Annotated in this window: 63 protein-coding genes (1 of these 63 running past the window's edge); 42 read left to right on the plus strand and 21 right to left on the minus strand. The window is 55.2% G+C overall.

The window, feature by feature from the left end:
• A partial coding sequence (locus F7C11_RS07095; protein ID WP_297092367.1) for a hypothetical protein occupies positions 1–668 on the plus strand: 668 nt, incomplete at its 5' end.
• Positions 669–687: 19 nt separating this feature from the next.
• Here the strand turns inward: F7C11_RS07095 and F7C11_RS07100 are convergent.
• The gene (locus tag F7C11_RS07100; RefSeq protein ID WP_297092368.1) at positions 688–1,296 is read right to left on the minus strand and encodes a cytochrome b5 domain-containing protein; all 609 of its coding nucleotides are present in this window, start codon (positions 1,294–1,296) and stop codon (positions 688–690) included.
• A gap of 9 nt (positions 1,297–1,305) precedes the next feature.
• Positions 1,306–1,503, minus strand: coding sequence for a DUF2892 domain-containing protein (locus F7C11_RS07105; RefSeq protein ID WP_297092370.1), 198 nt, complete (start codon positions 1,501–1,503; stop codon positions 1,306–1,308).
• 92 nt (positions 1,504–1,595) lie between these two features.
• Between F7C11_RS07105 and F7C11_RS07110 the strand changes: the two genes are divergently transcribed.
• Entirely contained in the window at positions 1,596–2,159 is a 564-nt protein-coding gene (locus tag F7C11_RS07110) for an Lrp/AsnC family transcriptional regulator (RefSeq protein WP_297092372.1), read from the plus strand.
• A gap of 3 nt (positions 2,160–2,162) precedes the next feature.
• Here F7C11_RS07110 and F7C11_RS07115 read toward each other — a convergent pair whose 3' ends face one another.
• Positions 2,163–2,729 (minus strand): NADPH-dependent FMN reductase, encoded by a 567-nt coding sequence (locus F7C11_RS07115; protein ID WP_297092374.1) that lies wholly within the window; start codon positions 2,727–2,729, stop codon positions 2,163–2,165.
• A gap of 139 nt (positions 2,730–2,868) precedes the next feature.
• Between F7C11_RS07115 and F7C11_RS07120 the strand changes: the two genes are divergently transcribed.
• From F7C11_RS07120 to F7C11_RS07240, 25 genes are all read left to right on the plus strand, one after another.
• Positions 2,869–3,438, plus strand: a complete 570-nt coding sequence (locus tag F7C11_RS07120) for a peroxiredoxin (RefSeq protein WP_297092376.1) — start codon at positions 2,869–2,871, stop codon at positions 3,436–3,438.
• Between the two features lie 267 nt (positions 3,439–3,705).
• The gene (locus tag F7C11_RS07125) at positions 3,706–4,563 is read left to right on the plus strand and encodes an FTR1 family protein (protein ID WP_297092378.1); all 858 of its coding nucleotides are present in this window, start codon (positions 3,706–3,708) and stop codon (positions 4,561–4,563) included.
• 65 nt (positions 4,564–4,628) lie between these two features.
• Positions 4,629–5,012, plus strand: a complete 384-nt coding sequence (locus F7C11_RS07130) for a CoA-binding protein (RefSeq protein ID WP_297092380.1) — start codon at positions 4,629–4,631, stop codon at positions 5,010–5,012.
• A gap of 4 nt (positions 5,013–5,016) precedes the next feature.
• Positions 5,017–5,394: a DUF302 domain-containing protein gene (locus F7C11_RS07135; protein WP_297092382.1), complete on the plus strand. Its 378-nt coding sequence runs from the start codon at positions 5,017–5,019 to the stop codon at positions 5,392–5,394.
• A gap of 94 nt (positions 5,395–5,488) precedes the next feature.
• Positions 5,489–5,695, plus strand: a complete 207-nt coding sequence (locus F7C11_RS07140; RefSeq protein WP_297092496.1) for a heavy-metal-associated domain-containing protein — start codon at positions 5,489–5,491, stop codon at positions 5,693–5,695.
• Complete coding sequence (locus F7C11_RS07145) at positions 5,696–5,911, plus strand: YHS domain-containing protein (protein ID WP_297092384.1); 216 nt, start codon at positions 5,696–5,698, stop codon at positions 5,909–5,911.
• A gap of 111 nt (positions 5,912–6,022) precedes the next feature.
• The gene (locus F7C11_RS07150; protein ID WP_297092386.1) at positions 6,023–6,952 is read left to right on the plus strand and encodes a DMT family transporter; all 930 of its coding nucleotides are present in this window, start codon (positions 6,023–6,025) and stop codon (positions 6,950–6,952) included.
• A gap of 25 nt (positions 6,953–6,977) precedes the next feature.
• Positions 6,978–7,955 carry a PHB depolymerase family esterase gene (locus tag F7C11_RS07155; RefSeq protein ID WP_297092387.1) on the plus strand — a complete coding sequence of 326 codons (978 nt, stop codon included), beginning with the start codon at positions 6,978–6,980 and terminating at the stop codon, positions 7,953–7,955.
• Positions 7,956–8,028: 73 nt separating this feature from the next.
• Positions 8,029–8,505, plus strand: a complete 477-nt coding sequence (locus F7C11_RS07160; RefSeq protein WP_297092388.1) for a hypothetical protein — start codon at positions 8,029–8,031, stop codon at positions 8,503–8,505.
• A complete protein-coding gene (locus F7C11_RS07165) occupies positions 8,444–9,580 on the plus strand; it encodes an SLC13 family permease (RefSeq protein ID WP_297092389.1) in 1,137 nt (378 codons plus the stop codon). The genes F7C11_RS07160 and F7C11_RS07165 overlap by 62 nt, the downstream gene beginning before the upstream one ends.
• A gap of 74 nt (positions 9,581–9,654) precedes the next feature.
• The gene (locus F7C11_RS07170; RefSeq protein ID WP_297092390.1) at positions 9,655–10,011 is read left to right on the plus strand and encodes a helix-turn-helix transcriptional regulator; all 357 of its coding nucleotides are present in this window, start codon (positions 9,655–9,657) and stop codon (positions 10,009–10,011) included.
• A complete protein-coding gene (locus tag F7C11_RS07175; RefSeq protein WP_297092391.1) occupies positions 10,011–12,104 on the plus strand; it encodes a heavy metal translocating P-type ATPase in 2,094 nt (697 codons plus the stop codon). Before F7C11_RS07170 ends, F7C11_RS07175 begins: the two co-directional genes overlap by 1 nt.
• 105 nt (positions 12,105–12,209) lie before the next feature.
• Positions 12,210–13,046, plus strand: coding sequence for a hypothetical protein (locus F7C11_RS07180; RefSeq protein WP_297092392.1), 837 nt, complete (start codon positions 12,210–12,212; stop codon positions 13,044–13,046).
• Positions 13,047–13,121: 75 nt separating this feature from the next.
• Complete coding sequence (locus F7C11_RS07185) at positions 13,122–13,799, plus strand: class I SAM-dependent methyltransferase (RefSeq protein WP_297092393.1); 678 nt, start codon at positions 13,122–13,124, stop codon at positions 13,797–13,799.
• A complete protein-coding gene (locus F7C11_RS07190) occupies positions 13,792–14,685 on the plus strand; it encodes a hypothetical protein (protein ID WP_297092394.1) in 894 nt (297 codons plus the stop codon). The genes F7C11_RS07185 and F7C11_RS07190 overlap by 8 nt, the downstream gene beginning before the upstream one ends.
• A gap of 111 nt (positions 14,686–14,796) precedes the next feature.
• The gene (locus F7C11_RS07195) at positions 14,797–15,375 is read left to right on the plus strand and encodes a DUF302 domain-containing protein (RefSeq protein WP_297092395.1); all 579 of its coding nucleotides are present in this window, start codon (positions 14,797–14,799) and stop codon (positions 15,373–15,375) included.
• Positions 15,376–15,505: 130 nt separating this feature from the next.
• Entirely contained in the window at positions 15,506–16,024 is a 519-nt protein-coding gene (locus tag F7C11_RS07200) for a hypothetical protein (RefSeq protein WP_297092396.1), read from the plus strand.
• A gap of 9 nt (positions 16,025–16,033) precedes the next feature.
• Positions 16,034–17,857, plus strand: a complete 1,824-nt coding sequence (locus tag F7C11_RS07205) for a hypothetical protein (RefSeq protein ID WP_297092398.1) — start codon at positions 16,034–16,036, stop codon at positions 17,855–17,857.
• A 10-nt stretch (positions 17,858–17,867) separates the two neighbouring features.
• The gene (locus F7C11_RS07210; RefSeq protein WP_297092402.1) at positions 17,868–18,464 is read left to right on the plus strand and encodes a chromosome assembly protein; all 597 of its coding nucleotides are present in this window, start codon (positions 17,868–17,870) and stop codon (positions 18,462–18,464) included.
• A complete protein-coding gene (locus F7C11_RS07215; protein ID WP_297092403.1) occupies positions 18,464–19,084 on the plus strand; it encodes a hypothetical protein in 621 nt (206 codons plus the stop codon). Before F7C11_RS07210 ends, F7C11_RS07215 begins: the two co-directional genes overlap by 1 nt.
• Before the next feature lie 91 nt (positions 19,085–19,175).
• Positions 19,176–20,936: a serine/threonine-protein kinase gene (locus F7C11_RS07220; RefSeq protein ID WP_297092406.1), complete on the plus strand. Its 1,761-nt coding sequence runs from the start codon at positions 19,176–19,178 to the stop codon at positions 20,934–20,936.
• A gap of 2 nt (positions 20,937–20,938) precedes the next feature.
• Positions 20,939–22,120 (plus strand): 26S protease regulatory subunit, encoded by a 1,182-nt coding sequence (locus F7C11_RS07225; protein WP_297092408.1) that lies wholly within the window; start codon positions 20,939–20,941, stop codon positions 22,118–22,120.
• Positions 22,117–22,854 (plus strand): PP2C family serine/threonine-protein phosphatase, encoded by a 738-nt coding sequence (locus F7C11_RS07230; RefSeq protein WP_297092410.1) that lies wholly within the window; start codon positions 22,117–22,119, stop codon positions 22,852–22,854. The genes F7C11_RS07225 and F7C11_RS07230 overlap by 4 nt, the downstream gene beginning before the upstream one ends.
• Before the next feature lie 5 nt (positions 22,855–22,859).
• Positions 22,860–23,426, plus strand: coding sequence for a hypothetical protein (locus tag F7C11_RS07235; RefSeq protein ID WP_297092412.1), 567 nt, complete (start codon positions 22,860–22,862; stop codon positions 23,424–23,426).
• A 97-nt stretch (positions 23,427–23,523) separates the two neighbouring features.
• Positions 23,524–25,704 (plus strand): heavy metal translocating P-type ATPase, encoded by a 2,181-nt coding sequence (locus F7C11_RS07240; RefSeq protein ID WP_297092414.1) that lies wholly within the window; start codon positions 23,524–23,526, stop codon positions 25,702–25,704.
• Between the two features lie 4 nt (positions 25,705–25,708).
• Here the strand turns inward: F7C11_RS07240 and F7C11_RS07245 are convergent, their stop codons facing one another.
• Entirely contained in the window at positions 25,709–27,097 is a 1,389-nt protein-coding gene (locus tag F7C11_RS07245; RefSeq protein WP_297092416.1) for an ATP-binding protein, read from the minus strand.
• 202 nt (positions 27,098–27,299) lie between these two features.
• Between F7C11_RS07245 and F7C11_RS07250 the strand changes: the two genes are divergently transcribed.
• Both F7C11_RS07250 and F7C11_RS07255 read left to right on the plus strand, forming a co-directional pair.
• Positions 27,300–27,599, plus strand: a complete 300-nt coding sequence (locus tag F7C11_RS07250) for an SHOCT domain-containing protein (RefSeq protein ID WP_297092418.1) — start codon at positions 27,300–27,302, stop codon at positions 27,597–27,599.
• 76 nt (positions 27,600–27,675) lie between these two features.
• Positions 27,676–28,233 carry an SRPBCC family protein gene (locus F7C11_RS07255; RefSeq protein ID WP_297092420.1) on the plus strand — a complete coding sequence of 186 codons (558 nt, stop codon included), beginning with the start codon at positions 27,676–27,678 and terminating at the stop codon, positions 28,231–28,233.
• On the opposite strand, the gene F7C11_RS07260 is transcribed toward F7C11_RS07255, so the two are convergent.
• The 4 genes from F7C11_RS07260 to F7C11_RS07275 form a co-directional block, all read right to left on the minus strand.
• Positions 28,230–28,961: a class I SAM-dependent methyltransferase gene (locus F7C11_RS07260; protein ID WP_297092422.1), complete on the minus strand. Its 732-nt coding sequence runs from the start codon at positions 28,959–28,961 to the stop codon at positions 28,230–28,232. The genes F7C11_RS07255 and F7C11_RS07260 overlap by 4 nt on opposite strands.
• Positions 28,958–30,115 carry a cystathionine gamma-synthase gene (locus tag F7C11_RS07265; protein WP_297092424.1) on the minus strand — a complete coding sequence of 386 codons (1,158 nt, stop codon included), beginning with the start codon at positions 30,113–30,115 and terminating at the stop codon, positions 28,958–28,960. The genes F7C11_RS07260 and F7C11_RS07265 overlap by 4 nt, the downstream gene beginning before the upstream one ends.
• Positions 30,112–31,293, minus strand: coding sequence for a PLP-dependent cysteine synthase family protein (locus tag F7C11_RS07270; protein ID WP_297092426.1), 1,182 nt, complete (start codon positions 31,291–31,293; stop codon positions 30,112–30,114). The genes F7C11_RS07265 and F7C11_RS07270 overlap by 4 nt, the downstream gene beginning before the upstream one ends.
• A 238-nt stretch (positions 31,294–31,531) precedes the next feature.
• Positions 31,532–32,167, minus strand: coding sequence for a class I SAM-dependent methyltransferase (locus F7C11_RS07275; protein ID WP_297092428.1), 636 nt, complete (start codon positions 32,165–32,167; stop codon positions 31,532–31,534).
• Between the two features lie 148 nt (positions 32,168–32,315).
• Here F7C11_RS07275 and F7C11_RS07280 point away from each other — a divergent pair, with 148 nt between their 5' ends.
• Genes F7C11_RS07280 through F7C11_RS07290 form a run of 3 tightly spaced genes read left to right on the plus strand, consistent with a single transcriptional unit; the run spans position 32,316 to position 33,822 of the window.
• The gene (locus F7C11_RS07280) at positions 32,316–32,672 is read left to right on the plus strand and encodes a hypothetical protein (protein WP_297092430.1); all 357 of its coding nucleotides are present in this window, start codon (positions 32,316–32,318) and stop codon (positions 32,670–32,672) included.
• 45 nt (positions 32,673–32,717) lie between these two features.
• Complete coding sequence (locus tag F7C11_RS07285; RefSeq protein ID WP_297092431.1) at positions 32,718–33,077, plus strand: hypothetical protein; 360 nt, start codon at positions 32,718–32,720, stop codon at positions 33,075–33,077.
• A 10-nt stretch (positions 33,078–33,087) separates the two neighbouring features.
• On the plus strand, positions 33,088–33,822 hold the full coding sequence (locus F7C11_RS07290) for a cytochrome C biogenesis protein (RefSeq protein ID WP_297092433.1): 735 nt from the start codon (positions 33,088–33,090) through the stop codon (positions 33,820–33,822).
• On the opposite strand, the gene F7C11_RS07295 is transcribed toward F7C11_RS07290, so the two are convergent.
• On the minus strand, positions 33,763–34,386 hold the full coding sequence (locus F7C11_RS07295; RefSeq protein ID WP_297092498.1) for a TRASH domain-containing protein: 624 nt from the start codon (positions 34,384–34,386) through the stop codon (positions 33,763–33,765). The two genes, F7C11_RS07290 and F7C11_RS07295, sit on opposite strands and share 60 nt — an antisense overlap.
• A gap of 116 nt (positions 34,387–34,502) precedes the next feature.
• On the opposite strand from F7C11_RS07295, the gene F7C11_RS07300 reads away from it, so the two are divergent.
• Entirely contained in the window at positions 34,503–36,908 is a 2,406-nt protein-coding gene (locus tag F7C11_RS07300; RefSeq protein WP_297092435.1) for a heavy metal translocating P-type ATPase, read from the plus strand.
• A 31-nt stretch (positions 36,909–36,939) separates the two neighbouring features.
• A complete protein-coding gene (locus F7C11_RS07305) occupies positions 36,940–37,245 on the plus strand; it encodes a thioredoxin family protein (protein WP_297092436.1) in 306 nt (101 codons plus the stop codon).
• Here the strand turns inward: F7C11_RS07305 and F7C11_RS07310 are convergent, their stop codons facing one another.
• A complete protein-coding gene (locus tag F7C11_RS07310; RefSeq protein WP_297092499.1) occupies positions 37,246–37,836 on the minus strand; it encodes a SagB/ThcOx family dehydrogenase in 591 nt (196 codons plus the stop codon).
• Positions 37,837–37,995: 159 nt separating this feature from the next.
• On the opposite strand from F7C11_RS07310, the gene F7C11_RS07315 reads away from it, so the two are divergent.
• The 8 genes from F7C11_RS07315 (at position 37,996) to F7C11_RS07350 (ending at position 45,793) form a co-directional block, all read left to right on the plus strand.
• Complete coding sequence (locus F7C11_RS07315; RefSeq protein ID WP_297092438.1) at positions 37,996–40,443, plus strand: hypothetical protein; 2,448 nt, start codon at positions 37,996–37,998, stop codon at positions 40,441–40,443.
• 56 nt (positions 40,444–40,499) lie between these two features.
• Complete coding sequence (locus F7C11_RS07320) at positions 40,500–41,150, plus strand: helix-turn-helix domain-containing protein (RefSeq protein ID WP_297092440.1); 651 nt, start codon at positions 40,500–40,502, stop codon at positions 41,148–41,150.
• A gap of 9 nt (positions 41,151–41,159) precedes the next feature.
• Complete coding sequence (locus F7C11_RS07325; RefSeq protein ID WP_297092442.1) at positions 41,160–41,903, plus strand: class I SAM-dependent methyltransferase; 744 nt, start codon at positions 41,160–41,162, stop codon at positions 41,901–41,903.
• Positions 41,904–41,987: 84 nt separating this feature from the next.
• Positions 41,988–42,836, plus strand: coding sequence for an ABC transporter ATP-binding protein (locus F7C11_RS07330; protein ID WP_297092444.1), 849 nt, complete (start codon positions 41,988–41,990; stop codon positions 42,834–42,836).
• Positions 42,833–43,528, plus strand: coding sequence for an ABC transporter permease (locus tag F7C11_RS07335; RefSeq protein WP_297092446.1), 696 nt, complete (start codon positions 42,833–42,835; stop codon positions 43,526–43,528). The genes F7C11_RS07330 and F7C11_RS07335 overlap by 4 nt, the downstream gene beginning before the upstream one ends.
• Before the next feature lies 1 nt (position 43,529).
• The gene (locus tag F7C11_RS07340; protein ID WP_297092448.1) at positions 43,530–44,234 is read left to right on the plus strand and encodes an ABC transporter permease; all 705 of its coding nucleotides are present in this window, start codon (positions 43,530–43,532) and stop codon (positions 44,232–44,234) included.
• Between the two features lie 187 nt (positions 44,235–44,421).
• Entirely contained in the window at positions 44,422–45,369 is a 948-nt protein-coding gene (locus F7C11_RS07345) for a hypothetical protein (RefSeq protein ID WP_297092450.1), read from the plus strand.
• A gap of 1 nt (position 45,370) precedes the next feature.
• On the plus strand, positions 45,371–45,793 hold the full coding sequence (locus F7C11_RS07350; protein WP_297092452.1) for a hypothetical protein: 423 nt from the start codon (positions 45,371–45,373) through the stop codon (positions 45,791–45,793).
• Between the two features lie 41 nt (positions 45,794–45,834).
• Here F7C11_RS07350 and F7C11_RS07355 read toward each other — a convergent pair whose 3' ends face one another.
• The 11 genes from F7C11_RS07355 to F7C11_RS07405 all read right to left on the minus strand — a co-directional run.
• Positions 45,835–46,485, minus strand: a complete 651-nt coding sequence (locus tag F7C11_RS07355; protein ID WP_297092454.1) for a peroxiredoxin — start codon at positions 46,483–46,485, stop codon at positions 45,835–45,837.
• Positions 46,486–46,708: 223 nt separating this feature from the next.
• Complete coding sequence (locus F7C11_RS07360; protein WP_297092500.1) at positions 46,709–48,619, minus strand: molybdopterin-dependent oxidoreductase; 1,911 nt, start codon at positions 48,617–48,619, stop codon at positions 46,709–46,711.
• A 5-nt stretch (positions 48,620–48,624) separates the two neighbouring features.
• A complete protein-coding gene (locus F7C11_RS07365) occupies positions 48,625–49,191 on the minus strand; it encodes a hypothetical protein (protein ID WP_297092456.1) in 567 nt (188 codons plus the stop codon).
• Positions 49,192–49,226: 35 nt separating this feature from the next.
• Positions 49,227–49,976 (minus strand): DNA polymerase sliding clamp, encoded by a 750-nt coding sequence (locus tag F7C11_RS07370; protein WP_297092458.1) that lies wholly within the window; start codon positions 49,974–49,976, stop codon positions 49,227–49,229.
• 2 nt (positions 49,977–49,978) lie between these two features.
• The gene (locus F7C11_RS07375; protein WP_297092461.1) at positions 49,979–50,143 is read right to left on the minus strand and encodes a hypothetical protein; all 165 of its coding nucleotides are present in this window, start codon (positions 50,141–50,143) and stop codon (positions 49,979–49,981) included.
• A complete protein-coding gene (locus F7C11_RS07380; protein WP_297092462.1) occupies positions 50,140–50,472 on the minus strand; it encodes a transcription factor S in 333 nt (110 codons plus the stop codon). The genes F7C11_RS07375 and F7C11_RS07380 overlap by 4 nt, the downstream gene beginning before the upstream one ends.
• 62 nt (positions 50,473–50,534) lie before the next feature.
• Complete coding sequence (locus tag F7C11_RS07385; RefSeq protein WP_297092464.1) at positions 50,535–50,963, minus strand: immunoglobulin-like domain-containing protein; 429 nt, start codon at positions 50,961–50,963, stop codon at positions 50,535–50,537.
• A complete protein-coding gene (locus F7C11_RS07390) occupies positions 50,960–51,436 on the minus strand; it encodes an immunoglobulin-like domain-containing protein (RefSeq protein ID WP_297092466.1) in 477 nt (158 codons plus the stop codon). The genes F7C11_RS07385 and F7C11_RS07390 overlap by 4 nt, the downstream gene beginning before the upstream one ends.
• A gap of 25 nt (positions 51,437–51,461) precedes the next feature.
• Positions 51,462–51,902, minus strand: coding sequence for an immunoglobulin-like domain-containing protein (locus F7C11_RS07395; RefSeq protein ID WP_297092468.1), 441 nt, complete (start codon positions 51,900–51,902; stop codon positions 51,462–51,464).
• A gap of 310 nt (positions 51,903–52,212) precedes the next feature.
• Positions 52,213–53,502, minus strand: coding sequence for a serine hydroxymethyltransferase (glyA, locus tag F7C11_RS07400; protein ID WP_297092470.1), 1,290 nt, complete (start codon positions 53,500–53,502; stop codon positions 52,213–52,215).
• Positions 53,503–53,626: 124 nt separating this feature from the next.
• Positions 53,627–54,125 carry the 3' portion of an aromatic amino acid transport family protein gene (locus tag F7C11_RS07405; RefSeq protein ID WP_297092472.1) on the minus strand. The gene runs 698 nt beyond the window's last position, so the window shows 499 of its 1,197 coding nt (coding positions 699–1,197); the start codon falls outside the window, past its right edge — the gene reads right to left on this strand; its stop codon occupies positions 53,627–53,629.

Raw genomic sequence — 54,125 nt, forward strand, 5'->3', positions numbered from 1 at the left:
ACCCAGCTCCGGTGGAGGAGCTCTACCTGATGCCCGGCCAGTACACGGTGCAGACCTTCGTCATGAAGGCAGATCTCAAGCAGCTCGCCGAGCAGCTCGTCAACATAAACGTCAGGATGGGCGGAACGAAGGTCGAGACCAGGGACGCAAAGAGGGCACTGGATGCATTCCAGAACGCGGTAACTTTCGCCGAAGCCTCGATGAGCACGCCGGCAGAGGCCTGCTCGTGCACAGTAAGCCCCCTTTTGAACGGCATCTTCAGGGAGACCTTTGGGAGCGAGCCCTTTGACGAGGTTCCTGCCCCGAAGAGCATCAACGTCACCGACTTCGGCACCGGGCCGTTCATCCCCATTCCGGCAGAAGGGGTCAAAGACTACTCCGCCGAGGTGATGGTGTTCGTGGTTTCGGACTCAAAGGGCAACGTGAACATCCTGATCAACGAATCCGGGATAAGCGAGGGCGAGAGGCTGGCCCCGAGCTACCTCAACAGAGCCTTCATCGAGGTCATCACCGGCAGGAACCCGCAGACCGGGAAAGAAGCGAGAATAGTGGCGTTCAAGATTTTCAACACCGACGGGACGGTGGCGCTCCGCCAGACGGCGGTTCTGGCCGACAGAACGGTCAGAGTTTGGGTCTTTTCCGGAGGAGAATCCCCCGGAACCGGTTGAAAAAATTAGGGGTATCTCCCTACCGGTTTTTTGTTGTGTTGAGAGGCTCTCCGATCCTCCCTATGTAGTATGCTTGGAGAACTTCGTAGTCGTTCTGGTTGTGTTCAAGGAAAAAGACCTCGGTGGCGTTCGTGCCGCAGTATTTCAGTATCGCCTCCCTGCCGCCGGGGTGCGTGTCTATCAGCGAGGTGACGTTATAAGCCCTGTCCTCGACGATGACCCAGCAGTCGCTTGAGGAATTGTGCTTTGCCACCTCGGCAAGGGTCAGCACGGGAGTGGCTGAGACGCTCGAAGTCCTGAAGATGCTCCCCGGGGACACGATCGCCAGGAGGATCAGTACTGCAATCCCGAGGGTCCAGGTGGAGAGCACTGCCCTTCTGACTTCCGGCCTTTTCAGGCTCTCGAACCTCCCGAAGGCTATGTAGATGCCTGCCGTCGCGTGGACGTAGAAGAGGGGGATGAAGAGGTACGACGCTATGGTGTGGACTCTCCTGGCCGTTTCATAGCTCATCAGCGACCCAAGGGTTGACGCCGGGTCATTCATTGCCAGGCCGGTTACCATCAGTGCCAGGCTGGCCGCTATCAGCAGCTCCCCGGAGGCTATGAGCACTTTGGTTACCCGCTTCACCCTTCCACCTCAGCACTCTTTGCAGGTACTTATGCCGAGGAGCTTATAAATTGCACAGAAGCCGGTAAGTCCGGTCACCAGTGCAATCAGCCCGACTATCAAAAGCACGGTCTCGTAGGGCACGTTCATGCCCGCCCAGACTCCGAGAAGTGCTATTCCTATAACTATCCTCAAAATCCTGTCGAGGGTCCCCTCGTTCCTCTCCATTGAAATCACCTCAGTTTTCTAGAAATTTCGAAAGAGTTATATTAATTTCCCAGGAAATTAAAGGTAAAAACCTTCAAAATGAAGGTGATTTTATGGACGAACGCGACCTGAAGATATATCGCATGCTACGGGAGAATGGGAGGAGGAAGGTGAGCGAGATAGCCAGAAAATTGGGGATAAGCCACCCCTCGGCGAGGGAGAGGCTTGAACGGCTGGAGAAGCGCGGTGACGTGAGGGTTCAGGCCCTACTCAACATAAAGAAGAGGAACTTCGTCTCTGCCGTCGTTAATCTGCGCGTGAGGAGCATGGACGAGGCGGAGAAGCTGGCGGACGTTTTTGCGAAGTGTCCGAGGACGGTCTTTGTGGCGGCCACCACGGGAAAGTACAACCTCAACCTGGCTCTCATAGCGGAGAACCACTCCGTCCTTGAGGCCACGATAGAGAACACAATACGTCCCCTTGAGGCCGTTAAGGAGATGGACGTCTCCATAGGCTCTTCGCCGGCTTATCCCGAGTTCGTGGACTTCAAGCTCGACCCGGTCAGGGAGAGGGCCCCCTGCGGAAAGGTCTGCGCCGACTGCTACCTCTACGGCAAGAAGTGCAGCGGCTGTCCCGCGACGGTCTACTTCATGGGGCTGGATGGGAAGAGAGGATAGGTGCTAAACCCCCTCTGTCTTCTCCCTCAGCTTTTCCCTCACTTCCTCCCTTATCGGCTTCAGCGCCTTCGCATACTTTTCAAGCGTCCTGAAAAGCCGATCAACCCTCTCTTCGTACTTCTCGTCCCTCAGCTCTTCGCCCTCAAAGATATCGTCCACGTTGTAGAAGAGCACCTGCCCAACGGGAAACATCCGGTAGTTCACCGCGGCCGTTCTGAGCTCCATGAGGAGCCTGACCCCGCCGGTGACGCTGGATACGGTGGCGATGCCGAGGGGCAGGGCCTCGTACTCGTCGTATATCGTGTCAAGGAGTATCTTAAGCTCGCCCGGGTAGCTCCCGTTGTACTCGGGGGCGACTATGACGAGGGCGTCCGCCTCGAGGATCTTGGCTCTGTACCTCTCCATCTCGGGCGTCACCTTCCAGCGGTGGGTGTAGCAGAGGAGGTAGTCCTTAACGTCTATAAGCTCGGCCTCCCAGCCGAGTTCCTCGGCCTTCTTCGCGAGGTACTTCGCTACCCTCTCGCTCTTCCTGCCCTCCCTTGCCGTTCCGAGAATTACCTTTACCTTCATGCCATCACCCAGATTGGTTCGCTTTTAAGATATTTAAATTTGTCCTTCAAAATGAAATGCTTTCGATTCTGGAACTTTTCACTTTGTTAGGCAAACCTATATAAATTAGGGTCGCCAACATAATGCCGAGGTGAATCCCATGGTGAAGGTTGGAGAAATCGTTCCGGACTTTGAGGCCGATGCGTACCTTCCGGAGAAGGACGACATCGGAAAGGTCAGGCTTTCGGACTACAGGGGCAAGTGGGTTGTTATTGCCTTTTACCCGGCTGACTTCACTTTCGTCTGCCCGACGGAGCTTGAGGAGCTGGCCGACTACTACGAGGAGTTCAAGAAGGAAGGGGCTGAAATTCTCAGCGTTTCTACCGATACTGCCTACGTCCACAAGGCCTGGCACGACACTTCCCCCGCGATAAAGAAGATAAAGTACCCGATGCTGGCCGACCCGGCAGGAAAGATATGCCGCCTCTTTGGCACATATATCGAGGACGAGGGGGTCTCGTGGAGGGCCACCTTCATAATAGACCCCGACGGAAAGGTTGTCCACATGGAGCTTCACGACCTCAGCATAGGAAGGAGCGCGAAGGAGATCCTCAGGAGGCTTAAGGCTTCCAAGTACGTCCGTGAGCACCCAGGCCAGGTCTGCCCGGCGAGCTGGGAGCCTGGCAAGGAGGCCCTTGAGGTCAGCCTCGACCTGGTTGGGAAGATATGATGGATCTTTCCATTCTGTAAATTTTTATCCCATATTTTTGCCAGAATGGAGTCAGGTTTTCGTCCCTTTTCACAGATTTGAGAAGTTCGGTTGGTTTTCGCATCAAGTGGTGTTCCCTTCGAACCCTCCCGGTTTGACACGTGGCATATTTTTTTGGGGATTGTGGATGCTTCCCGCCTATTTTGCGAATTTTCGATTTGGCAAAGGTAAAACTCATAAGCTGCCCTATGAATTTTAGACTGACCTAAGAAATTCGGAGGTGAACCCATGAGCGTTGGCGCTTTCCTCATAACCTTCAGGGAGGCCCTTGAGGCAGCTATAATAGTGGCGATAATAATAGCCTACCTGAGAAGAACCAACCGGGCGAACCAGATAAAGGACGTGTGGATAGGAACTGCCCTTTCAGTTGGCGTCAGCGTCCTCCTTGGAATCGGCATACTGAAGTTCTACGGGGGCCTGGCTGAGAAGGAGCTCTTCGAGGGAATAGCCTCCTATCTGGCGGTGATAGTCCTCACCAGCATGATATACTGGATGGCCACCAAGGGAAGGAACATCAGGGCGGAGATAGAGAGCAAGGTGAGCAAATCAATAGCCCCCCTGGCTCTAATAGGGTTCACGTTCATCGTGGTGTTCAGGGAGGGGCTTGAGACGGTTCTCTTCCTCACGCCCTTCATGACCCAGAACCTAACCGGGACGCTCCTCGGTCTCGTGGCCGGGCTGGCCGGGGCGCTCGTGCTGGCCTACCTGATATACGGTGTTGGAATGCGCATAGACCTGAGGAAGTTCTTCTACTTCAGCTCGATACTGCTGGTGTTCGTAGCGGCAGGCCTTGCGGGCTACGGCACGCACGAGCTTATCGAGTGGGCCGGAGAGGAGGGCTATTCCCTGGGCGTCTTTGCGAGCACCGCCTACGACCTCGGGATTCCGAGCGGGAGCATCTGGCACCACAACGGGACCGTAGGCTCGGTCTTTGCGGTGCTCTTCGGATACTCCGTGAGCATGGAGTGGGGCAGGGTGATAGTGCAGTTTGGATACCTCATAACGGCCCTCTACCTCGTGCTCAGGGCCTACGGCAGGGAACCCACGCTGGGCAGGGAGAAAAAGGCCGCGAAGAGTGCGGTCTGATTTACTCATTTTTGACCCGCAATGAATAAAAAGGGTGAAATTGATTTCACTCTTGGGTGTGAAAAATGAACGTTAGGGATTTCAGGAAAATAGCGCTCGTTGGCGCGAGCCCAAACCCCTCAAAGTATGGCAACATAATTCTGAAAGACCTCGTCGGTAAAGGGTACGAGGTTCTCCCAGTGAACCCGAAGCATGAGGAGATCGAGGGCCTGAGGTGCTACCGCAGTGTCCGCGAACTTCCCGGCGATGTGGACGTCATAGTCTTTGTCGTCCCACCGGCGGTGGGGCTGGGCATAGCAAGAGAAGCCGTCGAGGCGGGCTTCAAAAGGCTCTGGTTCCAGCCCGGTGCCGAGAGCGACGATATTGCCAGGTTCCTCGATGAGAAAGGCGTTGAGTACAGCTTTGGGAAGTGCATAATAGCTGAGACAACGTGGACGAGCTGGGGGTGATTGGATGGAGTTCTACTACGTTAGGCGCTTTGATGAGGATCTGGACTTCCTCTGGGAACGCTTCAAAAAGAGGCTGGAGGAGGCCGGTTTCCTCCTCATAGGGGAGCGCATTCCCGTCGCCATAACCGAAACGGAGAACGGCATAATAGCGGACTACCACCTGCTGTTCATCTGCCACAGCGAGCTTGTCGAGGAGCTGGTCAAGATAGACCCCAACATCGGGGCACTGCTTCCCTGCACGGGCTTCGGCTACCGCACGGAGGAGGGGAACTACCTTGGCGTTACCCTTCCGAGCGTTGCCTGGAAAATAGCCGGCGAGAGGGTCGTCGAGCTGATGAGGCCCATGGAGGAGCAGGTGAAGGGGATCATAGACTCCCTTTAATTTTCACTTTTGTTTATACGTTCGGTTTCCGGTTTCCATTCTGGCAACGATAAGCCCCATAAGCTTTCCCCCTTAGCTTCTATCGGTGATGCAAATGACCGAAGTCGTGTTGAAGATACCGAACATGAGCTGCAAGCACTGTGTTATGAGAATAACCAAGGCGATAGAGAGCGTTGGAGCAAAGGGCGAAGTCAGCCTTGAGGAAAAGAAGGCTGTGGTCGAGTTCGACCCCGGAAAAGTCCGCCTGGAGGAGATAATCAAGGCCATTGAAAGGTACGGCTACGAAGTGGAGGTGGCCTGAATGCCGATTGACCCCGTCTGCGGGATGGAAGTTGACGAGAACACCGGGCTCAGGGTCGAGTACGGCGGGAAGGTCTACTACTTCTGCTCCCCTGGGTGCAAGGCGGAGTTCGAGGCGAACCCGGAGAAGTACATCGGAATGGAGGGCATGGGGCACTCCCACCACTCCCGCCACGGGCACGGCATGGGGCACCGCCGGGGCGGTTGCCACCACTGATGTTTTTCATTTTGTTTTCGTGCGAATGACTGGCTTTTCGTGCGATTCGGTGTTATCTTCTTTCTTTTCGTGTGAATCAACCTTATAAAGCTCTTTTCCAGACAGTAATATATGACCCACCACCACGGCTACGTCGGGGCCCTTCTTGCGGCGTTTCTTTTTGGGCTGAGTTCGACCCTCAACAAGATAGCCCTCAGGGACGTTCACCCCGTGGTGGTCGCCGGGAGCGTGTACCTCACGGCCGGAGTGGTACTGATGGCTCTGCGCTTCACCCCTCTGAAGGAGAGGCTCCTGAGCACGCTGGAGTTCCGCGTGAAGACCCGGGAGGGGTTCTCCCGTAGGGACGTGGGTCTGCTTGGCCTGATAGTTCTCTTTGGCTCGTTTATGGCGCCCCTCCTCTTCATGTTCGGACTGGAGAGAACCTCTGCGGTCAACGCCTCCCTCCTCCTCAACACCGAAACCCTCTTCACGGTCCTCATGGCCGCCGCGGTCTTCAGGGAGAGGATTTCCCGGCGCGGTATGGTCGGGATTGCCCTGATTATTGCCGGTGCCCTCGTTGTTTCGACAGAGAACATGGGTTCCGTGGCGCTGATGGGGAACCCCTGGGGCAACCTCCTTGTTGTGCTCGCCGGCCTCTGCTGGGCCATCGACAACAACCTGAGCAGGTTCCTGAGCCTCAACCGTGATTTGCTCCTTGTTACCTCTCTCAAAGGCATTCTCGGAGGAACTTCCCTCCTCTCGCTTTCCGCGCTCCTCGGAGTCCCCCTCACGATTCCAGCTCAAAGTATGCCCTACATCCTAACGGTCGGCTCGCTTAGCATCGGGTTTTCCCTCGTACTCTACCTTTTTGCGCTCAGGGAAATTGGCGCCATGAGAACCGGGGCGATTTTTTCTACCTCGACCCTGGTGGGAGCGTTCGTCGCGTTTTTGGTTCTGGGCGAGGGCTTCACCCCGCTGAAGGCGCTCTTCGGGGTTCTAATGCTCGCCGGCGTCTACCTGATCTCCGCTGAGCGTCCCGCGGAAGACTCTTATACCGGCTGATACTACATATGTCCGAGGAATATCAATGGTGGGAGCAAAGGGAAGGACTCTCGTACTCATCGTTCTGGCGGCTCTTCTTGCAGGCTCTGTTGTGTACCTGCGAGTCTGGAAAACGGAGCGCATGTATCCTGGCGATCTCAGGGGGGAGATGGTCGTCGACGGATTGAAGAGGACGTACATAGTCCATCTTCCCCGGAATTTTTCTGAGGACGAGCACCTTCCCCTTCTGATAGCCCTCCACGGCGGGGGTGGGAGCGGGTTTGACATGGAGCGCCTCACGAGGGGCGGCCTCAACGTCCTGGCAGAGGGGGAGCGCTTCGTTGTGGTGTATCCTGACGGCGTGGAGGGGCACTGGAACGACGGCCGGAACCTCTCGCGCTACCGTGCCCAGCGGGAGAACATAGACGACGTTGCGTTCATATCCGCACTCATCGACCTGTTCGTGAGGGAATACGGCGTGAACGGGAGCAGGGTTTATGTCACAGGAATGTCAAACGGTGGGCTGATGACCTATCGGCTGGCCTGCGAGATTCCCGAGAGGCTGGCGGCGGTGGCGGTTGTTGGTGTCTCCATGTCGGAGAACCTGTACGACAGCTGCTCCCCGCGGACACAGGTTCCCATCATGATAATCCTCGGAAAGGACGACCCGATAGTTCCCTGGGACGGCGGCGAACTCCACTTCGGGCCGGTTAAGCTTGGACGGGTGGTCTCCGTTGAAAAGACTGTTGAGTACTGGGCAGACAGAAACGGCTGCACCGTAAGGCACGGGCGGGAGTACCTTCCGGACGCAGATCCCGAAGACGGAACGCGGGTCTGGATTGAGAGGTACTCAAACTGCAGCGGTGGGGCCGAAGTCGTGTTATACGGTATCGAGGGCGGCGGCCACACGTGGCCGGGCGGCTATCAGTACCTCCCCAGGAGCATTATCGGAAAGACCAGCGGGGACATTGACGCCAACGAGTTAATCTGGAGGTTCCTCAGTTCTTATTCGAGGGACGGCTGAGCTCCCAAAAAGTTATACGGCCTTTTTTTTATATCAGTGGTGTACAGGTGTGTTTCATCGAGGAGGTCGTACCATGCCGCCCCTTCCACCACCGATAAGGGGGAGACCAGACGTCTGGAAGGAACTCGCCCCCGAAACGGCTGAAAAGGCTATAGAGACAGTAAAACACGCCCTGCCCTTCCTCACGGTTGGGGTGCCGATAGTCCACCGCGCACCGGGGGGCGTTCACGTTGACGTCCCCGTGATGTACCTGAGCTTCGCCATAGACAGGCTCCATTACAACCCCGAAACTAAAACCCCCCTCCCGAAGGGACTGCCCGGAGTGTATTTGGGTGAAGTCGACCCGGCAGGAGTGAGGGAGGGAGCCGAGGAAGTCCTCCGGGAGCTCCACGTCCTTGAGGGTGCGGAGTTTAGAGAGCCGGAAAACTGCTGGGTCGTCCCGGTCGCTTGGAAAAGCTTTGTGGTCCTCCACGTTCGCGTCTCTGCCGATGGGAAGGAGCTCGTTCCGGATTACGCCCTTACAGAGGAGGTTAGGAGACACGGCATTTGAGAGGCTGAAACGCTTCGCAAGGCGAGAATGGTTCCTAACGGCTCTAATCGCCCTTTACCTAGTCCTGTTTATCAACGACAGCCTTCTGCTCATCAGAACGCCCCGCCTCATCGACTGGAGGAGCCTGGCGTTGATAACGTCCCTCATACTGGTCTCGAAGGGTCTTGAGCTGTCCGGGGCGTTCACCCGGCTCTCTCTGGTGCTCATAGACCTCTCAGGAGGTTCGGAAAGGCGGCTGATGTTTCTCCTCATGCCCGCCATCGCCCTCTCCTCGGCGGTGATAATGAACGACATGGCGATGCTTGTTTTCATCCCGCTGGTCATAATTACCTCACGGCTCTCCGGGATAGACACCGCCCGCGCCGTCACGCTTTCGGCCATAGCGGCAAACGTCGGCTCGGCGCTGACGCCGATAGGAAACCCCCAGAACATCATAATCTGGAACACCTACGGACTCTCCTTCGTGGAGTTCACCTGGGCAATGCTCCCCTTCGTCCTCATCTGGCTCGCCCTCCTCCTGCTCTTCACCATGGCCACAGGGGAAAAGTCGTTGTCTCTTGAAAAACTGCCCCCAGTGGCGATTAACCGGAGGCTGCTTTTGACTTCGTTCCTGTTGTTGACAACCGACGTGGCCCTGGCGGAAACCGGGAACTCCATCTGGACGCTCCCCCTGACGCTGGCAGTTCTGCTGGCCTTTGGAAGAGAGGCCCTGCTGGGCTTTGACTGGGCGCTGGTTCTGACTTTTGCATTCATCTTCGCCGACTTTGGAGAGGTTGCACGTTTGATCTCTGGACATGCACTCCCCTCGGATGGGCTGGCGCTGTTCCTGGCATCGGCCGGCCTGAGCCAGCTTATCAGCAACGTCCCGGCGACGGTGGTTTTCCTTGGCCCAAGACCTGACTGGCTTCCCCTTGCCCTCGGGGTGAACCTCGGGGGCACCGGGATAATAACCGGCTCCCTCGCAAACCTCATAGCCCTCCGCATTTCAGGAATTGGCATGAGGGACTTCCACAGATTTTCCATTCCCTACTTCCTTGCGGCATTGGTGATTTCGATTCTGATATTCCTGCTCTGACCTTTCGATCGTTTTCGAAATGGGAAAGTTTATAAAACATTTGCACAACTGCTCAAATGTAGAGGTGATTTGTGATGACGGAAGTGTGTAAGGTGTACGAGGAACATCTGGATAAAATCCTGGAGGCACAGTCAAAAATCCCGGAGGAGGAGACCGTATTGGAGGTAGCGGATTTTTTTGACGCCCTCGGCAACCCGACGAGGCTTAAAATCCTGCTGGCACTCATGGAGGCCGGGGAGCTCTGCACCTGCGACCTCTCGGCGATAACCAAGCTCTCCGTCTCGGCAATCTCCCACCAGCTCCGCATCCTCAAGGACAGGAAGATAGTTGCCTACCGCAAGGACGGCAAGAACGTCTTCTACCGCCTCGACGACGAGCACATCAAGGAGATACTAAGGGTTGCCATGGTGCACCTCTCGGAGGTGAAGTGATGCCCCAGAAGCTCAAGCTTGAAGGCCTCGACTGCGCGAGCTGCGCCTATGAGATAGAGGAGGCCCTCAAGAAGGAGGGCTTTGAGTTCGCGGTGGTCAACTTCGCCACGAAGGAGGCTGTTATAGAGGGAGACATCGAGAAGGCCAAGGAGATAATCAAGAAAGTTGAGCCGGATGTTGAGGTGGTTGAGGAGGAGCACGGTCACGGACACGAGCACGGACACGACCACAGCCACGGGCATGGTGAGGGGGATTACTGGAAGACGGTCTATTACATCGGCCTCTCGCTGGTTCTCTTTACGGTTGGTATCGTGATGCGCTACTACTACGGCATAGACGACGCCTTCGTGTTCGGAATCTTCCTGGCGAGCTACATCATCTCCGGCTGGAGAGTCCTGCGGAGTGCGGCGGTCAACTCCCTTCACGGCAACGTCTTCGACGAGAACTTTCTCATAGCGGTTGCCACCATCGGAGCTTTCCTCATCAGGGAGTATCCCGAGGGAGTAGCGGTCATGCTGTTCTACGTCGTCGGAGAGTTCTTCCAGGACATGGCGGTTGACAGGTCGAGGCGCTCGATAAAGGCCCTTCTGGCGCTCAAGGCGGAGTACGCCAACCTGCTCAGGAACGGTGAGGTCATCCAAGTCAAGCCGGAGGAGCTTAAGGTAGGGGACATCATAATAATCAAGCCCGGTGAAAGGGTTCCTGTTGATGGTGTTGTCATCGAAGGCACTTCAACCGTTGACACCTCCGCGCTGACCGGTGAGAGCGTTCCGCGGACGGTTAAGGAGGGCGAGGAGATCCTCTCCGGCATGGTCAACCTCTCCGGGCTTCTCAAGGTCAGGGTAACCAAGGGGCTGAGCGAGTCAACGATATCGAGAATCCTTGAGCTCGTCGAGAACGCGAGTGCGAGGAAGGCCAAGACCGAGAAGTTCATAACACGCTTCGCCCACTACTACACCCCCGCTGTGGTCGGAATAGCGGCTCTGATAGCCCTCGTCCCGCCGCTCGTGACCGGCGACCCGTTCACCCCCTGGGTCTACAGGGCGCTGGTGATACTCGTCATCTCGTGCCCCTGTGCTCTAGTGCTCTCAATCCCCCTCGGCTACTTCGGCGGCATAGGGAGGTCTGCAAGGGAGGGAATTCTCGTCAAGGGCTCCAACTACCTGGATGCCCTCAAAGATGCAAGCATAGTCGCCTTCGACAAGACGGGGACGCTGACCAAGGGCGTCTTCAAGGTGACGAAGGTCGAAACGAGGAACGGCTACACCGAGGAGGAAATCATAAGGCTCGCGGCACTGGCCGAGGCGCACTCGAACCACCCGATAGCCAAGGCCATAAGGGACGCCTACGGAAAGGAGATCAACGAGGCTGAGATCAAGGAGTACGAGGAAATAGCCGGCCATGGTGTCAGGGCGAGAATAGATGGCGTCGAGGTAATGGTAGGCAACGACAGGCTGCTGCACCGCTTTGAGGTCGAGCACGACACCTGCCGGGTTAAAGGCACTGTCGCTCACGTGGTCATCAACGGAAAGTACGCGGGATACATAATAATCTCCGACGAGATAAAGGAGGACGCGCCCATAGCGGTGAAGGAGCTCAAGCGCCTCGGCATCAAGAAGGTCGTCATGGTTACCGGCGACAGCAGGGACGTCGCTGAGGAGATAGCAAGGCAGATCGGCCTCGACGGCTTCTACGCTGAACTGCTCCCGGAGGACAAGGTGAGGGTCATCGAGGAACTGGAGAAGGAGAAGGGCGACGGGAAGGTCGTCTTCGTTGGGGACGGGATAAACGATGCGCCGGTGCTCGCCAGGGCAGACGTGGGCGTTGCGATGGGGGCTCTAGGAAGCGATGCGGCAATAGAGACTGCAGACGTCGTCATAATGGACGACAAGCCGTCCAAACTGCCGAGGGGCATAAGAATAGCCCGCAGGACGCAGAGGATCGTCTGGCAGAACATCATCCTTGCCCTCGGCGTCAAGCTGGCCTTCATAAGCCTTGGAATCCTCGGCGAAGCGACGATGTGGGAGGCCGTCTTCGCCGACGTCGGCGTCGCCCTCATAGCGGTCTTCAACGCGATGAGGATTCTGAGGTGATATCTTCCTTTTCATTTTTAAGCCGAAGTAAGTAGTGTCTATCCATTCTTGTATGTTTTGTCATAATTTTGCCCTGTGTTCCATTCAGAATGTTTTTATATTTCCGTGAATAGGGGATACCGGTGGTGCACTATCTCCAGGCTCTCCCTCCTGTTGTTAACTCTGCTGCTCCTCTCATTGCCATTTGTCTCGGCGGCCGAGTCCCTCTGCGGTCTGCATCCTGTTCTCGGCCCCACCGAGTACTGCAGTTTTGCTCCCTTTATTAAAGTCGGAAACGACGACGCGATAATAACCCTCTCCTGGGACGCGCTGGGCCCTGGAATGCAGGGGATACCCACCCCGAGCATGGTTGGAGAGTACTACTTCTACTTCAGGGATGGGCGGCTTTACTACCTTGGCAGCACCACCGGGGCGGAGGAACTCTTTTATACATTCTACAGGGGACTGTGGTATTTGAGCGACGGAAGGGCCATAGACCCGCGGGGCCCCTGCCTGATAAGAGACGTCATAATTCCCGGGGAAATCAAAGATGAGCTGTGTCCCTGCGGCAACGTCTCCATAGCCTCTCCCTCGTACCCGGTCAGTATCAACGGCTCAACGCTCCACGTCTCGAACGGCAGAGTGTCCTACACAATTAAAGTCCCCGACAACATAACTCTCCATCTCCCGAGCAACACAACCCTGCGTGCCGTCTTCCTGGAAAAAGGGGCCCTCATATACATCCGGCCCCAAAACCCCTTCGTCCCCCTTGACTGGGGGAATGTTACCGTGCTTTACTACGATGGGAGCTCCCTTTGGAGGCTGGATTTCACGAGGGGCCTTGAAACAGAGCTACCGGCCTGTCCGGTTTCCAGCCAGGTGGGGTCTCTGGAGTTTTACTTGATGCTCTTTGCTGGGCTTGTGCTGGTGCTCGTGCTGGCGTACTGGCGGGCGAGGAGGTGAACCTCGTTTTCAGCCGCTCACGGAAGCGGCAACCCATAAATAATTCCTTGAACAAAACTCCATCGGGCGGATCGGATGGATTCAAAAGTATCGCGGGTGTGCCGGACTCAGGAGGAGGCAAAGAAGCTCTACGACAGAATCAGCAGATTCTACGATTTATTTGCTTTTCCCGAGGGAAAATACAGGGATAGGGTGCTGGAGCTCCTCAGCATCAAAACCGGAGAAACGGTTCTGGAGATAGGCTTTGGAACGGGCCATGCCCTGGTGAAGATGGCCGAGCTTGTGGGGGAGGAGGGAAAGGTCTACGGTGTTGATATCTCTCCGGGGATGATGGAGGTCAGCAAAAGGAGGCTCCGGAAAGCCGGGCTGTTGGATAGGGTCGAGCTGTACTGTGGAGATGCCTCAAAATTGCCTTATGAGGATAACAAGTTTGATGCCGTCTTTATGAGCTTCACCCTTGAGCTCTTTGATACGCCCGAGATTCCGAAAGTGCTCGGTGAGGTTAAAAGGGTTCTAAAGTCTGGCGGAAGGTTTGGTGTGGTGAGTATGTCAAAGGGTGAAGGGCTGGTCGTGGGGCTCTACGAATGGCTTCACGAGAGGTTTCCCCGGTACCTGGACTGCCGGCCGATCTATCTCTCTGAGGTCGTGAAGGTTGCTGGCTTTGTGGTGGTGCACGAGGAGAAAGGGCGGATTTTCGGGCTTCCCGTTGAAACCGTCATCGCGTTGAAACCCGGGAGGAAGGACCGTGGATAGGGCACTCGTTAGAAGGCTCATGTCCACGCTTTCCCTCGGCTATATACTCTTCTTCTACTCGGAGACGATGTTCTGGGGGAGGTGGAGGCCGGAAGATACTGTCCCTGAGTTTGTGATAACGTGGTTAATCTATTCAGTTCTGGCCTTCTTTGTGCTCCTCATGGTGAACCGGTTTCGGGTGGGTGACGTTTGCTCGGTTTTCCTCACTGGCGCGGTCTTTGGCTGGCTCGTTGAGGGCGTCGTTGTTCAAACCGTTTACACGGGCTTTCCCTTCGGCATCGTCTGGACGCCCTTAGCCTGGCACGCCCTCATCTCTGTTCTCGCCGGGGTCTATCTGGCGGAAAAGGCTCTGGGCGAATGGGAGGGCAAAAAAGCGGCCCTCTTCTTCATTCTCCTCGGAATCTTCTGGGGATTCTGGGCTTCCTACTGGAAGCTTGAGGACGGCTACGCGGTGAGTCTCCGGGATTTTGCGGCCTATGCGTTCCTCTCGACCATCATTTTGATGGCAGCATACGCGGTTCTCAATGCCTCGGCCCCCGGAAACTTTGAACCCAGAAAGTTTGAAATCGGAGCATTTGCCGCCGTTCTGCTGTTTTTCGGAGTATTTACAGCCCTGGCTGTCCCATTTTCAATCCTCCTTCTACCCCCTCTCGTAGGGATTGCCCTCTATGCCCTGCGGAGGCTCGAAGGGAAGAACTTTTTCTCCGGCCATTGGAGGTTAAATGGGGGCATGTATGCCATGCTCCTCCTCATGCCGGCTGCCGCTCTCCCGGTATACACCGCTCTGAGGGACATGTGGTTTGAGGTCAACATCCCCGTGGCGCTGGCAACCTCTGGAATCGCCATTGTTCTCCTTTTGAAGGCACTTTATAAGGCGTTGAGATGAGCACTCTTTAATATTGGAAATTCTTGAGGCTGTTAGTTATCATTTTGTCCATAATAATCCTATTAACGCTTCAAATTAAAAAGACATTGACAAAGGAAAAGGTGATTCAAAATGAACGGTGAGATGGATGAGATGGAAAAAGGTGGAATGAAAGGCATGCACGGAAAGGGCAAGATGGAAGGAATGAAAGGTAGCATGAAGGGAATGAAGGGCAAAGGAAAGATGAAGGGTGGCTGCAAGGGCCACGGTAAGGGCATGAAGGGCATGGGCGGAAAGCACGGGATGCACGGAGTGGAGGAGCCCCAGAAGGAGTACACCTACGTCAAGGCTGTTGAGACAGGCTTCGACGAGACTGTGGCAAAGGTCAAGGAGGAGCTGAAGAAGGAGGGCTTTGGCGTCCTCAGCGAGGTCAGGGTTGACCGGCTTTTCAAGGAGAAGCTCGGCCTTGAGATGGAGCCCTACGTCATCCTCGGGGCCTGCAACCCGGACTATTCAAGCGAGCTGATAGGCATAGACATTAACAGCGGCACCTTCCTGCCCTGCAACCTCGTGGTCTACGTTAAGGAAGGGAAGACCCACGTGAGCCTCCTGCTCCCGACGAAGGCTATGAGCATAACTGGGAACGACGAACTCCTCGAAGTCGCCGGAAAGGTCGAGGAGATACTGAAGGGCGTCGTTGAGAGGGTTTGATCTCTTTTCTCCCAAATTTTACAAAATGGAAAATTTGGACATGTCACTCTTTTCTCCAAAATGCCGAAAATGTTATATACTCCAAAACCCCAGCACTACCGTAGGTGAGTGGGAGTGGAGGTGAACCGTCATGCCGCACCTGTTCATAGTTGGTTACGAGAACGACGCGGAGCGAAAGCGCGTTGAATACCTGCTGGATAAGTGGTCAAACCGCGCCAGGATTTCAAAGGTAAGGGGGATATCCTTCATAATGGAATCCGGCGATGTTGAGGGCTTCGCGGAGGAGCTTCTCTCGAAGCTCGACCCCCCGACGGAGGGGAAGGTTAGGGTTTACCGCGTGGAGCCAGAGGACATAGGCTCGAAGGTCGCACCCAACAGGAGGGAGATTGAGTACCTGGCTCAGGAAGAACCCGTGGTGGTTCAGAAGCTTCTGAAGTACGTCCTCTCGAAATTCGGTGCATACTACGTCTCCTCTGAGGGGAACGTCTCCCGGTACAGGGCGTACACCAAGAAGGGGAGGATGGAGATAGAGACCTCCGTGGAGAAAACGGGGGAAGGGACGTGGGTTGTCATAGGGATTGAAGGCTACGGGAGTGCCATTGATGACCTGGCCAAAAAACTGGAGAGGGAGCTCTCCCTTCTGCTGTGAGGTGATACCATGGTCGTGTTCAACGAGGGGAACCCGGAGTGCGTGAGAAATCTGCTCAGGCCGGCGGAGAGGGTTCTGCGCCAGGGCAGGGACATCACCGTTGAGGACTTCGAGACCCGGAAGGGCCTGTGGGAGAGGATTCAGGACTCGTACTCGCGCTATCTCGAAGGCGAGTGCGGGGACTTCCTGAGGGACCTTGACGCGGCGTTCAGATCGAAGTTCGAGGCGGCTCTCGCTATACTCGCGTGGAGCTTCTGGAAGAAGGCCGAGGACTTTCCACCTGCAGAAAAACGCTTCTCAGAACGCGAGATAGGTCTGATAGACGAGATACTGAAGTACAACGTCTTCGAGATAACGACGAAGGAGGACATACTCGGAAAGCTCTACCGCAGGGAGCCGGAGACGGTGCAACTCCTCAAGACCTACTACCTCGGCATGGACAGGTGGATAGAAGAGCAGCTCGAAGACCCTGAGATAAAGCTTCCTCTCCGATATTACCTCAAGAGGACGTGGAAGGGCTACCGCGAGAAAATCGATGCCGCCATAAACGAGGCGAGCAAATACGGCTGGTTCAGGACGCTCATGGAGGAGTGGGAGAGGGAAAAGGCGGAGGAAGTCGAGGCCGTCAGGGAGAGCTACGAGGCCAAAGTTGGAGAGCTGAAGAAGAGGATAGCCGAGATGGTGGCGTTCTTCGAGGAGGAGCGCGAGAGGCTTGAGGCCGAGCTCAGGTCATCGAGCCTTGAGGAGATTGGGAGGCTCCGCAGGGAGAGGGAGGAGTTGGTCGAGAGGTTCGAAAGGGAAAAGGCCGAGCTTGAGAAGAGACTCCTTGAGCTCAAAGACGAGGAGCTGAAGAAAAAGCTGGAGGAAGAGCTTGCAAAGGCCAGGGGGGAGGCACTGCGCGAGGCGAAGCTCCTTGAGGAAAGGCTAAGGAGGAGGGAGCTTGAGCTCAGGGAGAAGGAGATGGAGCTGAGGAAGAGGGAGCTTGAGCTGTCCGAGAAGGAGGACATCCTGAAGAGCAGGATAGAGGAAATCCTCGCGATGTCGGGCAAGGTTGAGAAGGGCTCCCGCCTTGTTCTCAGGGACGAGGCGAGGATAGGCGAGCTGAACTTCGTGGGCAGGATGAAGAGCAAATTTGCTGGAGATGTGAGGCTCCTCGGCAAAACCTACTCCGTTGAGAGCGTTGAAGAGGGGAAGGGCGAGGACACGTCGAGGTTCGCGGGAGAGCTTGACGAGAGGTCCCTCAAGAACCTGCCGGAAAACAGGTACGTCGAGGTAACCCTGAAGGAGAAGAAGCTCCTCGGAAGAAAGGAGCGGATACTCATCAGGGGCCTGTACCTGACGAGGGTCGAGAGGCTAGCGGAGCTGGGCCTTGACACCGACCCCCTCACCCTGGCGGAGATAAACGTGCACCTCATCGATGCGAGGGACTCGAAGGGGGACGCCAGGACGGTGCTGGTTATAGCATCCCCCCTCGGCTTCGAGGAGAGGGTGAGGAGGTACGTCTCATCGGAGGACTTCCACAGGAACTTCTACTCCGAGAACGTCTCGCTCATACTCCTCGACACGGAGACGGGAGAGGTAATCCACAACCCCAACGACCGCTACGCTAGGGCTTTAGCGCCGCTGGTGCGCCTGGAGCTCGACGAGGAAGTGTACGCGAAGGTCAGGGAGTGCGTGAGGAAAAAGCTTGAGGGCAGGGACTACCTGCCGCTCAGCGAGTGCCTCGACTGCGGTGAGGAGGAATACGTGAGGCGGGCGTTCTATGAAATCGGCCGCGACGGCAACCTGGTGAAATACATAGACGGATTCGGTCTTGTGCTGATAAGGAAGTGAGGTGGTTGAGATGGGAATATTTGACAGGTTTAGGAAGAACCCGATCGAAAAGCTCTCGCTGAGGGAGCTTCAGGAGGAGGAGATACGCCTGAGGAACAGGCTTGAGAGGACGAAGAAGGAAATCAAGCGCATCGAGAAAAAGAAGAAGCAGCTCTTTCAGGAGGGTATAGGGGCGGACGTGCTCAAGAAGAAGATGCTCGCCCAGGAGATCAAGAGCCTCGACATGGAGCAGAAGCTCAGGCTGAGGGACTTCACCACGGCCCAGAAGCAGTACACCTTCGTCAAGAACCTGATAGTCGTCAAGAAGTACGAGAAGGAGCTGAGGAAGATAGGCCTCTGGGACAAGCTCTCCAAGGTCGAGCCGGAGCAGCTTGAGAGCGTGCTCGTCAAGGTGAGCCTCGATGGCAGGGAGTTCGACGAGATGGTCGAGAACCTGAACAGGGTCTTCGAGATGGACATAGCCGAGTTTGAGGGAACGGAAGACCAGACCGAGAGGGAGCTCATGGAGGCCTGGGCCAGGGTCGAGACAGGGGAGGCGGACGTTGAGGAAGTGACGGAAAAGATAGCCTCGCCGAAGCTTGAGAAGGACGCGGAGGAGGAGCTGTGATGGGGCTCCTTTCAAGGTTTTTTGGAAGGAAGAACCCGCTGGACATCCCCATAGACCAGCTCAGGGAGAACCAGATCAAGCTCGACATGCAGATAAGGAAGGTAGAGGACGAGATAGCCGAGATTGACGCCCAGATAGCGGCGCTGTTCCAGAGGGCAAAGGAGGCGAGGAGCAAGAGCGAGGAGCTCACCATAGCGACCAAGATTAAGACGCTGAACCGGAAAAAGCAGAGCCTCCAGAACACGCACGCCCAGCTCAACAAACAGCTCATGCTCGTGGCGAACCTGCTGATAATCAAGGAGAACGAGGCCATACTGAAGGGCACACCAACGTGGGAAATCCTCAGGAAGATGTCGCCGGAAGAGCTTGAGAAGCACCTCGTCAGCATGCAGCTCGACGCCCAGAACCTCAACGAGAACCTCAACACCATGCTCGGCTACACCGACCAGGCCCTTGGGGCAGGGGTTGAGTTCGAGGAGGACGAGGAGCTGGCCGAGATAATGAGGACAATACAGGCCGTTAAGGAGGGCGAGCTGGAGCCGGAAAAGGCCGCCGAGAAGGTGACGAAGGAGCGGGAGGATGACGAGGAAGAAAAAGCCGGGGAGGCCGTCACGGAGTGACCTGCACTCCGACACGAATCTTTCCCCGGTATTTTCCATGAGTGAAAACCTGCTCCGTGCGAGCTTTCAAAACAGCACCAGAAAGGGTTAAATGACCGCCGGAACTGCCTGTCTCAGCGGGAATGGAGGGATAAGCGTGCACATGGGGCACTGGTTCATGGACGACGACATTATAGAGAGTGTTGTCAAGCTCTTTATAGTTATAGTCATAATCTCCGTCATCTTCGGGAGGGCGGCCGGGTTCATAATATTCATCGTGATAGCCATGTGGATAGGACACTTCATCAAGCATATACTCAAGGACGTTTCGAAGTCCAAGAAGTACAAGAGGCGGTACTCCCATCCGGTTCCGCCCGCTCCACCCGTCCCCAGGGAGGACATGAAGGAGCTCCTCAGGAAGTCGCTCATAGTCGAGCTCCCGCCGAGGCTTCACGCCGGGGAGGAAGTCCCGGTCAGGGTGGGCTTCAGGAACCTGCTTCACGGGGTCATAAACGTCGAGATAGACCTCAGCGGCCTGGCCAGGTACTTCGATCTCAGTTCCACCAGGGTCTATTTCAGGGGCGTTAAACCCGGTGAGTACGTCTCGCAGACCGTAACGGCCGTCCCCAGAGGTCCAGGAAAGGTCAGCGCCAAGGTCGCGGTCCGCTCCGGCATGGTGAGCGCCAAGGTGAAGGTGGACACAGAGGTAATCGAGAGGCCGAAGAGCGAGGCGAGAACCGGCACTCCGGTTCCGGTCCCCGCCGGAAGCGGTCGGGCTTCCGTCGAAGATGCCCCCCGCACCCCCCTGGAGGAGCTCTTCGCGAGGTATAGGAAGGTCGAGCCCATCGGCGAGGGCGGCTTTGCGAGAGTTTACAGGGCGGAGAGAAAGGACGGGACAGTTGTTGCCCTCAAGGTCCCGCTCAGCCTGACCGAGGAGGGAGGCAAAGCGTTCCTCAGGGAGGTCAGGAACTGGTCGCTCCTCAGCCACCCCAACATAGTCGAGCTCTACGACTACAACATCTTCCCCGTCCCGTACCTTGAGATGGAGTACTGCGAGGGCTCTCTCGCAAAGCTCAGGAAGCCCGTGAGCCCGGTGAGGGCCGCGAAGATAGTCTTCGACGTCGCCGAGGGAATAAAGTACGCCCACTCGAAGGGCGTCATCCACCGCGACCTCAAGCCGAGCAACATCCTCCTGAAGAACGGCCGGGCGAAGGTGAGCGACTGGGGGCTGAGCAAGCTCCTCAAGGAGAGCAGGACGACCCATACGGTAAGCTTCACCCCTCTCTACGCTGCCCCCGAGCAGATAAGCTCCCGCTTTGGGGGAACCGATGAGAGAACCGACGTCTGGCAGATAGGGGCGGTTCTCTACGAGCTCCTTACGGGGAGACCGCCCTTCGAGGGTGAGGACTTCGTGGAGGTGGCGTCAAAGATAACCCTTGAGGAGCCGGTTCCGCCGGGCCGGCTCAATCCAGAGGCCAAGCCCCTTGAGCAGGTCGTGATGAAGTGCCTGGCGAAGAACAAGGAGGAGCGCTACCAGTCGGTGGAGGAGCTCCAGAGGGACATCGCGGAGTTCCTCGGCACCAGCTACCGCGAGAACCTCAGCAGGAGCGTTTCGCTCAACGACCTGTCGAGGAGCGCCTACTACGCCGGGGAGCTGTTCCTCCTGTACCTGAAGCTCAACGACCTCGTTAACGCGCTGAAATACGCCGACGACCTGGTTCACTACGCGAGGGGCGAGACGAGGGAGGAGCTCCTGAGGCTGAGGGAGCAGCTCGGGCTCCGCCTTGAGAACGGCCTCGACGTTCCCGAGGAGCTCTTAGAGAAGGCCGAGATGATAGTGCACAGGATAAAGCTGGGTTTCAAGGGGGTGTGAGAATGCCGGTTGACCTTTCGGGGCCCCTGATGAGCGAGTTTGAGAGGGCTAAGAGGGAGTTTGAAAGGGCCGTTGCAGCGGGAGAGATGGAGAGAGCGAGGAAGAGCGCCCTCAGGTGTGCCTCCATACTCCGGCAGCTCGCGAAGCACGTGCCCTATAACAGTGAGCTCTACCTGAGGAAGGCGAAGAAGTGGGAAGACGTGGCGGAGCAGATAGAGCGGGGCGAATACGGACGAAGGGCCGTCGTGGGCGCGGAGGGAAAGAGCACGGCACAGGAGAAGGATGAGGAGGACCAGTTCAGGGAGTACGTCCTCGGGCTCATATCAAAGTCCAGGATAACCTGGGACGACATAGGCGGCCTTGAGGACGTCAAACTCCTCATGATGGAGACCGTTGTGATATCGGCCCTCAAAAAGCCTGCCGCGATCCAGCCGTGGAAGGGGATTCTCCTATTCGGGCCCCCGGGGACGGGGAAGACGCTTCTGGCTTCGGCCGCCGCCGGGAGCTTAAATGCCACATTCTTCAACGTCAAGGCTTCGAGCGTCCTCAGCAAGTACTTCGGCGAGTCGAGCAAGATAATTTCGGCACTCTACGAGGTCGCCAGGGAGAAGGCGCCGAGCATAGTGTTCCTCGATGAGATAGACGCCCTCACCACGAGGCGCTCCAGCGACACGAGCGAGGCCACAAGGCGGATGCTTTCTACGTTACTCACCGAGCTTGAGGGCTTCCACGGGGGCGGAGAAGGGAAGCTTGTCCTCACGTTAGCGGCGACCAACACACCGTGGGACCTGGACGAGGCGGTTCTATCGCGCTTCCCGAGGAGGATTTACGTTCCCCTGCCGGACAGGGAAGCGACCAAGGAGATAATCAAGATCAACACGCGCGGGCTTGACATCTCCCGCTTAGACCTCGACGCCATAGCTGGGGAGAGCGTCGAGCGCCTGTACTCCGGCAGGGACATCAGGAACCTCTGCCAGGAAGCGATATGGAACATGATACGCGAGGAGAACAGGGATCTCCACAAGCTCGCCAGTCTCCCGCTCGAAGAGCTGAGGAAGCGCTCGCTGAGAACGAGGCCCCTTGAGATGAGGGACTTTGAGGAGGCGTTCAAGAAGATCAAGAGCCCGCTCAGCAGGAAGGACATCGAGCGCTACGAAAAATGGGCGGAGGAGTTCGGAGGATGAGCGGGGCGATCTCCACCGGGATTGGAAGCACCGCCTGGGGCGTTTCCCATCCCGGGCCGAGGGATAAAAACGAGGACGCGTTCCTCATACTGTCCCTCGGCGACGCGTACCTCCTCGCCGTCGCCGATGGCCTGGGCGGGCACGAGAAGGGTGAGCTCGCTTCGAAGATAGCTGTAGAGACGCTCCGTCGGACGTTCGAAGAGAACTATGAGGCCAGCATGGGAGATGAGGACATCGGGGAACTCCTGAGGGGAGCATACTGGGAAATCCATAGGGAGATTTTGGGTCTATCCAGTGAGCCGGGAAAGGTTGGGACGACCCTCACCTCGGCATTCGTGAGAAGCGGAAAGGCTGTGATAGCGAACACGGGCGACAGCAGGGCGTACCTGATAAGGGATGGCCAGGTCATAGAGAGGACGAGGGATCATTCCATCGTTGAGGAGCTCCTTGAGAGGGGCGTTATAGGGCCGGAGGAGGTTCGCTCTCACCCGATGAGACACGTCGTTACGAGGGCCCTCGGCATAGGGTTCGAGGTTGACGTTTACACGTGGAGGATTGAAAATGGGGACATCCTGATCCTGAGCACGGACGGGCTCCACGATGTCCTGAGTGATGGGAGAATCGGGGAGATTGCCTCCGAAGGCGATTCCCGGGGTATCGCCGAGAGGCTGGTGGAGGAGGCTCTGAAGGTTACCGGAGATAACGTGACGGTGGTCGTGTTCATGGAGGTGTGAGGGTTATGGTCAAGCTCTGGAAGTCGAAAGAGGAGAAGGAAATAGAGAGAAAGATACGTATGAGGAAGGCCAAGATGGCGCTGAAGCAGTACATCAGCAACCTTGAAAACTTGAAGCGTAAGATTTTCCTCCAGGGGAAGGAGGCGGCAAAGCTTGGAGACGAGGCCCTCCTCAAGAGGAGCGCCGTGAAGTACCTGACTCTGGAGCAGAGGATAAAGCAGGCGAAGAGACTGCTCCTCCTCATGGAAGAGGCGGAGATACAGAGGGAGCTGGTGAAGGTCTCCGCGAACTTCATTCAGTTCAGCAGGGACGTTGTTAAGAGCATTGCCGAGGGGCCCGGGGCAGAGGACGTCGCGAAGATGCAGGTGGACTTTGAGAAGGCTATGGGCAAGGTTGAGAGCCTTGAGGAAGCCCTCAACACAATGATTGACCTCACGAGCGAGAGCATACTCACGGGGGAGTTTGACACGGAGACCCTTGAGCTGGCGGAGGGTCTGATGGTCTCCTCTGCCGAGAAAGAGTTTGAACCTGGAAAGAGGCTCCGCGAGATCGAGGACATGATGAGGGAATGAACCCAAACATCCTTTTCTTTTGGTTATGGTTTGATCTTCGCCCTCTTTCAATTTTGAATAAAAAATGGTTAAATACTATGCCGAGGAGATTCTACTCATGGTGTTGGACATGAAAGGGAAGGAAGATGTGCACGGGGAGCACGTGCACGAGGAGATGGAGAGAGCCCCCGGAATGGAGGATATGGAGCACGGAGAGCACCTCCATGGAGGTACGCATGGGGAACACGAAACCGCTGGCCATGCAGGCCACGAACATGGGGGTCACGAGGGGCATGAAATGGAGGCCCACAAGGGTCACGACCATGAGGGCCACGAAGGGCACGAACACTCCCACGCGGAGCACCACAGGATGATGATGGAGGACTTCAAGAAGCGATTCATCGTTTCCGTGATACTGACGATTCCAATCCTGATTCTGTCCCCGCTGATACAGAACTTCTTTGGATTCGAGCTGACGTTTCCCGGCGACCACTACGTTCTCTTCGGTCTCTCGGCGGTGGTCTACTTCTACGGCGGCTGGCCGTTCCTGAAGGGCATGAGGGACGAGCTGAAGAAAAAGCTGCCGGGAATGATGACCCTGATAGCGCTGGCAATCACGGTTGCCTTCTTCTACAGCGCCGCGGTAACTTTTGGCCTTCCGGGCAAGACCTTCTACTGGGAGCTGGCGACGCTTATCGACATCATGCTCATCGGCCACTACATCGAGATGCGCTCTGTTTTGGGCGCTTCAAGGGCACTTGAAGAGCTCATAAAGCTCATGCCGACGGAGGCCCACCTCGTAACGCCCGAGGGGATCAGGGACGTCCCGGTAAGCGAGCTGAAGAAAGGAGATATAGTCCTCGTCAAGCCGGGCGAGAAGATACCATCCGACGGTGTCATCGTCGAGGGCGAAACGAGCGTAAACGAGGCCATGCTCACAGGGGAGTCAAAGCCCGTCTACAAGAAGCCCGGGGATACCGTTATCGGCGGTTCCATAAACCTTGAGGGCGCAATAAAGGTCAGGATAGAGAAGACAGGAAAGGACACCTACCTCATGCAGGTCGTCGAGCTCGTCAGGCAGGCGCAGGAGACACGCTCGAAGACGCAGGATCTGGCAAACAGAGCAGCTTTCTACCTCACTCTCATCGCCATAACCGCCGGAACGATAACCCTCGGCACCTGGCTCTACCTCGGCAAGCCCTTCGTCTTTGCCCTGGAGAGAATGGTGACGGTGATGGTCATAACGTGCCCGCACGCCCTCGGCCTGGCCGTGCCTCTGGTGGTCTCGGTCTCAACCTCGATCTCGGCCAAGAAGGGAATCCTCATCAGGAACAGAGAGGCCTTCGAGAGGGCCAAGGACGTGCAGGTGGTTGTGTTCGACAAGACCGGAACGCTCACCGAGGGGAAGTTCGAGGTAACGGACATAATCCAGCTGGACGAGCTCGGCGAGGAGGAAATCCTGAAATACGCCGCGGCCCTTGAGTCCCACTCAAGCCACCCGATAGCCCAGGGAATAGTTGAGAAGGCCAAGGAACTCGGCCTTGAGCCCTACGGCGTCAGTGAGTCAAAGGTCCTGCCCGGCAAGGGCGTCCAGGGCGTCATCAACGGCAAAGAGGTTCTCGTTGTAAGCCCCGGCTTTCTCAAGGAGAACGGGCTCTGGAAGGAGGACGAGCGCGTCAAGAGGGTTCTGGAGCAGGGCAAGACTGTGGTCTTCCTGGTAATCGACGGGAAGCTCGTCGGTGCGCTCGCTCTGGCGGACAGGATAAGGCCCGAATCAAGGGAGGCAGTTGAAAAGCTCCACGAGATGGGCATAAAGGCCTACATGCTCACCGGAGACAACGCCAAGGTCGCGAAGTGGGTTGCTGAAGAACTCGGTTTGGATGGCTTCTTCGCCGAAGTCCTGCCCCACCAGAAGTCGGAGAAGGTCAAGGAGCTCCAGGATGAGGGCTACACAGTGGCCATGGTCGGCGACGGCATAAACGACGCACCGGCGCTGATTCAGGCGGACGTGGGAATAGCCATTGGAGCGGGAACAGACGTTGCGATAGAGAGCGCGGACATAATCCTCGTCAAGAACGACCCGAGGGATGTTATAACGGCCATACACCTGGCAAGGGCCACATATAAGAAGATGATACAGAATTTGGCATGGGCTACTGGATACAACACCTTCGCGATACCCCTGGCGGCGGGAGTGCTCTACAGCTATGGAATACTCCTCAGCCCCGCCCTCGGTGCCCTGCTGATGAGCATGAGCACGGTGATAGTGGCCATCAACGCGAGGTTCCTGAAGGTCTGAGGGGCTACACCCCCCGACTTTTTGACTCTTTTTGCAATTCCGGGAAGTCTCCTATATCAAAGACCAGGTATCCCTTCTCTCTCAGCTCCTTCTTGCTCTCGACGTGCCTTGCGATAAGCCCGTGGTACCTTCCCTCCCCTTTGATGTTAACCATCTCACTCTTCTTCTCCAGATTCCTGAGAACCCTAAGAGCCTCTCCTCGGGAGAGCTCTTTCCATTTCACCTCAAAGAAGCCCGCATCGCCGGTGAGACTGTTCACCGCCACGAGGTCTATCTCCTCCCTCCTGTCCCACCACCTCCCTATCTTCGTGAACCTGAACGGCAGTTTCCCCCGTGAGTTAAGCGTTATCAGAAACTCCCTGGCAACCCTCTCAAAGACCCCACCGAGGTATCCGTTGAAGTCTTCCCTGAAGTCCTCGAAGCTTATTGCCCCTATCTCGATATCATCCCTGTAGGGATACACGAAGCGGAGCCAGAAGCGGTAGTAGAAGTCCTTAACCCTGTAAATGCCAAACCTCCTCCTCTGCCTCATTGTCACCGGAAACTCCTTGTAAACGAGGTCGAGTGTTTCGAGGGTCTTCAGGTACTTCGGCAGGTTGGTTACCGCGACTTTCGTCTCGTTGGCTATCTCGGTGAGCTTCGTCTTCCCCTCGTTTATCGCCCTGAGTATGTTGAGGTATGTCACCGGCTCCCTCAGCTCGTCTTTCAGGAGTCTTTCGGCGTCTTCGTAGAGGATGCTCACCCTGCTGTAAAAGTTGCGCTCTATGTTATCCTCGACGCTCATGGAGTCGTCGAAGTGCTGGAGGTACGCCGGAATCCCGTCTATGACCCCATAGACCTTCACGAGTTCCTCCCACGAGTAGCGGGGAAATGCTTCCCGGAGATGGAAGAACCCGAGGGTAGAAAGTCTTATCTGCGCCGTCCTCCTTCCGTACAGAGGGTTTTTGTAGCTCATCAGGCTCTCCATCGTGGATATCGAGGACCCCATAAGGATCAGCATGATTTTCGAGTCCGTGAGTATTTCGTCCCAGATGTACTGAAAGGTGGAGGGGATTGACTTACTCTCCTCGACCCAGTACGGGAACTCGTCTATAACGAAGATCAGCTTCCCGAACGTTCTAACCTCCTCAAAGAATTCCTCCAGGTTCCGAGCCTCGATGAAGACGTTGAACTTCCTGTTGAAGCTCCTGAGCAGGCGGTCGAGCTCAAGCTCCATCGGCTCCTTCCTTGCTAGGAAATAAAAGCTCCGCTTCCCCCTTATGAACTGCTTTACAAGCTCCGTTTTCCCTATTCTCCTGCGCCCGTAGATGAGCACCAAATGCGCCCTGTCCTGAGTGTAGAGCTCCTCAAGGGCCTTGAGTTCGGGTTCGCGGTCGATGAATTTTAGTATCATGATATTAAATATCACGCTATTAAATTTAAGCGTTTCGGTATCCGGAGCGGTTTTAACGTTGCGCTTTCACGGAGACTGCATTAATGGGTCCAAAACCCCTCTGTTACTTTATTATTTGTTAAAATTTCCCCCTGTCTCTTTCCTATCTGCCAACAATAAGCCCTATAGCCCTTACCACTGAGTAGTATTCGAGGGGATCAAAATGATGTTTGAAAGCGTTGGAAATGAATTCCTAACCCATGTTGGAGAAGGAGAATGGGGGTGGCACGACATGATGGGATTCGGATGGTTTGGCTGGTTCGGGGCAATATTCATGCTCCTGTTCTGGGTGCTGATAATCGTTGGGATAGTCTGGTTCGTTAAATGGCTCGTCGAGAGGGACTCAGGCGGGACTGGATCATCAAAGAGAAGGGCCCTCGAAATCCTCGACGAACAGTACGCACGGGGCGAAATAGACGACGAGGAGTACGAGAGGAGAAGGAGAAGGCTCCTGGAGGGTTGATGCTCTTTTCGCCTATTTTCATGTTTTTGTTTCTAACTGGCCTCTGATAACTGCTGGATGAACGGGGGCTGTGGCGATGGGCCTGGAGGAATACTGCCCAAAGGAGATTCATTCTATTGTCGAAAGGATCAAAAGTGGCCCGGCTGAGTTCCTGAGGTGTAGACCACGTAAGGGCTTTTCCCACTGTATTATGGTGGCTGTTCTTATCGATGCGGAAATCGGGGAAGTCTTCCCTTTGGTGTCGGACATCAGTAATCTAGCACTGTTCTGGCAGGAATACGAGTTCAGAACCGAGGGCGATGGGAGACTGAAAAAAGGGCTGGTGTACCATACCCGGAAAAAGGGGGCCAAAAGGTGGGTAAAATACCGGATTACGGGGTTTAAGGAGAACTTCTTCTATTCCGGGGAGATGGTGGGGGGAGAGGCATTTTTAAAGGACCTGAGGTATGAGCACTGCTTTATCCCTGCAGACGGCGTGACACTGAGCGTCGAAAGGATCAATTACACCCTTCGTGGAGGTTTTCTGGGACGGGTTCTGAACCTCCTGATAGTGGAGCGCATCATTAAAAAGGAGCTCTTAAGGGCACACTCAAGGCTAAAAGAAGTGGCGGAAAAAAGAAAGCTCCGCAGTTAAGCAAACACCGCCTTGTAGAGCCCTATCAGTATGCCGTCGACCTCGCAGTGCAGTCCGAGGGGCCTCACTTCAGCCTTTCTAAAGACCCGCAGGCCCATTCCCCTCATCTCCTCTATTGAGAACCCAAGGTGCGTGTCCTTCAGGGTGTCCTTGAACTCGTCGTGCCCGTGTTTGAGGACGTCTATGATAACGGCCTTGCCCCCATCTTCGAGGACGTCTCTGATGCTCCTCAGGACTTCCTCCGGGTTGAGGAAGTGGTGGAATGCGAGGGTTGAGACGACCACGTCGAACTTCTCGGGCACGTCGAGCCCGTAGTGGTCGTTGGCTATTCTTATGGAGTCCCTTATCCTCTCCGCGACGCCCCACACGGGAGTTATGTCCTTCCCTTTGAGCCTCTTTAGCATGCTCGGCGTTATGTCAAATCCGTAGACCTCCACTTTGATTCCCTTCTCCTCAAGCTTCCTCTTCACGCGCTCCGTGAAGAACCCCGAGCCGGCCGCAACGTCGAGTATGCGCACCCCCTTCCTTCCCAGCTTCAGAACTTCCCGTGCTATCTCCTCCACGAGCCGCTCTATGCACTCGTCCCTCAGGTAGTCCCGAACTATGTCGTCCCTTTCCGGGGCCTCGGTCTCGAAGTACTCTATCTGCTCCACCAATTCGTTTACGGCCTTCTCATCAAAGCCCAGCCTCTCAAGGAACGCCCTGATCTCCTCGATGCCCGGTATCATGCTCTCACCGCCTCAAAGCCCCTCTCAAGGTCCTCAATAAGGTCTTCGACGTCCTCTATTCCCACCGAGACCCTGATGAGGGAGTCCCTTATGCCGACCCTCTCCCTCTCCTCCTTTGGAACCGATGCGTGGGTCATGAGCGCAGGCAGCTCTATGAGCGACTCGACACCGCCGAGGCTCTCCGCGAGGGCAAATATTTTCAGGCTCTCCACGAACCTCACCGCCTCCTCAAGCCCGCCTTTGAGCTCGAAGGACAGCATTCCGCCGAAGCCCCGCATCTGCCTCTTCGCGAGCTCATGCTGGGGGTGGGATGGTAAGCCGGGGTAGTAAACGCGCTCAATCAGCGGGTGCTCCTCCAGATACCTCGCAATCTTCATGGCGTTCTTTTCGTGCCTCTCCATCCTGACGGCGAGGGTTTTGATGCCCCTCATGACCAGCCAGGAATCGAAGGGCGAAAGGATTGCCCCAACCGCGTTCTGGTGGAACTTCAGCCTCTCATAGATTTCATCGTCGTTCACCATCACCGCTCCCCCGACAACGTCGGAGTGGCCACCGAGGTACTTGGTGACGCTGTGGAGGACTATGTCGGCCCCGAGGTCAAGGGGATTCTGGAAGTAAGGGCTCGCGAAGGTGTTGTCAACAACTACCATGATGTCCCTCTCATGGGCAATCTCGGCTATCGCCTTGATGTCCGCGAGCTTTAGGAGGGGGTTCGTGGGTGTTTCGAGCCAGACCATCCTTGTGTTCTCCCTTATCGCCCTCCTCACGTTCTCCGGATCCCTCGCATCAACGTAGGTGAATTCAATGCCGAAGCGCTCCATCACCTGGTTGAAGAGCCTCTTTGTCCCGCCGTAGAGGTCGTCAAACGCTATGACGTGGTCGCCCTTCCTGAGAAGAGCGAGGAGTATCGTTGACTCCGCCGCTAATCCTGAAGAGAATGCGAGCCCGTACTTTGCGTTCTCAAGCGCCGCCAGCTTTCTCTCAAGGCTCTCCCTCGTGGGGTTGCCGCTCCTTGAGTAGACGTAGCCCTCCTCGACCTCCCTTATGCTCCTCTTCGCGAAGGTTGTTGAGAGGTGGATTGGAGATACGACGTCGCCATGCTGCATGCCCTCCGGCTCTTCGCCGACGTGGATTGCTCTGGTCGAGAACCTCATCTCAGCACCCCCATAACCTTCTCGTCGTCGACCTCGAAGCCGTTCGCGATGAGCCACTCGTCGTTGAAGACCTTCGTGAGGTAGTTCCTTCCGGTGTCGGGGAATATCACGACGACCTTCTTACCCTCGATACCCTTCTCCTTGAGGTACTTTACAGTCCCGTAAAGGGCTGCACCGGATGAGCCTCCAGCTAAGATGCCCTCCTTCCTCGCGAGGAAGCGGGTCATTGCGAAGGCTTCCTGGTCATTGACGACAACCATATCGTCAACGAGGCTCAGGTCAACGGTCTCCGGAAGGAGGTCTTCTCCTATCCCCTCAACGAGGTAGGGGTGGGCTTTCTTGAGGGCCTCCTCAAGGCTCATCCCCTTCTTGACGAGGCTGTATATCGAGCCTACCGGGTCAACGCCTATTATTTTCACGTCTTTCTTCCTCTCCTTGAGGTAGCGCCCAATTCCGGTTATCGTCCCGCCGGTGCCTATTCCGGCGAAGAGGTAGTCTACCTCACCCTTCGTCTGCTCCCATATCTCCCTCGCTGTCGTCTCGTAGTGTGCCTGGGGATTGTATTTGTTGAAGTACTGGTTAGGGATGTATGCGTAGGGGGTCTCCTCCACTTCCTCCTCAAGGATCGCTCTGAGCTCGTCGAGCTTCTCCTCATCAACGAGCCGCTGGACGTATTCGACTATCTCCCTGAGCTCCTCCCTCGTTATCGCCCTCCCCTTCTTCCATATGAGGTTCCTCACCGCCTCGGCCACCTTGTAGTAGGAGTTCGGGTCGTCTGGCGCGACGGCCGTCGGCGTCCTGATGACGAATGCCCCCATCGCCCTTAGGAGGAGCTCCTTCTCGGTGCTCATCTTGTCCGGCATAGTGAAGACAGTCATGTATCCCTCATCCGCCGCGACCAGCGCAAGACCCACGCCAGTGTTGCCGGAGGTGGGCTCGACTATAACGCCGCCTTCGACGATCTTGCCCTCCCTCTTCGCCCCTTCTATCATGTACTTCCCTATCCTGTCCTTTATGCTCCCCCCAGGGTTGAAGAACTCCACCTTGGCGTAGAGCTCGTTTTTGAGGTCGAAGTACCTCTCGATCTTCCTCAGCCTCACGAGGGGTGTGTTGCCTATGGTCTGGACGATGTCGTCATAAGTACTCAATTTTGTGTAATTTTCTATTATCATGCCCATCACCTGCTCATTGATGAATAAAGATGCATATATATACTTTTCGGCACAAGAGCTGTCCTTTTGACGAAAGGGAAAATAATTCGTCTCTATTTAACGAAAGGTTTGAAATAAGCGGTTTTGGACAAAAATGGGAAGTGCATTCATCTCCGACATCTGTCCCTATTCACCAAAAAGCAGCAGCTTTTCGGCCTGCTGGCTGTCCTTGCGGTATACCTTTCCGCCCTCCATGTAGGGTATCTCACCGTGAATTGCACTCACCCAACGGTTTTGTGGCCATGATAATCCTCACGATATCAAAGAAGAGATTCTCAACACGCCCTATCCTGAACCCGGCTAGCTTGATGTTTCTCTGCGTCTCCCGTATCGTGGATGTCCCTGTGAGTATCCTCATTATCGGGTCCATGAGATAGAGAAGGATGTTCAAAAGCTTCGACTCGCTCTTCATATGCTCAAGGAATATGGCCTTTCCCCCGGGCTTTAGAACCCTGTAAACCTCTCTCAAGCCCTTAACAGGATCGGGCACGGTGCAGAAGACGAAGGTGCTCACAGCGGTGTCGAATATGCTGTCTTCAAACTCAAGGTTCTGGACGTCCATATGGAGGAGCCGGACGTTCTTCAGGCCGAGGTCTCTTCCCCTTCTCTCGGCTTTCTCCAGCATGCCCCTGCTGAAGTCTATCCCAATGACCTCGACGTTTCGGGGATAACACTGGAAGTTCTTTCCCGTTCCGACGCCTACCTCAAGCACTTTCCCTTCCGCCAGAGAAAGAGCTTTAGCCCGGTACTTTGAAAACGCCCGTCTTTCCATTGGACTCTCGAAGAGATCATAAACCTTTGAAAACCTATCATACTTGCTGGCTGTTTTTGAGGTGTTCATCAATTTAACCTTGTGAAAACATTTGATTGGCCTTATCCTTTCACCTCTGAAAGATTTAGGGAAATCCTTTCACATTATGTCAATGGTAAGCCTATTATTCCTTCGGCCTCAATGTACAGATGGAAGCAAAATAAAGAGGTGATGCAGAATGGAGTGGAAGTCCCTGTTTATCGGGCTCCTCATCGGAGCGCTCATAGCCGTTCCCCTAGGAATGGCTCACAGTGGTGGGTTTGACGCTGCAGAGAGGACCGGCACGCGCTGGGGCTTTGGACCCATGGGTGGCTACATGCACGGCGGAATGATGGGCTACGGCATGCACGGCATGATGGACGACGAGATGTACGCGCAGATGCAGAACTACATGGCCAGCGGCAACTTCACCGAGATACACGAGGAGATGGAAAGCCAGATGGAGCCGTACATGGCCCAGTACATGGGCGGTGACTGGGCTGAGATGCACGAGACCTGCGAGAAGTACATGGGGATCGAGGCGAGCGGCGAGTGAGCCCTCTCCTGGTTTCATGTTTTTATGGCTCCTGTGGTGAAAGGTATGAGAGAGGTGGCAGCGGGGATTGTAGTGGTTCTGCTTGTGTTGATTCTAGCCCTTGGATACTTTTCAGTGGGCGGTGGGGATGCCCGGGACACTTTTCACGGAGTCCTCGTTGAAGGACGCCCCTTGAACTCAACCAATGCCCTTGTTTTGGCTGATACCAACTGCATTCCAGATCAAACAGGCACAAGACTCACCTGCACCGCGATAATAGACGCAAACGGTGAGGTTCTGAAGGTCAGATACACCCACCCCATAGAAGTCCCGTGCCTCGCGAGGGGAGATAAAGTTAATATATCAATGAACTCTCATTCATCCGTGAAGATTGTGCGTCTTGGGGTGCCATCGATGGAGCATTAGGTGGGCTACCATGTCGGTTTCAGACGCAATTCTCATGACCGCCGCGGATATACCGCTGGACTCCCTGGGCCAGGTGACCGAGTTCACGGGGGTGACGTTCTCGATAATAGCCCTCGGGATTCTCAACGCCCTTCGGCCTTCCATATTCCTCATGATAGTGTTCCTTCTCTCTATGATAGCCCTTACGGACGAGAGGAAGGTTCTCAGGGTTGGCCTGGCGTTCACCGCCGGCGCATTTCTGGGGTATTCGATAATAGCCGTTGCCCTCATGAACCTGCACACCAAGATACCCCTGCTCAGGTACTTTGTGGTCGCCTTTGGGATAACCGTGGGAGTTTACAAGATACTTTCAGCACTGGGCTATGTGAGGATACCCCTCTCCAGCCCGCTGAGAGAAAGGAGCAATCAGGTTCTTGAAAAGGCCACCTCCCCACCGGCGGCTTTTGTTGTTGGGGGAGTGATGGCGTTCCTCTCACTGTCCTGTGTGCTTCCCTCGTACCTACTGGTGAGCTCCCTGCTTTCCGGCCAGTATCCCCCAGGGATCACCATGGCACTTCTTGTGGTGTTCATTGGAATATCTGTGCTGCCCTTTGCCCTCGTTACATTAGGCTTCCACTACGGGAGCAGGTACGCGAGACTGGGGAGGGCCGTGGATAGGCTCTCTTCGGTAAGCGGAAGGGGAGATTTAGTTATGGGCGTGGTGCTCGTGCTCGTGAGCGTGCTCTACTTTGTCTTCTTCCTTTAGCTTGAACTTTTCTATGTTCTCCCTTGTCTTTTTGAACTCCCTAAGACACGTCGGACAGCAGAGGAAGTAAACCCTGTTGTGGTACTTGTAGACTATCGGCTCTCCCACTATCTCCTTGCCGCAGTAGTCGCACTTGAAGGGTATTTTGACCTTCGGGGGGGTTGTTCTTTCAATGCTCTCAAGGACGGGCATTATCTCGATGACCTCAAAGCCCGCCCCCTCTATGACCTTCCTCAGCTCCTCCATATCTTCAACAGCTATCTTTATGAGGTACTTCCTGCTCGTGAAGCGGTTTATCTCGATTATCTCCTCGAACTCACTCATTTTTTCCAGATTGTCCGTCTTGACTATGAGGGCAACGACGTTGTGAGCCCTGAGCAGCTCCGGGTTCAGCTTTACGGTATATCCCAGAATTACTCCTTCCTTTTCAAGCTTTTCAAGGCGCGATTTTACCGTTGGCCTGCTGACGCCAAGCCTTTCCGCGAGCTCTGAGATGCTCAGGCGCGAATTGTCCATCAGCAGGTAAATGAGCTTCAAATCCAGATCGTCTATCTTCACTCCCATCACCGGTACATTTTATCTCTTCCAAACTATAAAAATCCTCCTATCTACCTTTCCACTTTGGCAAAAAATAACTTCATGAATCTCACTAATGGAGCATATAATGGAGGTGAACTCCGGTGGAAGTGAATGTTAAGATTACCGGAATGAGCTGTGCATCGTGCGCCAAGACGATAGAACTGGCGCTTAAAGAGCTCGATGGCGTAAAGGAAGCCAGGGTTAACCTGGCGACCGAAAGCGCCTACATAAAATTCGATGAATCAAGGGTAAGCATATCCAGCATAATCCGGGCCATCGAAAGCGTCGGCTACGGCGTTGTCAGGGAAAAGAGGGACGCGACTATTAAAATCGGCGGCATGACCTGTGCCTCTTGCGTCAGGACGATAGAGATGGCCCTCAAGGAACTCCCGGGCGTTCTGGACGTCAGGGTTAACCTCGCGACTGAAACCGCCAACGTCACCTACGACCCGACCATGGTGGAGATGGACGACATAAAGAAGACCATTGAGGAGTTCGGCTACCAGTTCCTGGGCGTTGAGGGCGAGGAGAGCATAGACATAGAACGGGAGGCCAGGGAGAGGCATCTCAAGGAGATGAAGAGAAAGCTCGTGGTGGCGTGGTTCTTTGGGGGCATCATAACCGTCATGACGTACCGCTGGCTCTTTGGACTGGACTTCGAGATCCCCTACATGCTCTGGATACAGTTCCTGCTGGCTACCCCGGTCATAGTCTACTCAGGAAAGGACATCTTCCTCAAGGCCATTCGCTCGGTGAGGCACAGGACGCTCAACATGGACGTCATGTACTCCATGGGTGTCGGCTCGGCGTACATAGCGAGCGTGCTTGCGACCATAGGCGTCCTTCCGGCGGAATACAACTTCTACGAGGCAAGCGTACTGCTGCTGGCTTTTCTGCTCCTTGGCAGATACCTTGAGCATATGGCGAAAGGCAGGACGAGCGAGGCCATAAAGAAGCTCATGGGGCTCCAGGCGAAGAAGGCGACCGTGATAAGGGACGGCAAGGAGGTCGAAGTTCCCGTCAGCCAGGTCAAGGTCGGCGACATCGTGATAGTAAAGCCCGGCGAAAAGATACCCGTTGACGGCGTCGTTGTCGAGGGAGAGAGCTACGTTGACGAATCCATGATAACCGGCGAGCCAATACCCAACCTGAAGAAGGAGGGCGACGAGGTCATAGGCGGAACTATAAACAGGAACTCAGTGCTGAAGATTAAAGCAGAGAGGGTCGGCGGAGACACCGTCCTGGCGCAGATCATCAGGCTGGTTGAGGAAGCACAGAACACCAGACCTCCCATCCAGAGAATAGCGGACAAAATAGTGACGTACTTTATTCCAGTAGTGCTGACGGTTGCCCTGGCATCCTTCGTGTACTGGGCCTTTATAGCCAAAGAGCCGCTCATCTTCGCCTTCACGACACTCATCAGCGTTCTGGTAATAGCCTGCCCCTGTGCCTTTGGCCTGGCCACACCGACCGCTTTGACAGTCGGGATGGGCAAAGGGGCCGAGATGGGCATACTCATCAAGAACGGAGAGGTGCTTGAGATAGCAAGGAAGGCAACGGTTGTGCTCTTCGACAAGACCGGAACCCTCACTAAGGGCAAGCCGGAAGTCACGGACGTCATCACGTTCGACATGGACGAGAAGGAGCTGCTGAGACTCGTCGCCTCGGCCGAGAAGCGCTCCGAGCACCCGCTCGGTGAGGCAATAGTCAGGAAGGCGGAGGAGCTCGGCCTTGAGATTGAGGAGCCAGAGGAGTTCGAGGCAATAACCGGCAAGGGTGTTAGAGCGGTCGTCGGGGGAAGGGAAATCCTCGCGGGCAACAGGAAGCTCATGACTGAAAACGGCTACTCTGTAAAGGACGTGGAAAAGGCTCTTCACAAGCTTGAGGACGAGGCAAAGACCGCCATAACCGTCGCCATAGACGGCAGGATAGTGGGGATAATCGGCATAGCCGACACCATAAAGGAGAACGCGAAGGAGGCCATCGAGGAGCTCCACAGAATGGGCAAGAAGGTCGGCATGATCACCGGCGACAACAGAAGAACGGCCAATGCCATAGCGAGGCAGCTGAACATAGACTACATCCTGGCCGAGGTGCTCCCCCAGGACAAGGCCAATGAGGTGAAGAAGCTCCAGGAGAAGGGAGAAGTGGTAATCTTCGTGGGCGACGGAATAAACGACGCTCCAGCCCTGGCGCGGGCGGACATAGGAATAGCGGTAAGCTCCGGAACGGACATAGCGATGGAAAGCGGCGAGATAGTGCTCATGAGGAACGACATAAGGGACGTCGTAAAGGCAATAAAGCTCAGTCAGAAAACTCTATCTAAGATAAAGCAGAACTTCTTCTGGGCGATGATATACAACGTAATCCTCATCCCCATAGCGGCGGGGGCACTCTACCCGCTGTTCGGCATAGTCTTCAGGCCCGAGTGGGCAGCTGGAGCGATGGCGATAAGCAGCGTCAGCGTTGTTAGCAACTCGCTCCTGCTGAAGAGAGCCAGAATCTGACCCTTTATTTTTATTTCAGGGAGGTGTGAACGTGATAGTTGAATACGACGGAAATCTTGACCTTGAGTCCGGGAAAAAAGTCCTGTGGTTTTCCATTCCGGGCTGTCCTCCGTGCAGAATAGTTGAGAACTTCATGGAGGAGCTCAGCAGGGAGTTCCCCGAGATAAATGTTGTCCACATCAACGCCGAGAGGTGGAGCGACCTGGTGAACCGCTTTGACGTCCTCAACGTTCCGACACTGGTCTACCTCCAGGATGGGAAAGAGATTGGGAGGCAGAACCTCATAAGGAGAAAGGAGGAGGTTCTCATAAGGTTCGAGGAGCTTAAGCGGCTCTAACTACTCCCCCGGAACCCCTACGGGAAAGATGTAGAGCGGTTCACCGGGGACCCCCAGCACCCTTTTTACCTCTTCGTCTCTGAAGGCTCCAACTGCAACGGTGCCCAGATTCAGTGCGGTGGCTTGGAGGTAGATGTTCTGTCCCATGTGGCCCGCGTCAATGTGGACGTAGCGTATCCCCCTCTCGCCGTACCGCCCCGTTGTTCTCTCGTAGTGGGCGACGATGACGATGTTAACCGGGGCGGTGGCAACGCACCGCTGGCCCAGACAGGCCTCGGCTAGAGCCTTCCTGAAGTGCCCCTCCCTCACGGTTTCCAGCGAGTGGGCCTTTCCGTCGTAGAGGTAGACCCCCGGGGATAGGCCCTCCACGTTTTCGACCACTATGTAAACCTCGAAGGGATAGCATGCTCCCGCACTCGGTGAGGTTCTCTTTCCCCACCGGTTGATTCCATAAGCGGCCCAGAGCACCTGAGAGACCTCTTCAAGGGTCAGGGGATCGTCCTTGTACCTCCTTATGCTCCTCCTTCTGTCTATTGCCTCTTCCAGGCTCATGCTCCCCTCGCGTCTTGGGGCAGGCAGGGCGATTTTCATATTCACCACCACAACCGATGACACCTTTTTCATACATTAGGCTTTTGGTGGCCCTGCGAAACTAAAGAAACCCTCCGGGTCATTAAAATTGACAGATTTCAAACAAAAACCCATATAAATTTCAAGGTAGAAGTATCCTAAATACGGGACGGTGGGAACATGTCTGCTGGCAAGCCCCTCCTCGGGTTGCTCCTTCTTGTGCTCCTCTCGTTCCCAGTGGTCTCCTCCGCAAAGATCGCCGTGTGGTGGACCGGAGGTTCGATACTCCATCCCAGGCTATCCCCTGACGGGCTTTATTTCACCGAGTATACTGGAAGGGTTGGCCTGAAGATCAACGAAACGCACTTCGTATTCTGGCGCCTGCCGTTTATGGTAAACGGGATGTCCGTGAGCGATAGGGTGTACCTCTCGGCTGACAGGGGGCCGCCGGCCGTTCTCGACCCCCGCGGAGACGTCCTTTACATCTGGGAGTACCCGGGAGTATCGTTCATCCATGTCTTTGCCGTTCCGGGGGAGGCATACTACGCCGGAAAAATCAACGGGAGCGGTGGGATAGGTCTTCTTGAAGGCGACGGTCTCAAATTCTACGACCTTTCATCCGCAGGGATTGTGAACGTTTATGACACCTACGCCACTCCGAGGGGAATATACTTTACCGCAGAGCTGAACGAAAGCCCCCACGGCGGCATAGGTCTCCTCCAGCCGGAAAACGGAACCTTCCACCTCTGGAGGTTTCCCTCCAGCTATTCCCGGCTCATACCTGACGGGATCGTCCTTGGCCACGACGGTTTTCTGTACGCCGCCATAATGGAGGGCGACGCCGTTGGACTGGTGAGATTCTCCCCGGAGAACGGCAGCTTTTTCTTCAAGGAGCTCGGCGAGAGGCCCCTTCACGTGAAGGCCTTCGGAAATAGGATCCTTCTCATGGATTCCAGGGGACTCCTGGCCATGATAGACCCTTCGGGCGTTTTCTGGACGCTTAACTCCACACTGGGGCCCGAAGAGCATGCATTCAACACGGTGTTTCTGGGGCCACCAACGCAGGTGCAGAACGTCACCAGGGAGGAGAGGGAGATAAGGCCGGAATACGTCGATGTAAACAAGGAATATATCGACGGCATTGTGCTCTACAATGTCGATGAAACCCATGACTTTGGCGGCGGTTACGTCGGCCAGCCCGGGACCTTGGTCCTCATTGATGAGCTCCGTCCGAAGGTTCATCTCGTCTACGAAAACGGAACCGTCAGGGCGTGGGTAACGCCCGGAGACATATTCACCGCTCCCCTTTTCCTCTACGTCAACGAAAAGCTCGTGAGGTGGGGCGGGGAAATAGTCTGGAACGCAACGTTCCTCGCAGGCAGGTACAACCTTACCGCGGTTTACTTCGACGGGGAAGACGTCTACATGAACACGACAACCGTGGTGAGCGACCTGAGACCGGGGCTCCTCTGGAGCAGGTCGCTGAAAGTTGAGGGAGGGACCGTAATCTACGGGATGGCCAGCCATCCAGGGGTACCCGTAAACGTATCCGGGAGAACGGTATGGACGGACGGGAGGGGTTACTTCTCGTTCTTCGTTGAGAACGCCACGGAAACCGAAGCGACCCCCGTGGGGGAGGAAGGAGAGCCCAACCACTGGAGTGTCGCCCTTCTCATATTCGCCGTCCCAATCGGCGTTGCGGGTGCAGTGCTGATTGGAAGAAAGGATCGGAGGGGCTATGCCCTCCTGGTAATCGCACTGGTTCTCGCGGCGATGTATTTCACCGTCCCAAAAGTTCCCGGAGAGGTTGAAAAAGAAAAGCCCCTAACGCTATCTCTCGTTGTGGTCATGCCCCCTGGCTTCTACGCCTCAAACGTTACGGTAACCGTGGATGGGGAGAACGCCGGAAGGACGGACTCGAGGGGCATGCTTGAGGTTCCCATCGACTACGGTCTCCACGAGGTCAAACTTCTATCTGGCGGTGCCGAGACGAAGTTTGAGGTGGCGATGGCTGAGAACAGAACCATGACGGTTCCGTTCTTTCCGGGGGTAAACGCGACGTTGACCAACGGGCCCGGTTACGCGGGCTTCTCTGCCTCGATTGGGAGCGTCACCCTCAGCTCGATGCACTCGGGTGCCTATCCTTCAGGCCCAATGAGCGGCAATATGGGGGAGGGAGAACTCGGGTCTGGCCAGTGCGATGTCTGCAAGCTTAAAGCGGCAATGGTCGGTGCCGTCGAAGGCGAGGCATGCAAGCTCTGCTGTCTCCAGAGCAAGAACTTTGGACCCGCGGTTGTTTTCAACTACTACTTCCACCTCGTGTGGGCGGCAATAGAGCGCTTTGGCTGCGTAACCCCGTGGCCACCGATGCCCGAAACGAATTCCGTCGTTGGGGGAGCGGCGATAAACAGCTATGCCGATGATCTGGAGAACCGCCTTCCAAAGCCGGGCTGGGGGAGCATACATCCATGCCTATCTCCCCTGGACGGTCTCGACCCGGCCGATCCAGGTACAATCTGCAGTGCTCTCGAATGCGCCGATATTAAGTTTGACTGCAACTGCTACGTTACCTGCTTCCTCGGGCCGTTTAAGATGTGGGACGCCTTCATAAATTGCATCGGCGGCTGAAGACTTTTTCTTTTTTGGCCGGAAGGCTAATAATTCACGAGAACGATACTCGAACTATGAAACGTTTAAAGATTGCAGTACCTTACACCAGAGAGCTTTCTGCCGGCTTTGAGTGGCTCATCGAAGCGATAGAATGGGCCTACGGGGACACTTACTTTACCCTAGGCACCGACGTCGTCAAGCTGGTAGAGATCAAGTTTAGGGATGGCGTAAACCCCGAGGAGATACTCGAGCGGCTGAAATCGCTTCCGCAAACGAAGGACGTCAAGGCCTTCCCGCGCAACGAGCACTACCTCATATACCTGCGGGCATCCTTTGGGCCCCAGAAGGAGAAGGCGGAAATGCTCTTTGAGCTCCAGAAGAAAGGGCTGGTCGTTTTTGAGAGCGGGACCTTTGTTGGGGGCGAGAGTGTTCTCTCGGTTCTCTGCGAGGAGAGCCTCGTGGGTGAGGTCGTGAGAACCTTCCGGGAAACCTACGGCGCAAGGGTAATCAGCGTTGAGGAAGCGGAACCGGAGAGCAGTCCCCTCTCAAAGCTGACGAAAAGGCAGGCGGAGGTTCTCCTTCTGGCTTACAAGAGCGGCTACTTCGACACCCCGAGACGCGTAACCCTTAGGGAGCTCTCCCAGATGCTCGGTCTGAGCCCTTCCACCGTGAAGGAGCATCTAAGAAAAGCGCAGAGGAAGGTACTTGAGGAGGTTATTGAATAGGAGGGAGAAATGGTGAAAAAGAACGTATGGGAAGAATTTTTTGATATCGAGGCACTCCACTATCTGGACGAGCCTTTTACAAAGAACACAGAGGAGGAAGTTGAGTTTATAATGCAGGAGTTTGGGCTTCCTACCGGTGCGAAGATTTTAGACGTGGGCTGTGGCGTTGGGAGACACTCCATAGAGCTAGCAAGGAGGGGATACAAGGTCACCGGCGTAGACATTTCCAGGGGGATGTTAAACGAGGCCAGAAAGCGGGCTGAAAAGGCGGGGGTTAAGGTGGAGTTCATTAAAGCCGATGCCACAAAGTTTAAGAGAGAAGAGGAGTTCGATGGGGCTATCTGTCTCTGCGAAGGGGCTTTCTCGCTTATAGGCTCGGGGGATGATCCGATAGAGCATGACCTTGCAATACTGCGGAATGTTTATGACTCGCTGAAGCCTGGTGGAAAGTTTCTCCTAACGGCTTTAAGTGCTCTTGGACGAGTAAAGGGGGCCACCAATGAGGACATAGAGAAAGGCCTCTTTGATCCAAACGTTATGACCTTCTTCGAGGAGATTGAGGCGCCGGATGGGACGAAGTTTCCCATAAGGGAGCGCGTCTATGTTCCAACTGAACTGTATTTAATGTTCAAAATGGTTGGCTTCAATGTCCTAGGTATCTGGGGAGGTACCGCCGGAAGATGGGGGAAGAGGAAGGTGGACTTTGACGACATCGAAATAATGGTGCTAGCAGAGAAGCCTGCTAGGATTTGAGGTTTCTTTAAACTTTTCACCGACCCACACATGTGAGGGGCTAACTATAACTACTCCAAGCGCGTATTCTAAACCGGTGAAAGCATGCCGGTTATCGAGGTTGAGAACGTTAGGAAGTACTACGGCGATGTCAGGGGCGTTGATGGGCTCAGCTTCTCGGTGGAGGAGGGGGAAATCTATGGCTTCCTCGGGCCGAACGGCGCCGGGAAAACAACAACGGTCAAAATCCTTGTGAAGATAATCAAGGACTACGAGGGCACCGTGAAGGTCTTCGGAAAGAATCTCAAGGAGTGGGGAAAGGACTACTACAACAAAATCGGCGCCTCCTTCGAGTTTCCAGCGGTGTATTCGAAGCTCACCGCCCTGGAGAACCTTGAGTTCTTCGCGAGCTTCTACAAAAGGCACCTCGATCCGGTGGAAGTCCTCAAGATGGTCGGGCTCGATGATGCTGACCAGCTCGTCTCCGGCTTCTCCAAGGGAATGAAGAAGAAGCTCGACCTCGCGAGGGCCCTACTTCCCGATCCCCAAATCCTCTTCCTCGATGAGCCGCTTGAGGGCCTCGACCCGGCCAGCGCCAGGAGGATAAAGGACCTTCTCCTCGAGATGAGGGAGAACGGCAAGACGATCTTCCTCACGACCCACAACATGTACGTCGCGGACGAGCTGTGCGACAGGGTGGCTTTTATCGTTGAAGGAAAGATAGCCCTCGTTGACAACCCGGGCGAGCTTAAGGTCAGGATGGGGAAGAGGCTCGTTAGAGTGGAGTACGTGGCGGGCAAGGATGTTAAGACGGTCGAGTTCCCGCTCGAAAATCTCGGAAGAAACAGGGAGTTCTTGGACATCATCAAAAACCACGAGGTCAGGAGGATAAACACGGAGGAGCCCACGCTGGAGGAGATATTCCTGAAGGTAACCGGGAGGAGGCTCGTATGATTGTGTGGCTCATGAAGACCGGCCTCGTCATCGGTGTGAGGAGCTACGTTTATCCCCTCTACCTCCTGGTTGCACTCGCCTATGCCCTCATGCTCCTCGCCTTCCCTGACCGGTACCTTCCAGCGGTGGTGCCGATTTTCCTCGTCCTTGAGCCCTGCCTCGTCGGCTTCATGTTCGTCGGGACGGAGATATTCGCGGAGAAGAAGGACGGGGTGATCGGGGCCCTGGCCGTAACTCCTATGGAGTGGAGGAGCTACATTCTCGCAAAAACGCTTATCCTGGGGGTTGAGTCGGTAATCGGAGCCGCTATAATACTCCTCATCGGCACGCACTTCCTCGCTGGGTTGCCCTATGTCCTTTTCGGGACCTTCCTCGCTTCAGTTACCTACACGCTCCTCGGCCTGGGCATCTCTGCCTCCTACCGCGACTTGGACGATTACTTCATGCCGATACTCGGCGTCATGGTGGTCTCGCTCCTGCCCTTCGCCCACTACCACGGCTACCTGACGGGCGAAATATGGAAGGTGCTCTACCTGATCCCGAGCTATCCCGCGCTCTACCTCTTCAAGACGCCCTTCGTTGAGGTATCCTCCGAAACCCTGCTCCTTTCAGTGGCCGCACTGATGATCTGGAGCGTCGCTGCCTATTACTTCGCCAAAGCAAGGTTCTACAGATACGCCGTGGGGGGTTGAGATGAGCCCTGTGCGAAAATTCGCCGCCATTTACAGGACGGACCTCAAGCTGCTCCGCAGGGATCCGATGCTCATATACAGCGTTGGAGTGACGTTGGTTCTGCTCTTCGTCGTCCGCTACTTCAAAGACCGCATCGGCGTTTACTACCCCCTGCTGGCCCTATTGATGATGATATTTGTACCCATGATATTCGGCATGATTCCCGGCTTCATGATGGCAGACGAGAAGGAGGACAAGACAATTCAAGCCCTGAAAGTAATCCCAATCTCCAGCGAGGCCTTCCTGGCCTACAGGCTCACGTGGGCCTCGATAATCACCGCGGTGATGACCGCCGTTGCCCCGGAAATCCTCGACATAGACATTCCCGGAAAAGGCCTGCTCGCGCTGATGGTACTCTTCGTCATTGAGGTCTGGATATACGGGCTCATAATAGCGACCTCCGCGGAGTCGAGGATGCAGGCGTTAACGGTCTCAAAAGTAATTGGCTGGATGCTCATACTCCCGCCGACGATAAAGCTCGTCGTGGAGTGGAGGAACCTCTCTACCGACTGGAGCAAGTTCACGGCCTTCCTGCCGACCTACTGGGTCTACAGGGTCTTTGAGGGGATTTTCACGAACGATTACTCGGACTTCCCGCTTGCGGTTGTGGTTCACCTCGCGTGGCTCGTCCCGCTCGTGGTGCTGTTTAGAAGGAGGGTGCTTTGATATATTGGTGGACATTTATGTTCGTTAATTTACTCTCCCTTATTTTCACTCAGGTGATTAGCAAAACTACTGTTGGAATTACATAAACCTACGAAAAAAAAAGCAGAAATGATTACGCATAGTAAAAGGAAAAAGTTATAAGGTGGACTATAGCAATATGTCATGAAAAAATCTTGGAGGTGTAGCCATGAGACATTCACGTAGCCTGAAGATTGGGGCGGTGTTATTGATATTCTTTGTCATATGCATGAACTCTGAGATTGCCCTAGCGGCCAAATCCCCTATGGACGAATCCGCTAAAGGAACTGAAAAATACTTGGATCAAGTGTTCAAGGAGTATTATGAACTCAAGGTACGTGGAAATGAATCTCAGGCCCGACAGCTATTAGAGGGTTATGGATTCAAGCATCTTGCTCACGAAGAGCTCCTCGTAAAAACTGTTCCAGGAACTCCAGTTCAGCCAATGGGAGGCGATCAGGATGACTTGCACTTGTCAATTGATTGGAACGTATACAATGATAACGGGGTTGCAAAGCTGTTTGTGACGTATCAATGGACATGGGATCATATAGAGGAATTCGAGGACTCTCCAGATAAGGTCTCAATAGCAATACCTGTGGGGTACTGGGATGGGCCAACAAACTCGTATCCATATCATTGGCTTTTAGAAGTCAGTGATCGTCCATATTTCATTTCTACCCTGGGGGTAAAGAGTTACGAGGTTCACTGTGAAAGCGGATACGACGACTTGGCTGAGGACAGTAATAAACTCCTTCACATTTGTAGGATTTATGCAGAAGTATACGATCACTATAACGTAGGTTTTATAACAATTGGGTTTAGCAGGATAAACCCTGAATACTATGATCATTGGATAAAAACAGGATTCGTGTACGTTCACACTTGGAACTTCGGGCCCGTGGTTGAATATCCTCTTGAATTAGGAGGACTTTTAATTAGCTCCCCAACTGGAACAATAGCTTATGGAGCGATCTCCTATGCAGTAAATCAGTACATAATAGACAAGTACTTAAAAGGAGGATGGTCCAAGGAATACACAACTGAAATACTGCTAATGGATGGAACAGGGGATCTCCCACCGGGGGCATTATCGATCAGGAACTGGAGGGGGTAATATGAGTACCCTCAAAAAGAAGATTGCGGAGTTCCTCCTCCTTACTGTCTTTTTTGTGGGTTTGATCACGTTTGCGTATTCTCAGGAACCAAAGCGATGTCCTTCTAACGGCACGTGGATAGATCCACATGGTTTTACAGCAATATGCAACGTTCCTGACTGCTATGAAGCAGTGGGAAGCATCAACAAATGGGTTTCATTAAGCTTGATAGTATTAATCGCCTACTTTGCAGGCCTCAGGTCAAAAGGTCAACTTACAATCGAATCCGTGCTTTTCAGAGTTGGGGTGTATCTAACTTTCATAAGCGTGATAATAGCTTCAGAGCTCTCCAAAGTACCCGAGGGGAGTTGTTTGACCTTTAAACCCTTGACATATATAATCGCCGTTATAGGGTCGTTCTTTGTGGCTTGGTTCCATAGGTGATAATAAAAGATGTATAAAAGCCAATTGAAGGGGAAACCCCTTCACTCAAGCTTCTTGTGGCAGAACCACCAGTCGTAGCACTCGATCTCGCCCTTGGCCTTGGCTTCCTCGCGCTCCTTGATGGCCTCGACGGTTCCGGCCGGCGGAACGATGGCCCTGTCGCCGATGAGCTCGTTGTTGGGCCACTTGTGCGGGAGCGCAACGCCCTTCTCGGTGCTTATCTTGAGGGCCTTGACGAGCCTGAGTATCTCGTCCCAGTCCCTGCCGACCTCGGCCGGGTAGTAGACTATCGCGCGAATGACGCCTTTGTCGTCGACGATGAAGACTGCCCTGGCGGTTATCGTTGCACCGCTCGGGATCATGCCGAGCTTCTCGGCGAGGTCACCGCGGTCATCTGCTATAACCGGGAAGGTTATCTCCTCGCCGAGGTTCTCCTTTATCCACTCCATCCACTTGAGGTGGCTGAAGACCTGGTCAACGCTGAGCCCGATCGGCTCGACGCCGAGCTCCCTGAACTGATCAACCCTCTTCTGGAGGGCGTAGAACTCGGTGGTACAGACCGGGGTGAAGTCGGCCGGGTGGCTGAACAGCATGAACCACTTGCCCTTCTCGGCGAAGTACTCCGGCAGCTTTATCCTGCCGTGGGTGGTGTTGACCTCAACCTCGGGGAACTTTTCTCCTATGACGACCATCTTTCATCACCTCTTGCTTTTTCTGTGTCGTCTTCAGTATAAACCAATTAGGTTCGAATATATAAACTTTTTGGTTTATCTAACATGAAAATATTGACAGATATTCGAAGATTTAAAGGGATGTTCCGAACGGATATCAAAGAACTTCACCGGTTTACTGTCAGATTGTAACTAAAATCCAAAAAGGATTTGTCAAAAATCGACTATGCTGGGAATTTATTGTTCAAATTCTCCTTACATCGACCCACGTTGAATGATATGCCGAAGCGTTTCCGTATTTTTCGACGGTTTCATCGGCCGTCAGAAAGTTGGCGTTCCAGCCGAGCAGCCTGGCCCAGAACGCCTTGTAGAGCAGAACGACTCCGGGTGGAACGTCGTCGCTGAGCCTTGCCCTTGTCCTTATCCTGCCGTTGTCGTTGAAGACCTCAACGGCGTCGCCGTCCCTGATTCCCCTCTCCCCCGCGTCCGCCGGGTTGATGTGGAGGTTCGGGTCTATCATGCCGTGGGTGTTGTGGTACTGGCTCGTTATCGTCATCCTGTGGGTCGGGGTGAGCAGCCTGAGCGGATATTTGCCCTCAAACCGCCGGTACTCTGGGAACGGGCTTAGGCCCCTCTCCACGGCTCTCGTGGAGTAGAACTCGATCTTTCCGCTCGGCGTCTCCCATCTCTTTGCCTTTTCGGGCACCTTAACGAAGCCTTTTCTCTTTAACTTGTCCCAGCTCAGGCCGTTGAGTTCGAGGACTTTCCTTATCACTTCCTCGTCGCTCTCGTAGAGGTATGAGCTGTCTATTCCGAGGGCTTTTGCGAGCAGCCTGGTAACCTCGCTGTTGCTCTTCCCGTAAAGCCTCGCAACGGGCTCGTTAAGCGCAACGTGGCGGTGGTAGTAGCTGTCGGCTATGTCAAGCCTCTCGAAGAACGTGTTCGCGGGCAGGACAACGTCGGAATAGAGCGCCGTGTCGGTAAGGAAGATGTCGTGGGTGACCACGAAGACGTCGTTCTCCCTCAGCGCCTTTCTCAGCCTGTTCTGGTTCGGCAGGCTCGCGAGGGGGTTGGAGTTGTAGATGTAGATGAACTTTACCTCCCCCCGCTCTATGTACTCGGCCAGCTTCATCTGGGGGATTCTCCTGGTGGGTTTGGTCCTCAGGAATGCACCCTCTGCGTAGGACTTGTCTATCGTCTTCATGTCGTAGATGAAGCCGAAGCGGTGGCCAACCAGGGCGGGCAGGATGGCTATTGCCCTTACCGCCTCCCCGCCGGCAAGGGAGCGCTGGAAGCCGTAGCCGATGTGGATTATCCCCCTCTTTTCGGCGTATTCTTCCGCGAACTCCTCGATCTGCTCAACGCTCAGACCCGTCTCCCGGCTTACATAATCAAGCGATAGTGTTTTCACATAATTCTTGAATTCTTCAAAACCATAAACGTTCTCGCGGACGAAGGCTCTGTCGTAGAGGTTCTCCTCGATGATGACCTTGGCAACGCCAAGGGCAAGGAGAACGTCTGTACCGGGCCTGACCTGGAAGAACCTGTCGCTCCTCTTTGCCGTCTCGGTTCTGACGACGTCAACCGTCCAGATTTCGAGATTATACCTCTTAGCGAGCATGAATCCATGGAGGTTCGTCCAGAAGGCGTTGATGCCCCAGTACACGATCAGCCTCTGCTCCTTCAGCCCCTCGGGATCCATGCCGATTGCGGTTCCATAAACGTCCCTTAGGGCTTCCTGCCCGGCCCTGTCGCATATGCCGTAGTCAAGCATGGCGGTGTTGAGGTGGTGGAAGAGCCTCAGGGGAAAGGCGTAGTTGACCACGCCTCTGTCGCCGGCGTACTGGTAAACCAGGACGCTCTCGCTTCCGTACTCCTCGATGGTCGCCCTCAGCTTTTTGGCAACGATCCCAACTGCCTCATCCCACCCCGTCTCCCTGAACTCCCCGCTTCCCCTCTCACCCACCCTAACGAGCGGCCTTTTGAGCCTGTCCTCCGCGTGGAACCATTTTGGGAGAAGCGCCCCCTTCGGGCAGAGGAAGCCGGCGGTTACTGGATGTTCAGCGCTGCCCTTAATCCCGAGCCGGCCGTCCTTAAGCTCACTCACCATCGAGCATGTGTCGTAGCAGTCTCTCATGCAGACGGAGAACGGCATGGCCATCACGGAGAAATCCTTATTTTTTCCGCAGCTTCCCGCTCTACAAGAACCTTTCCGAGGCTCCGGGGAATAATAACGAGGTCTCCGGCCCGGAAGGGACCGTACTCCTTAAGCTCGGGGTCGAGTATCCTGGGGAGGTCGACTTTGATTATGTACGCTTCTTTGGGCACCCTCTTCTTGGGAACTTCTTTCTCCTCTGCCTCTTCCTTAACTTCAACGGCTTCTTCCGGCACTTCCAGCAGCTCTTCACGCTCTATGAAGGCACGGAGTATTGTGAAAATCCGCTTCTCCTCCTCGGTCATGCCGTAGGGAACTCCTTCAACGGCCAGGTCAACGATTTTATGGAGCCTGATTTTGATTATCTCGCGCATGAGCTTCTCCGCTATGCTGAGCTGGGCCAGGTAGAGCCTCTCCTCCACGTCCTCACCCCGCTCTCGGGAGCTCTCTGCACTGAGCTTTAGGGCCTTGATGAGGCTGTCGAACTCGCGGTAGAACTCCTCGTCTAGTTTGGTCAGTTCCTGAGAGGAAAGTTCCCCCTCAAGCAGCTCCCTGAGCTTGACGATGTCCACGCTCCCACCAGCCTGAGAAATTGGAGAAAAAGAAATCAGTCCTCAACGCGAGGAGCGAGGAGGAATATCAGCTTGCCCTCGTCCCTTATCGGGTACTCCATCTGGAGGGGCATCTCGTTGCCGAAGCGGATTATAACCTCATCGGCCTTGCCGATGCCCTTTATCATGTCCGCGAGGTAGCTGATTCCATAGGCGCTCTTGGTGTCCTCCTCAACTTCGAGGTCGAGAAGCCCCTCGTCCTCAAGGGTGAGCTTTATCTCAACCTCATTGGTCTCGCCCTCAGCCTTCATGGTGAACTCGTTCTCGGTTGCGATGAACTTGAGGGCGTCGCTGACGAGGGAGGCATCCTTAACGGCCTCCTTGAGAACCTCGCCGAGGACGACAACCTTGGCGGTGAAGGGGAGCTCCGGGAGGTCGAGTTCAAGCTCCTCCACCTCGATAAGAGGGAGCTTGAAGGTTCTCTTGGCGGTTCCCTCAAAGGTGACCTCAAGGAAGTTCTCGTCGCCCTTTCTGAGAATGAGTGTGTCCTTGTTCTTGCCGCGCTTGAGTATCTTCTTGAAGTGATCCATGTTGATTCCTATGGTCTCCTCTTCCTCAACCTCGTACTTGGAGAAGATGCTCTCCGGGAGGTTGAGGTCTATGAGAACGACCCTGCTCGGATCCATCGCGCGCATTCCAATTCCTTCCTCGGTTATCTTGAAGGCGGCCTCGTCAATGAGGTTGCTTGCGGTGGCTATAAGATCGGCGAAATCCTTGGCACCATCAAAAACTATCTCGAACGGCATCTTTACCCCTCCTTTAATATATCGAGCATCAGCCTAACCCTTTCTTTGCCGCGGAATAAATAAGCTTTTCCGTTGTCGGTATCGGGTATCCTCCTGTAGGCCTCTTCAAGCTCCTTCAGGGCCTTCTCCGCGAGCTTTCTGAGGGTTTCACGTTCCAGTTCCCTCACTCGTAAGACCTCCAGACGTGGCCGCACTTGGTGCACCTGTAGAATATCGTGCTCGGCTCATCACCGGCCCTCGTCTGGAGCTCCCACCAGTAGGCCGTATCGTTGCCGCACTTGGGACAGGTGACCTTGGTGGTGGGCAGGGTCCTGACGTCCTGCTCGACGACGATAATGCCCTCGTCCGGCTTGTGGTCGACCTTCTGCTTTATGACAGTCTTCTCCCTGTCCTTCTGTTCATCAAAAGGCTCTTCGTGGCCACATGAGCGGCAAACCCAGACCTTCCTTTTCCGATCCGGGAGCATCAGGTTACCGCACTCTGGACAGAACTTCATCTTTCTCACCCCTTTAGCCGAGGGTTCGGTATGTAGGAGGAGGATAAAAAGTTTTGCCAAAGTCAGCCAAGAATCTCAAACTCCACACTCGCGTTCGTGCAGCCCAGCGGCCAGCCGCAGACCTCCTTGACGAGCTTGTATTCCCCTGGTGGGAGGTCGTAAAGCTGGGGGAAGTTCCCTGGGCTTTCGTTCTCCGGAATGTATTTCAGGGTTATCTTTTGCCTCCACGAGCCGAAGGGGAGCACGTCATACAGGCGGGCGTTAAAGAAGAAACCCTGCCTGATACGAGCCCACCTACCGTCCTCCCGGCGGTACAGGGTGTAGGGCTGGCCGAAGTATATGGGTGTTAGACCGACATTTCTTATGGTAAGTTCAGGCTCTTCTCCGGGCAGATACGTGCGCTTGTCGAGGTCCGTTGTAAAGTGGGGCCCGGTCAATCCCCAGACGAGGAGTATCAGGACAGCGATTCCAGCGCTCCTCCTCCACCTCATCCGACCACCTCGAACTCGGCTGAAAGCTTCATCTCGTCGCTCCTGCCCCCACAGCGCCCCCGGTCGATGGTCACGGTCTTTACAATCCTGTACCTGCCGGGTGGAAGTGGTTCAACCTTTCCTGGAGTGCCCTCAGGGACGTGCATGACGAGGGGCACGGTCTGGCTCCAGCTGCCGCCGGGAGGTATCGTGTAGCCTATGCCCGTGAACGAGAATCCGAGGTCGAGTCCTTTCCATCTCCCGTCTTCCCAGCGGTAAAGCCTGTAAAAAGAGCCTACGAGAAGCGTCTCGCTCCCACTATTCCTTATTGTCAGGACGAGGCTTTCGCCGGGTTTGTAAACGGTTTTGTCGAGTTCAAGAATAGCCCCCGTCCCTGCCGGGGAGTTCACGGTATCGGCACCTAGTCCCGCGTAAAGGACTATCGTGATGCCCGTAAGAAATATAAGAAAGGCCAGAAAGACTCCGCCCCTCATGACCCGTCCCCGGAAGTGCCCTTCTCTATTCTTTGATGTCGAACTCGGCCCCGACCTTAACCTTCGTACCCTCAATGTAGACCTCCTTGACTATCTTGTAGTGCCCCGGTTCAAGGTTGAGCCGCGAGAGGTCCACTTTCTGCTCCCAGCTCTCGCCGGGTTTGATTATGACAGCTATCTCAACGAAGACCAGGTTGAGCGGGAGTTCCCTCCACTCACCGTTTTCCAGGCGGTAGAGGGTAAAGGCATAGCCGGTCGTGGCATTGACGCTTTCGCCGTTTGTCACCTTCAAAGTCAGGGTATCGTCTGGTGAATAAACCGTTCTGTCGAGCACCACCCTTATCCCCTGCCCCTGTGGAACCTTCCCCGTGTCTCCGTCGATGGCTGTGCTCCCGTTTGAGGAGGCAAGGTAGTATCCAACCGGAACCAGCAGGACTATAAGCAAGACTGGAACTATCTTCCTCATGGTTCTCCACCATAGAAAAGTTGTCCCCGATGTTCTTAACGGTTGCCAACGCTTCAAAATGAATGGAAGTGATTGCATCCATCTTATTTCAGCCTCTTATTTGAGGGGGCGGCGTCATACACAACACACCCATCATTGGAAAGCCGACACCGCCTTAATTGGCTGGAAAAGGCTGTTTATAACCTTTTCTAAAACATGTTCCAGCAGAATTTTTCCAATTTTGGTGAGAAAGCGGAGTTTGTTGTTCCAGTCCCGGGATATCAAGTTTCAGCTTGAAAAGTAACCGATAAAAAAGAAGATAGTTGGAGATTCACTCCCTGAGCGGCAGACCGTAGTCGAAGGAGTAGTAGACCCTCTGGAAGTTCATCCTGAAGTAGAATACGTCGCGCTCGACCTTCTTCGGGTCCTCCTTGTCGATGAGGACGCGCTTGATGAAGTGCGCTATCTCCTTCATGTCGTCCTCCATCATTCCAACGCGGGTCATCTCCTGGACGCCTATGCGCAGGCCGCTCGGCTCGTTGACCTTCTCAAGCGGGTCCCAGGGCAGGAGGTTCTTGTTGAGGATTATGCCGGCCTCTTCGAGGAGCGGGGCCGCCCAACCACCGGCGGCCGGGTGGAGGTCTGAGACATCGACGATGACCTGGTGGCTCTCGGTGTAGCCCTTGTCCTCGCCGATGACCTTGAAGCCCTCTTCAGCAAGAGCCTCGGCCAGGGCCTTTGCGTTCTTGACTATCTGGGCCGCATAGCGCTCACCGTACTCAAGCATCTCGGCGGCGGTAACGACCTTTCCGGCCATGTGGTGGAGGTGGTGGTTGCTCAGCACACCGGGGAAGATGGCCCACTGGAGCTTGGCTATCTCCTCGGTCTCGCCAAAGCGCTTGTAGAGGATTATTCCACCCTGCGGTCCCGGGAAGGTCTTGTGGGTCGAGGCGGTGATTATGTCAACGCCCTCGCGGAGCGGGTCCTGGAACTGCTTTCCGGCGATGAGGCCAAGAACGTGGGCGGCGTCGTACATGACGTAGGCGCCGACCTCCTTGGCGACCGGAGCGAGTTCCTTGACCGGGTGCGGGAACGGGAAGAGCGAACCGCCGAACACGACTATCTTGGGCTCAAGCTCGCGGATGAGCTGGGCGGCCTTATCAACGTCAATGTTGAATTCATCGTTGTCAAAGGGCCAGGTGTGGACTTCAAGCCCGCGCATTCCGGCGGCACCGAAGGGCATGTGGCTTATATGCCCGCCGTGGCTGGTGTGCAAAACGATGGCCTTGTCGCCCGGCTGGGTGAGCCCGAAGAAGGCGGCCTGGTTGGCGTTGGTTCCAGAAATTGGCCTGAGGTCAGCGAAGTCGCTTCCGAAGAGCTTGGTGAAGAGTTCGACACCGATGAGCTCGACCTCGTCAACGTACTTACATCCCTGGTAGTAGCGCTGCCTCGGCCAGCCCTCGGCGTACTTGTGCATGAACCCGCTCTTAACGGCGCGAGTAACGCTGGGGGAGGTCACGTTTTCACTTGCGATGAGGTTTATTGTGTGGCTCCTCCACTTCTCATGCTCCTCCAGAAAGTTCAGAACCCTGTCACGGTAAGCCTTGTATCCTTCAGCCATGGGAAACACCTCGATGGGGATTTGAACGCTGGGAATATAAACCTTACCGCATCTGTTTACGTGTACAGAAAAGGACAGGGTACAGATAGAGCCAGAGGGTGCGGGGACTTAAAAATGGGGAGAATCAGCGGCGGAGTTTTACCGCCAGCCACATGAGAATTGGCAGTACTATAAAGGCCAGCATGTCCCCCGTGTCGCCGGCGAAGGCCAGCACGTCGGCGAAGTTTCTGACGCCGGCGAAGTAGAGGGCCGCCGGTGGAATGACCGTTAGAGCCCATGCCGCTTTTCTGCCCAGCTTCACGAACTCCTCGCTGTTGCTCTGCTGGGCTAGTGCTATGCCTATGTAGCTCGTGGTTATCGCTAGGAGCGGGATGAGGTTCCCGATTACCCTGCCAAGGTGGCCGTAGAGCAGTTCAAGTCCCTGCGTGGCGATCTCGGGTGTGTTCTTTCCAAAGACCAGCAGGAAGGCCGCCATGAAAACCGCGTAGACGGCCGTGGGTATAAGGAAGGCGAGCACGATGACCCTCTTGGTGTCCTCGTAGCTTCCGAGTCCCTTGTAAACGTCCGGAATGATCGTGTGGCAGCCGAGGGCAAAGATGGCGACGCCGGTTATGCTCAGTATC

This window comes from Thermococcus sp. (assembly GCF_015521605.1).
GTDB lineage: Archaea > Methanobacteriota_B > Thermococci > Thermococcales > Thermococcaceae > Thermococcus.

What these genes read in the sequence shown, in the direction of transcription:
- F7C11_RS07280 (WP_297092430.1), top strand. Translation starts at nt 32,316, where the DNA reads ATGGAGTGGAAGTCCCTGTTTATCGGGCTCCTCATCGGAGCGCTCATA.
- F7C11_RS07130 (WP_297092380.1), top strand. Translation starts at nt 4,629, where the DNA reads ATGAACGTTAGGGATTTCAGGAAAATAGCGCTCGTTGGCGCGAGCCCA.
- F7C11_RS07125 (WP_297092378.1), top strand. Translation starts at nt 3,706, where the DNA reads ATGAGCGTTGGCGCTTTCCTCATAACCTTCAGGGAGGCCCTTGAGGCA.
- F7C11_RS07395 (WP_297092468.1), bottom strand. Translation starts at nt 51,902, where the DNA reads ATGAGGAAGATAGTTCCAGTCTTGCTTATAGTCCTGCTGGTTCCGGTT.
- F7C11_RS07145 (WP_297092384.1), top strand. Translation starts at nt 5,696, where the DNA reads ATGCCGATTGACCCCGTCTGCGGGATGGAAGTTGACGAGAACACCGGG.
- F7C11_RS07350 (WP_297092452.1), top strand. Translation starts at nt 45,371, where the DNA reads ATGAGTACCCTCAAAAAGAAGATTGCGGAGTTCCTCCTCCTTACTGTC.
- F7C11_RS07390 (WP_297092466.1), bottom strand. Translation starts at nt 51,436, where the DNA reads ATGAGGGGCGGAGTCTTTCTGGCCTTTCTTATATTTCTTACGGGCATC.
- F7C11_RS07250 (WP_297092418.1), top strand. Translation starts at nt 27,300, where the DNA reads ATGATGTTTGAAAGCGTTGGAAATGAATTCCTAACCCATGTTGGAGAA.
- F7C11_RS07345 (WP_297092450.1), top strand. Translation starts at nt 44,422, where the DNA reads ATGAGACATTCACGTAGCCTGAAGATTGGGGCGGTGTTATTGATATTC.
- F7C11_RS07370 (WP_297092458.1), bottom strand. Translation starts at nt 49,976, where the DNA reads ATGCCGTTCGAGATAGTTTTTGATGGTGCCAAGGATTTCGCCGATCTT.
- F7C11_RS07150 (WP_297092386.1), top strand. Translation starts at nt 6,023, where the DNA reads ATGACCCACCACCACGGCTACGTCGGGGCCCTTCTTGCGGCGTTTCTT.
- F7C11_RS07270 (WP_297092426.1), bottom strand. Translation starts at nt 31,293, where the DNA reads ATGGGCATGATAATAGAAAATTACACAAAATTGAGTACTTATGACGAC.
- F7C11_RS07325 (WP_297092442.1), top strand. Translation starts at nt 41,160, where the DNA reads ATGGTGAAAAAGAACGTATGGGAAGAATTTTTTGATATCGAGGCACTC.
- F7C11_RS07135 (WP_297092382.1), top strand. Translation starts at nt 5,017, where the DNA reads ATGGAGTTCTACTACGTTAGGCGCTTTGATGAGGATCTGGACTTCCTC.
- F7C11_RS07110 (WP_297092372.1), top strand. Translation starts at nt 1,596, where the DNA reads ATGGACGAACGCGACCTGAAGATATATCGCATGCTACGGGAGAATGGG.
- F7C11_RS07175 (WP_297092391.1), top strand. Translation starts at nt 10,011, where the DNA reads ATGCCCCAGAAGCTCAAGCTTGAAGGCCTCGACTGCGCGAGCTGCGCC.
- F7C11_RS07140 (WP_297092496.1), top strand. Translation starts at nt 5,489, where the DNA reads ATGACCGAAGTCGTGTTGAAGATACCGAACATGAGCTGCAAGCACTGT.
- F7C11_RS07225 (WP_297092408.1), top strand. Translation starts at nt 20,939, where the DNA reads ATGCCGGTTGACCTTTCGGGGCCCCTGATGAGCGAGTTTGAGAGGGCT.
- F7C11_RS07120 (WP_297092376.1), top strand. Translation starts at nt 2,869, where the DNA reads ATGGTGAAGGTTGGAGAAATCGTTCCGGACTTTGAGGCCGATGCGTAC.
- F7C11_RS07275 (WP_297092428.1), bottom strand. Translation starts at nt 32,167, where the DNA reads ATGAACACCTCAAAAACAGCCAGCAAGTATGATAGGTTTTCAAAGGTT.
- F7C11_RS07330 (WP_297092444.1), top strand. Translation starts at nt 41,988, where the DNA reads ATGCCGGTTATCGAGGTTGAGAACGTTAGGAAGTACTACGGCGATGTC.
- F7C11_RS07285 (WP_297092431.1), top strand. Translation starts at nt 32,718, where the DNA reads ATGAGAGAGGTGGCAGCGGGGATTGTAGTGGTTCTGCTTGTGTTGATT.
- F7C11_RS07360 (WP_297092500.1), bottom strand. Translation starts at nt 48,619, where the DNA reads ATGCCGTTCTCCGTCTGCATGAGAGACTGCTACGACACATGCTCGATG.
- F7C11_RS07290 (WP_297092433.1), top strand. Translation starts at nt 33,088, where the DNA reads ATGTCGGTTTCAGACGCAATTCTCATGACCGCCGCGGATATACCGCTG.
- F7C11_RS07185 (WP_297092393.1), top strand. Translation starts at nt 13,122, where the DNA reads ATGGATTCAAAAGTATCGCGGGTGTGCCGGACTCAGGAGGAGGCAAAG.
- F7C11_RS07165 (WP_297092389.1), top strand. Translation starts at nt 8,444, where the DNA reads ATGGGAAGGAGCTCGTTCCGGATTACGCCCTTACAGAGGAGGTTAGGA.
- F7C11_RS07335 (WP_297092446.1), top strand. Translation starts at nt 42,833, where the DNA reads ATGATTGTGTGGCTCATGAAGACCGGCCTCGTCATCGGTGTGAGGAGC.
- F7C11_RS07155 (WP_297092387.1), top strand. Translation starts at nt 6,978, where the DNA reads ATGGTGGGAGCAAAGGGAAGGACTCTCGTACTCATCGTTCTGGCGGCT.
- F7C11_RS07205 (WP_297092398.1), top strand. Translation starts at nt 16,034, where the DNA reads ATGGTCGTGTTCAACGAGGGGAACCCGGAGTGCGTGAGAAATCTGCTC.
- F7C11_RS07260 (WP_297092422.1), bottom strand. Translation starts at nt 28,961, where the DNA reads ATGATACCGGGCATCGAGGAGATCAGGGCGTTCCTTGAGAGGCTGGGC.
- F7C11_RS07195 (WP_297092395.1), top strand. Translation starts at nt 14,797, where the DNA reads ATGAACGGTGAGATGGATGAGATGGAAAAAGGTGGAATGAAAGGCATG.
- F7C11_RS07295 (WP_297092498.1), bottom strand. Translation starts at nt 34,386, where the DNA reads ATGGGAGTGAAGATAGACGATCTGGATTTGAAGCTCATTTACCTGCTG.
- F7C11_RS07215 (WP_297092403.1), top strand. Translation starts at nt 18,464, where the DNA reads ATGGGGCTCCTTTCAAGGTTTTTTGGAAGGAAGAACCCGCTGGACATC.
- F7C11_RS07380 (WP_297092462.1), bottom strand. Translation starts at nt 50,472, where the DNA reads ATGAAGTTCTGTCCAGAGTGCGGTAACCTGATGCTCCCGGATCGGAAA.
- F7C11_RS07265 (WP_297092424.1), bottom strand. Translation starts at nt 30,115, where the DNA reads ATGAGGTTCTCGACCAGAGCAATCCACGTCGGCGAAGAGCCGGAGGGC.
- F7C11_RS07220 (WP_297092406.1), top strand. Translation starts at nt 19,176, where the DNA reads ATGACCGCCGGAACTGCCTGTCTCAGCGGGAATGGAGGGATAAGCGTG.
- glyA (WP_297092470.1), bottom strand. Translation starts at nt 53,502, where the DNA reads ATGGCTGAAGGATACAAGGCTTACCGTGACAGGGTTCTGAACTTTCTG.
- F7C11_RS07320 (WP_297092440.1), top strand. Translation starts at nt 40,500, where the DNA reads ATGAAACGTTTAAAGATTGCAGTACCTTACACCAGAGAGCTTTCTGCC.
- F7C11_RS07340 (WP_297092448.1), top strand. Translation starts at nt 43,530, where the DNA reads ATGAGCCCTGTGCGAAAATTCGCCGCCATTTACAGGACGGACCTCAAG.
- F7C11_RS07210 (WP_297092402.1), top strand. Translation starts at nt 17,868, where the DNA reads ATGGGAATATTTGACAGGTTTAGGAAGAACCCGATCGAAAAGCTCTCG.
- F7C11_RS07160 (WP_297092388.1), top strand. Translation starts at nt 8,029, where the DNA reads ATGCCGCCCCTTCCACCACCGATAAGGGGGAGACCAGACGTCTGGAAG.
- F7C11_RS07310 (WP_297092499.1), bottom strand. Translation starts at nt 37,836, where the DNA reads ATGAAAATCGCCCTGCCTGCCCCAAGACGCGAGGGGAGCATGAGCCTG.
- F7C11_RS07200 (WP_297092396.1), top strand. Translation starts at nt 15,506, where the DNA reads ATGCCGCACCTGTTCATAGTTGGTTACGAGAACGACGCGGAGCGAAAG.
- F7C11_RS07245 (WP_297092416.1), bottom strand. Translation starts at nt 27,097, where the DNA reads ATGATACTAAAATTCATCGACCGCGAACCCGAACTCAAGGCCCTTGAG.
- F7C11_RS07235 (WP_297092412.1), top strand. Translation starts at nt 22,860, where the DNA reads ATGGTCAAGCTCTGGAAGTCGAAAGAGGAGAAGGAAATAGAGAGAAAG.
- F7C11_RS07230 (WP_297092410.1), top strand. Translation starts at nt 22,117, where the DNA reads ATGAGCGGGGCGATCTCCACCGGGATTGGAAGCACCGCCTGGGGCGTT.
- F7C11_RS07385 (WP_297092464.1), bottom strand. Translation starts at nt 50,963, where the DNA reads ATGAGGTGGAGGAGGAGCGCTGGAATCGCTGTCCTGATACTCCTCGTC.
- F7C11_RS07355 (WP_297092454.1), bottom strand. Translation starts at nt 46,485, where the DNA reads ATGGTCGTCATAGGAGAAAAGTTCCCCGAGGTTGAGGTCAACACCACC.
- F7C11_RS07105 (WP_297092370.1), bottom strand. Translation starts at nt 1,503, where the DNA reads ATGGAGAGGAACGAGGGGACCCTCGACAGGATTTTGAGGATAGTTATA.
- F7C11_RS07315 (WP_297092438.1), top strand. Translation starts at nt 37,996, where the DNA reads ATGTCTGCTGGCAAGCCCCTCCTCGGGTTGCTCCTTCTTGTGCTCCTC.
- F7C11_RS07115 (WP_297092374.1), bottom strand. Translation starts at nt 2,729, where the DNA reads ATGAAGGTAAAGGTAATTCTCGGAACGGCAAGGGAGGGCAGGAAGAGC.
- F7C11_RS07170 (WP_297092390.1), top strand. Translation starts at nt 9,655, where the DNA reads ATGACGGAAGTGTGTAAGGTGTACGAGGAACATCTGGATAAAATCCTG.
- F7C11_RS07240 (WP_297092414.1), top strand. Translation starts at nt 23,524, where the DNA reads ATGGTGTTGGACATGAAAGGGAAGGAAGATGTGCACGGGGAGCACGTG.
- F7C11_RS07255 (WP_297092420.1), top strand. Translation starts at nt 27,676, where the DNA reads ATGGGCCTGGAGGAATACTGCCCAAAGGAGATTCATTCTATTGTCGAA.